This is a genomic window from Candidatus Amarolinea dominans (assembly GCF_016704685.1).
GTDB lineage: Bacteria > Chloroflexota > Anaerolineae > SSC4 > Amarolineaceae > Amarolinea > Amarolinea dominans.
In genome coordinates, this window is the sequence record NZ_JADIZS010000012.1 from 1 (window position 1) to 57,671 (window position 57,671).

The 57,671-nt window shown below is 63.5% G+C and carries 48 protein-coding genes (1 of these 48 running past the window's edge); 29 read left to right on the forward strand and 19 right to left on the reverse strand.

Annotation, left to right across the window (positions count from 1 at the left end):
• Together IPF85_RS08590 and IPF85_RS08595 are read right to left on the reverse strand one after the other, a co-directional pair.
• The coding region (locus tag IPF85_RS08590) for an ABC transporter ATP-binding protein (protein WP_343407664.1) at positions 1–747 on the reverse strand (747 nt) is incomplete at its 3' end.
• Positions 748–804: 57 nt separating this feature from the next.
• Positions 805–1,995, reverse strand: coding sequence for an ABC transporter substrate-binding protein (locus IPF85_RS08595; RefSeq protein WP_343407665.1), 1,191 nt, complete (start codon positions 1,993–1,995; stop codon positions 805–807).
• A 126-nt stretch (positions 1,996–2,121) separates the two neighbouring features.
• On the opposite strand from IPF85_RS08595, the gene IPF85_RS08600 reads away from it, so the two are divergent.
• On the forward strand, positions 2,122–2,397 hold the full coding sequence (locus IPF85_RS08600) for a hypothetical protein (protein ID WP_343407666.1): 276 nt from the start codon (positions 2,122–2,124) through the stop codon (positions 2,395–2,397).
• Between the two features lie 7 nt (positions 2,398–2,404).
• On the opposite strand, the gene mce is transcribed toward IPF85_RS08600, so the two are convergent.
• Together mce and IPF85_RS08610 are read right to left on the reverse strand one after the other, a co-directional pair.
• Positions 2,405–2,803: a methylmalonyl-CoA epimerase gene (mce, locus tag IPF85_RS08605; RefSeq protein ID WP_343407667.1), complete on the reverse strand. Its 399-nt coding sequence runs from the start codon at positions 2,801–2,803 to the stop codon at positions 2,405–2,407.
• Between the two features lie 45 nt (positions 2,804–2,848).
• Positions 2,849–3,262 carry a PaaI family thioesterase gene (locus IPF85_RS08610; protein WP_343407668.1) on the reverse strand — a complete coding sequence of 138 codons (414 nt, stop codon included), beginning with the start codon at positions 3,260–3,262 and terminating at the stop codon, positions 2,849–2,851.
• Between the two features lie 268 nt (positions 3,263–3,530).
• On the opposite strand from IPF85_RS08610, the gene IPF85_RS08615 reads away from it, so the two are divergent.
• Positions 3,531–3,830 (forward strand): hypothetical protein, encoded by a 300-nt coding sequence (locus tag IPF85_RS08615; RefSeq protein WP_343407669.1) that lies wholly within the window; start codon positions 3,531–3,533, stop codon positions 3,828–3,830.
• Between the two features lie 15 nt (positions 3,831–3,845).
• On the opposite strand, the gene IPF85_RS08620 is transcribed toward IPF85_RS08615, so the two are convergent.
• The 7 genes from IPF85_RS08620 to IPF85_RS08650 all read right to left on the reverse strand — a co-directional run bounded on the left by IPF85_RS08620 (position 3,846) and on the right by IPF85_RS08650 (position 12,231).
• A complete protein-coding gene (locus tag IPF85_RS08620) occupies positions 3,846–5,516 on the reverse strand; it encodes a methylmalonyl-CoA mutase family protein (protein WP_343407670.1) in 1,671 nt (556 codons plus the stop codon).
• A gap of 156 nt (positions 5,517–5,672) precedes the next feature.
• Positions 5,673–8,900 (reverse strand): hypothetical protein, encoded by a 3,228-nt coding sequence (locus tag IPF85_RS08625; protein WP_343407671.1) that lies wholly within the window; start codon positions 8,898–8,900, stop codon positions 5,673–5,675.
• Positions 8,901–8,938: 38 nt separating this feature from the next.
• Entirely contained in the window at positions 8,939–9,808 is an 870-nt protein-coding gene (locus tag IPF85_RS08630) for a metallophosphoesterase (protein ID WP_343407672.1), read from the reverse strand.
• Positions 9,805–10,320 (reverse strand): type I restriction endonuclease, encoded by a 516-nt coding sequence (locus IPF85_RS08635; RefSeq protein WP_343407804.1) that lies wholly within the window; start codon positions 10,318–10,320, stop codon positions 9,805–9,807. The genes IPF85_RS08630 and IPF85_RS08635 overlap by 4 nt, the downstream gene beginning before the upstream one ends.
• Positions 10,321–10,444: 124 nt before the next feature.
• Positions 10,445–11,560: a helix-turn-helix domain-containing protein gene (locus tag IPF85_RS08640; RefSeq protein WP_343407673.1), complete on the reverse strand. Its 1,116-nt coding sequence runs from the start codon at positions 11,558–11,560 to the stop codon at positions 10,445–10,447.
• Entirely contained in the window at positions 11,553–11,891 is a 339-nt protein-coding gene (locus IPF85_RS08645; protein ID WP_343407674.1) for a killer suppression protein, read from the reverse strand. Before IPF85_RS08645 ends, IPF85_RS08640 begins: the two co-directional genes overlap by 8 nt.
• A 109-nt stretch (positions 11,892–12,000) precedes the next feature.
• Positions 12,001–12,231 (reverse strand): hypothetical protein, encoded by a 231-nt coding sequence (locus tag IPF85_RS08650; protein ID WP_343407675.1) that lies wholly within the window; start codon positions 12,229–12,231, stop codon positions 12,001–12,003.
• Positions 12,232–12,444: 213 nt separating this feature from the next.
• Between IPF85_RS08650 and IPF85_RS08655 the strand changes: the two genes are divergently transcribed.
• The 4 genes from IPF85_RS08655 to IPF85_RS08670 all read left to right on the forward strand — a co-directional run bounded on the left by IPF85_RS08655 (position 12,445) and on the right by IPF85_RS08670 (position 15,883).
• Positions 12,445–13,095, forward strand: a complete 651-nt coding sequence (locus IPF85_RS08655; protein WP_343407676.1) for an ABC transporter permease — start codon at positions 12,445–12,447, stop codon at positions 13,093–13,095.
• Positions 13,096–13,128: 33 nt separating this feature from the next.
• Complete coding sequence (locus IPF85_RS08660; protein ID WP_343407677.1) at positions 13,129–14,025, forward strand: glycine betaine ABC transporter substrate-binding protein; 897 nt, start codon at positions 13,129–13,131, stop codon at positions 14,023–14,025.
• Between the two features lie 209 nt (positions 14,026–14,234).
• Entirely contained in the window at positions 14,235–15,242 is a 1,008-nt protein-coding gene (locus IPF85_RS08665; protein ID WP_343407678.1) for an ABC transporter ATP-binding protein, read from the forward strand.
• A 2-nt stretch (positions 15,243–15,244) separates the two neighbouring features.
• A complete protein-coding gene (locus IPF85_RS08670) occupies positions 15,245–15,883 on the forward strand; it encodes an ABC transporter permease (protein WP_343407679.1) in 639 nt (212 codons plus the stop codon).
• A gap of 59 nt (positions 15,884–15,942) precedes the next feature.
• Here IPF85_RS08670 and IPF85_RS08675 read toward each other — a convergent pair whose 3' ends face one another.
• Positions 15,943–16,470 (reverse strand): dTDP-4-dehydrorhamnose 3,5-epimerase family protein, encoded by a 528-nt coding sequence (locus IPF85_RS08675; protein WP_343407680.1) that lies wholly within the window; start codon positions 16,468–16,470, stop codon positions 15,943–15,945.
• A 162-nt stretch (positions 16,471–16,632) separates the two neighbouring features.
• A complete protein-coding gene (pruA, locus tag IPF85_RS08680) occupies positions 16,633–18,192 on the reverse strand; it encodes an L-glutamate gamma-semialdehyde dehydrogenase (protein ID WP_343407681.1) in 1,560 nt (519 codons plus the stop codon).
• Between the two features lie 340 nt (positions 18,193–18,532).
• On the opposite strand from pruA, the gene IPF85_RS08685 reads away from it, so the two are divergent.
• The 21 genes from IPF85_RS08685 to IPF85_RS08785 all read left to right on the forward strand — a co-directional run bounded on the left by IPF85_RS08685 (position 18,533) and on the right by IPF85_RS08785 (position 48,307).
• A complete protein-coding gene (locus IPF85_RS08685) occupies positions 18,533–19,777 on the forward strand; it encodes a hypothetical protein (RefSeq protein WP_343407682.1) in 1,245 nt (414 codons plus the stop codon).
• Between the two features lie 197 nt (positions 19,778–19,974).
• Positions 19,975–21,204: a nucleotidyltransferase family protein gene (locus tag IPF85_RS08690; protein WP_343407683.1), complete on the forward strand. Its 1,230-nt coding sequence runs from the start codon at positions 19,975–19,977 to the stop codon at positions 21,202–21,204.
• A 191-nt stretch (positions 21,205–21,395) separates the two neighbouring features.
• Positions 21,396–22,556: an aspartate-semialdehyde dehydrogenase gene (gene asd, locus IPF85_RS08695; protein WP_343407684.1), complete on the forward strand. Its 1,161-nt coding sequence runs from the start codon at positions 21,396–21,398 to the stop codon at positions 22,554–22,556.
• Between the two features lie 21 nt (positions 22,557–22,577).
• Positions 22,578–23,735, forward strand: coding sequence for a hypothetical protein (locus tag IPF85_RS08700; protein WP_343407685.1), 1,158 nt, complete (start codon positions 22,578–22,580; stop codon positions 23,733–23,735).
• Between the two features lie 104 nt (positions 23,736–23,839).
• The gene (locus IPF85_RS08705) at positions 23,840–25,174 is read left to right on the forward strand and encodes a DUF1015 domain-containing protein (RefSeq protein WP_343407686.1); all 1,335 of its coding nucleotides are present in this window, start codon (positions 23,840–23,842) and stop codon (positions 25,172–25,174) included.
• 88 nt (positions 25,175–25,262) lie between these two features.
• A complete protein-coding gene (locus IPF85_RS08710) occupies positions 25,263–26,003 on the forward strand; it encodes an NYN domain-containing protein (protein WP_343407687.1) in 741 nt (246 codons plus the stop codon).
• Between the two features lie 149 nt (positions 26,004–26,152).
• Complete coding sequence (locus IPF85_RS08715; protein WP_343407688.1) at positions 26,153–27,565, forward strand: hypothetical protein; 1,413 nt, start codon at positions 26,153–26,155, stop codon at positions 27,563–27,565.
• A 58-nt stretch (positions 27,566–27,623) separates the two neighbouring features.
• The gene (locus IPF85_RS08720; protein ID WP_343407689.1) at positions 27,624–29,621 is read left to right on the forward strand and encodes a sigma 54-interacting transcriptional regulator; all 1,998 of its coding nucleotides are present in this window, start codon (positions 27,624–27,626) and stop codon (positions 29,619–29,621) included.
• A gap of 420 nt (positions 29,622–30,041) precedes the next feature.
• The gene (locus IPF85_RS08725) at positions 30,042–30,782 is read left to right on the forward strand and encodes an MIP/aquaporin family protein (protein WP_343407690.1); all 741 of its coding nucleotides are present in this window, start codon (positions 30,042–30,044) and stop codon (positions 30,780–30,782) included.
• Between the two features lie 111 nt (positions 30,783–30,893).
• Entirely contained in the window at positions 30,894–31,895 is a 1,002-nt protein-coding gene (dhaK, locus tag IPF85_RS08730) for a dihydroxyacetone kinase subunit DhaK (RefSeq protein ID WP_343407691.1), read from the forward strand.
• 42 nt (positions 31,896–31,937) lie between these two features.
• Positions 31,938–32,573, forward strand: coding sequence for a dihydroxyacetone kinase subunit DhaL (gene dhaL, locus IPF85_RS08735; RefSeq protein WP_343407692.1), 636 nt, complete (start codon positions 31,938–31,940; stop codon positions 32,571–32,573).
• 73 nt (positions 32,574–32,646) lie between these two features.
• Entirely contained in the window at positions 32,647–34,143 is a 1,497-nt protein-coding gene (glpK, locus tag IPF85_RS08740; RefSeq protein ID WP_343407693.1) for a glycerol kinase GlpK, read from the forward strand.
• Positions 34,144–34,437: 294 nt separating this feature from the next.
• On the forward strand, positions 34,438–36,207 hold the full coding sequence (gene glpA, locus IPF85_RS08745; protein WP_343407694.1) for an anaerobic glycerol-3-phosphate dehydrogenase subunit GlpA: 1,770 nt from the start codon (positions 34,438–34,440) through the stop codon (positions 36,205–36,207).
• A complete protein-coding gene (gene glpB / locus IPF85_RS08750; protein WP_343407695.1) occupies positions 36,200–37,483 on the forward strand; it encodes a glycerol-3-phosphate dehydrogenase subunit GlpB in 1,284 nt (427 codons plus the stop codon). Before glpA ends, glpB begins: the two co-directional genes overlap by 8 nt.
• Positions 37,484–37,532: 49 nt before the next feature.
• On the forward strand, positions 37,533–38,801 hold the full coding sequence (locus IPF85_RS08755) for an anaerobic glycerol-3-phosphate dehydrogenase subunit C (protein ID WP_343407696.1): 1,269 nt from the start codon (positions 37,533–37,535) through the stop codon (positions 38,799–38,801).
• Positions 38,802–38,899: 98 nt separating this feature from the next.
• Entirely contained in the window at positions 38,900–39,538 is a 639-nt protein-coding gene (locus IPF85_RS08760) for a methyltransferase domain-containing protein (protein ID WP_343407697.1), read from the forward strand.
• 145 nt (positions 39,539–39,683) lie between these two features.
• The gene (locus tag IPF85_RS08765) at positions 39,684–40,205 is read left to right on the forward strand and encodes a type 1 glutamine amidotransferase domain-containing protein (RefSeq protein WP_343407805.1); all 522 of its coding nucleotides are present in this window, start codon (positions 39,684–39,686) and stop codon (positions 40,203–40,205) included.
• 89 nt (positions 40,206–40,294) lie between these two features.
• Positions 40,295–42,835, forward strand: coding sequence for a phosphoenolpyruvate--protein phosphotransferase (gene ptsP / locus IPF85_RS08770; RefSeq protein WP_343407698.1), 2,541 nt, complete (start codon positions 40,295–40,297; stop codon positions 42,833–42,835).
• A 179-nt stretch (positions 42,836–43,014) separates the two neighbouring features.
• Complete coding sequence (locus tag IPF85_RS08775) at positions 43,015–43,191, forward strand: hypothetical protein (RefSeq protein ID WP_343407699.1); 177 nt, start codon at positions 43,015–43,017, stop codon at positions 43,189–43,191.
• Between the two features lie 144 nt (positions 43,192–43,335).
• Positions 43,336–44,283: a polyprenyl synthetase family protein gene (locus tag IPF85_RS08780; RefSeq protein ID WP_343407700.1), complete on the forward strand. Its 948-nt coding sequence runs from the start codon at positions 43,336–43,338 to the stop codon at positions 44,281–44,283.
• A gap of 10 nt (positions 44,284–44,293) precedes the next feature.
• Positions 44,294–48,307, forward strand: coding sequence for a GAF domain-containing protein (locus IPF85_RS08785; protein WP_343407701.1), 4,014 nt, complete (start codon positions 44,294–44,296; stop codon positions 48,305–48,307).
• A 6-nt stretch (positions 48,308–48,313) separates the two neighbouring features.
• Here IPF85_RS08785 and IPF85_RS08790 read toward each other — a convergent pair whose 3' ends face one another.
• Positions 48,314–50,728: a S8 family serine peptidase gene (locus tag IPF85_RS08790; protein WP_343407702.1), complete on the reverse strand. Its 2,415-nt coding sequence runs from the start codon at positions 50,726–50,728 to the stop codon at positions 48,314–48,316.
• 541 nt (positions 50,729–51,269) lie between these two features.
• Here IPF85_RS08790 and IPF85_RS08795 point away from each other — a divergent pair.
• Positions 51,270–52,400, forward strand: coding sequence for a hypothetical protein (locus tag IPF85_RS08795; protein WP_343407703.1), 1,131 nt, complete (start codon positions 51,270–51,272; stop codon positions 52,398–52,400).
• A gap of 4 nt (positions 52,401–52,404) precedes the next feature.
• Here IPF85_RS08795 and IPF85_RS08800 read toward each other — a convergent pair whose 3' ends face one another.
• Genes IPF85_RS08800 through IPF85_RS08815 form a run of 4 tightly spaced genes read right to left on the reverse strand, consistent with a single transcriptional unit; the run spans position 52,405 to position 55,190 of the window.
• Entirely contained in the window at positions 52,405–52,842 is a 438-nt protein-coding gene (locus IPF85_RS08800; RefSeq protein WP_343407704.1) for an NUDIX hydrolase, read from the reverse strand.
• A 24-nt stretch (positions 52,843–52,866) separates the two neighbouring features.
• Positions 52,867–53,721, reverse strand: coding sequence for an HAD family hydrolase (locus IPF85_RS08805; protein WP_343407705.1), 855 nt, complete (start codon positions 53,719–53,721; stop codon positions 52,867–52,869).
• Positions 53,718–54,407 carry a class I SAM-dependent methyltransferase gene (locus IPF85_RS08810; protein ID WP_343407706.1) on the reverse strand — a complete coding sequence of 230 codons (690 nt, stop codon included), beginning with the start codon at positions 54,405–54,407 and terminating at the stop codon, positions 53,718–53,720. The genes IPF85_RS08805 and IPF85_RS08810 overlap by 4 nt, the downstream gene beginning before the upstream one ends.
• 3 nt (positions 54,408–54,410) lie before the next feature.
• Complete coding sequence (locus IPF85_RS08815) at positions 54,411–55,190, reverse strand: hypothetical protein (protein WP_343407707.1); 780 nt, start codon at positions 55,188–55,190, stop codon at positions 54,411–54,413.
• 284 nt (positions 55,191–55,474) lie between these two features.
• Here IPF85_RS08815 and IPF85_RS08820 point away from each other — a divergent pair, with 284 nt between their 5' ends.
• A complete protein-coding gene (locus IPF85_RS08820; protein WP_343407708.1) occupies positions 55,475–55,771 on the forward strand; it encodes an isoamylase early set domain-containing protein in 297 nt (98 codons plus the stop codon).
• A 114-nt stretch (positions 55,772–55,885) separates the two neighbouring features.
• Here IPF85_RS08820 and IPF85_RS08825 read toward each other — a convergent pair whose 3' ends face one another.
• Positions 55,886–57,671, reverse strand: the 3' portion of a protein-coding gene (locus IPF85_RS08825) for a hypothetical protein (RefSeq protein WP_343407709.1). 836 nt of this gene lie beyond the right edge of the window; the window shows 1,786 of its 2,622 coding nt (coding positions 837–2,622); the start codon falls outside the window, past its right edge; its stop codon occupies positions 55,886–55,888.

The following is a 57,671-nucleotide window of genomic DNA, read 5'->3' on the forward strand; positions in this document are numbered from 1 at the left end:
CGCCAACGGGCCGCTGATCAGGTTGGAGGTGCCCACAAAACCGGCCACGAAAGTGGTCGCGGGGTGTTCGTAGAGTCCGGCCGGGGAGCCGATCTGTTCGATCTTGCCGCGGTTGAAGACCGCGATGCGGTCGCTCATCGTCAGCGCTTCCTCCTGATCGTGGGTGACGTAGACGAAGGTGATGCCCACACGCTGTTGAATGGCCTTGAGTTCGATCTGCATCTGCTGGCGCAGCTTGAGGTCGAGCGCGCCGAGCGGTTCATCGAGCAAGAGGACACGCGGCTGGACGATGAGCGCCCGCGCCAGGGCCACGCGCTGGCGTTGGCCGCCGGAGAGCTGCGCGGGACGGCGGCGCTCCAGACCGGTCAACTGCACCAGGTCGAGCATCTGCGAGACGCGTTGGTTGCGCGTGGGTTTGGGCACTTTGCGAATCATCAACCCATAGCCCACGTTGTCGCCCACGGTCATGTGCGGGAAGAGCGCGTAGTCTTGAAAGACGGTGTTGACATCGCGGCCGTAGGGCGGCACGCCGGCCACTTCGACCCCGTGCAATTGAATGCTGCCCGCCGTTGGCTGCTCGAAGCCCGCGATCAGACGCAGGCAGGTCGTCTTGCCTGAGCCAGAAGGGCCGAGCAGGGTGAAGAATTCGCCGTCGAGGATGTCGAGATTGAGGCGATCCACCGCCTTGACCTCGCCAAAGTAACGGCTGACATCTGTGAAGCGGACGGCTGGTATGGTGTCGTTCATGGTTTCTCAGTTCCTGTAGGTCCGACCAGGAGGTCGGACCTACAGGAACGCTTCGGTTCAGCGGCCGCCGATGACGGCGATGTAGTTGGTCACCCATTCGTGATAGGGGACGCAGTCCTGCTTGCCGTCGCCGCAAGCGGTGGTGGGCGTGCGCCAGAAGGCGATCCGATCGAAGTTTGCCATGCCGTTGAGGTCGCAGCCGCCGTCGGTGAGCAGTGCATTGCCCTTGCATGCGTCCGGCACGGCTGGCACGGAGCCGAACCAGGCTGCCAGATCGCCCTGCAGCTTCGCATTGAGCGAATGCTCCAGCCATTTGTAGGCGCAGTTGGGATGGGCCGCGTCGATGTGCATCATCGTGGAATCGGCCCAGCCGGTGGCGCCTTCCGCCGGCACGACGCTGGCGATGGGCTGCGTGCTGGCCTGCAGCAGGTTGACCTGGAAGGGCCAGGAACTGGCAGCCACCACACCCTGGTTGGTGAAATCGTCAATCTGCACGAAGGCATCGTGCCAGTAACGACCGACCAGTTTGCGCTGTTCGCGCAGCAGCGCCAGGGCGGCATCGAACTGCGCCCGGTTGAGGGAGTAGGGGTCCTTGATCCCCAGTTCGGGCTTGGTGGTTTTGAGGTACAGCGCCGCGTCGGCCACGTAGATCGGCCCGTCATAGGCCTGGACGCGACCCTTGTTCGACTTGCCATCGGCCAGGGTCATCTCCTCGAAGACAACCTTCCAACTGGTGGGCGCTTCTGCGAAGGCGTTGGTGTTGTACATGAGGACGTTGGGTCCCCACTGGTAGGGCACGCCGTAATGCTTACCGCCGACTGTGTGCCAGGGCGCATCCTGCAGGCGTTTGTCCACCTTGCTCCAACTGGGAATGAGGCTGATGTTGATCTCCTGGACCTTGCCTCCGGAGATCAGGCGGTTGCTGGCGTCGCCTGAGGCCGTCACCAGGTCGAACCCGCCTTCGTTCATCAGGGCGACCATCTCGTCCGAGGTGGCGGCTGTTTTGACGCTGACCATGCAGCCGGTTGCTTTTTCGAAATCGGTAACCCAATCATAACTCTTGTCGGTCTCACCTCGTTCGATGTAGCCGGCCCAGGCCACGATACTGACCGCGCCTTCACCCTGGCCGATCCCTTGCAGAGGGGCGCCGGCCTGCGGTGCGGCCTGTGGGGCGATGTTGCAGGCAGACAAGACGAGGGCAACCAACAGTAGTACCATTAGCAGCTTACGGGAAAATCGAAACGCCATCGTGTACGACTCCTTCCTTAGAAATACTGAAGAACTGACCCTGACTGAAAACCCGGCCATTGACGCTGGCCCAGCGGACTTGCCTGAGAAGCACGCCATGCGAACAGACGCCATGAGAGGTGCATCGTGTGGGGCGATGCGCTAATGCAAAAAATGGCAGGGGACATTCGGAGAATCGAGAAGGTTTGGCGTGATCCCAAAGAGAAGTGGGGGCAATATAAGCGGCGTATCGGCTTTTGTCAAATTGCAGCTACTCAGTGCGCCGTTGCAAGAGCGATTGAAATTGAAATCGCGCCTGATGGGCGTACCGCCGGGCGTCCACCTGCGTGGACGCAATGCCAGTCGGCGCAGGCCGACTTGGCGGCGGAACGCCCCTTCGCCCCGAATTCATTCGGCGGCTGAATAGTGCTCAGTCGGCTTCGAGCAGCTCGATGAGGACGCCGTGCGCGCCGCGGGGATGCAGGAAGGCGCCGCGGCCCTCCGCAGCCTGGATGGGCGTCGTGTGGATCATCTCCACCCCGCGCGCCTGCATCTCCTGAATCGCGGCCTCGATGTTGTCCACTTCCAGGCAGATGTGATGCAGCCCTTCCCCGCGCTTGGCCAGGAACTTGGCGACGCCGGAGGTCTCTGTCGTCGGCTTGATGAGTTCGATCATGCTGTCGCCGGCCGGCAGGAAGGCAATTTCAACCTCCTGCTCCGGCATGTCCTGGCGCTTGCTCAGCTCCAGCCCCAGGCCGGCTTGATAGGTCAGCAGCGCCTTGTCCAGGTCGCTGACGAGAATGGCAATGTGGTTGACTTTTTTGATCATGCGAACACTTTCGATTTCCTCTCCATCTCATCTTACTGCGTGGCGTCACGCGTCCGGTACGACGCGCCACTGCTCGCGGTCGGTATCGAAGTCGGCAATCTCGCCCAGGGGCAGCTTCCAGAATTTCCCTTTGGCTTCCACGGCCACCGTGCCATCGGGCAGGAGCATCTCGCCCGCGCCCTCGAAGTAGCTGCCCCGGTCCTTGACCACGCGGCCCACCGCGGTCAGCTCCACGAACAGCGGCACGGGCTGTTTGAAGCGCAGCTCCAGGGCCACGGTGACGCCCCACACATCGCTGCCGTTGAACATGACCGCGCGGCCCATCGTTTCATCCATGATGCCGCTGACGACGCCGCCATGCATGCGCCCCGGGTAGCCCTGGTGAATCTCCTGGCCGCTGAAGCGCGCCAACACCGAGCCGTCGTCCCGGCGACGTTCTTTGCCGCAAATGAAAAACATGCGGAATTCACCTCGCCTGATTCCCCTCTCCATCGTTCGTGTCCATACCTTACTTTCCTTACGGGATGTTTATACTAATCAAACAGCATGCGTTGACGAATCGTCGCTTGGTGGGAGAACACACGACATTCACAGAACGGTTCCTCTAGCCGACATCGTCTGGTTCTTGTGTCAACACCCGATCACGGTTCTGTGACCATTGTTCTTTAGCGTTGGATGCTTTACACTCATCACCCTACAAAGCGATGGAGGAGGATGTAATCACTTTATGGTATCAACTCCAAAAGTAGGCGATATCATCAAGATGCGCGCCTGGCACGGCGTCGTGCTCGATGTTTTTGCCAACCCCGGCGGCCGGACAGTTCTGCGTGTACAAACGGTGAGAAATGTCTTCCGGCGCCTCAACCCCGAATTCATCGAGTTCGACCTGGCTCCTGACGCCATCGCTCCGGCCACACTCGACGATTTGCAGCAAGAAGTTGCGCAGTACCGGGCTTTTCTCGACGAGTCGGTGCAACAACTGATTGGCTGCGCAAGCACGAACGGGCATGGGTCTGCATCTTCTTGAACCTGCTTCTTGCGCCTACACCCAGCTCTCCGGCCGGTATTCGCCGAAAACCTGGCGCAGGGCGCCGCAGATTTCGCCCAGGGTGATGTAATTCTCCACGCACTCCACGAAGTGCGGCATCAGCGCCGCGTGCGGATCGCGGGCGGCCGCTTCCAGTTGCGCCAGCAGGGCCTTGACCTTGTCGTTGTCGCGCCCGGCGCGCAGTTCGGCCAGCCGCCGGCACTGATTGGCCTGCACTGAGGGATCGACGCGCAGGATGTCGGCCATCGGCGCCTCGTCGGTGACGAAACGGTTGACGCCTACGACGACCTGCTCGCTGTTTTCGATGGCGCGCAGGGTGCGATAGGCCGCCTCTTGAATTTCCCGCTGCATGAAACCCTGCTCGATGGCGCGCAGCGCGCCGCCCATCGCCGCAATTTTGTCCAGGTAGGCCCGCGCACGCTGCTCGATCTCGTTCGTCAACGCCTCGATCATGTAACTGCCGGCCAGCGGGTCCGGCGCATCGGCCACGCCCGACTCGTACGCGATGACCTGCTGGGTGCGCAGGGCGATTTCCACCGCGTGCTGGCTGGGCAGGGCCAGGGCTTCATCTTTGGAATTGGTGTGCAGCGACTGCGTGCCGCCCAGGATCGCAGCCAGCGCCTGGATGGTGACGCGGACGACGTTGGCGTCTGGCTGTTGCGCGGTGAGGGTGGAGCCGCCAGTCTGCGTGTGGAAGCGCAGTTGCCAGGACTTCGGGTCTTTGGCGCCGAAGCGTTCGCGCATGATGGACGCCCACAGGCGCCGCGCCGCGCGGAACTTGGCGATCTCTTCCAGGAAGTTGTTGTGCGCGTTGAAGAAGAAGGACAACTGCCCGGCAAATTCGTCCACATCCAGCCCGGCCGCCAGCGCGGCTTCGACGTAATCAATGCCGTCGGCCAGGGTGAAAGCCACCTCTTGCACGGCTGTGCTGCCCGCCTCGCGGATGTGATACCCGCTGATGGAAATGGTGTTCCATTTGGGCGCCTCGCGGCCGCAGAACGCGAACAGGTCGGTGATCAGGCGCATGGAAGGCGCGGGCGGGAAGATATAGGTGCCGCGCGCGGTGTACTCTTTCAGAATGTCGTTCTGCACCGTGCCGCGCAGTTCGCTGACCGGCGCCCCTTGCTTCTTCGCCACCGCAATCACCATCGCCAGCAAGATGGAAGCCGGCGCGTTGATGGTCATCGAAATGCTGACTTTGTCGAGCGGAATCTGAGCGAGCAGCGTCTCCATGTCGGCCAGGGAGGAGATGCTCACGCCCACCTTGCCCACTTCACCATCGGCCAACGGATGATCGGCGTCGTAGCCGATCTGCGTCGGCAGGTCGAACGCGACGGAAAGGCCGGTCTGGCCCTGCTGCAGCAGGTAGCGGTAGCGGGCATTGGACTCCTCCGCGGTGGCAAAGCCCGCGTACTGGCGCATGGTCCAGTGACGGCCGCGGTACATGCTGGGATAGATGCCGCGGGTAAAGGGGTATTCGCCCGGAAAGCCCAGGTCTTTGGGATAATCAATCTGCACATCGGCCGGCGTGTAGAGCGGATCCACCACGATGCCGGAGCTGGTGGTCAGCTCCGCCGCGCGTTCGGGGGTGCGCGCCACGAATTTCTTGCGCGTGGTTTGCAGCCAGGTGCGTTTCAGGTCAGCGATCGTTGCTTCGGACATCATTCAGCTCCTAATCAAGAATCACCCTCTGCCGGGTGAGAATTGGCAAACAGTCTCCAAAAGAATGCTGCGCCCACTCTACGCCCGAACACCACGCCTGCCCATGATTTGCGTCAGCATCCGTGTTGAATTCCCTCTCCTCCTCTCCTCCTCTCCTCCTCACTGCCGCCAGGCGATGTCCTCCGGCGCCAGCACTTGCAGCCCGGTTTTGTTCGTCAACCACAGCCGGCCATCGGCGGCCAGCGCGGCCTGTCTCGCTCCGAACACGGCTTCGGCGGCGGCGGCTTCCCAGGTGTCGCCGTTGTCACGCGAGCGAAAAAGCTCACTGTGACCGGCCGCTTCATCGCCCCGGAAGAGGTAGAGCACGCCCGGCCCCACCAGCAGTTTCAGGTTGTAAACGTAGGATGGCAGTTTCAGATTGGCGCCGGTCGTGGCCCATGTGTACCCGCCATCGGTCGAGCGCGTCAGCGTCGGTCGTTCGCCGCCGCTGACCGCAAAGACGGTCTGCGTGGCTGTGTAATCGGCCGAGAAGCCGAGCAGGAATCCGCCGCTGACGGGCGCCTGCACATCGCTCCAGGTGGCCCCGCGGTCTGTGCTGCGCCGCATACGCTCATAGCCGAGCAGGAACAGCGCGCCGTCGGGCGCGAGGGTCAGCGCGCCGGGGGGTGAATAGCCATTTTCCGGCGCCACGATCTGCTGCCAGCGCCCCGCCTGCGCCTGCCAGGCGTAGATGCCGGTCATGCGGCTGACAAAATAGGCTTCGTCCGCGCTGGTCGCAACGACCGGCTGCGTGCTGCGCAGATCGCCCAGGCCGGCCGCCAACAGCTCCCAGGTGGCGCCGCCATCGCGGCTGCGCTGAACCCCCGCGCCGCCGTCTGCGCCGCCCGCGCTGCTGCGGAACAGCACGCCGGGCGCCGCGACCGTGAAAAAGCCATAGGAAAAGGACCGGCTGAAATTGACGCTTTGCCAGCTTTGGCCATCACGCGTGCGGTAAACAGTATTGCCCGCGTTGACGTAGAACCAGCGGCCGGCCGGGTCGAAAGCGAGCGCATGGGTCGCCAGTTCATCGGTGGTTGGCGCGGCGCTGGCCTGGAAGCGGGGCGTTTGCGGCGCCAGGCTGGCAAGCGGCAGGACCACCACGGCTGGCCGGTCCCGCGCCAGGCCGTAGAACTGACGCCGGCCGGGATCGAAGATCAACTGTTCAACCTGCGCCGGTCCCTGCCAGAATCCTTGCAGCGTGAGCGAGTCCATGGACACCGCGGCCAGGCTGGCGCCAAAGCTGACCCACAACGTTCGCCCTTTTTCATCCAGCGCCAGGCGTCCGGTCAGGCCGTTCAGACGCCCGCGCTCCTGCCCGGTTGGGCTGAGCCATTGAATCGCTTCCTGGTTCTTGTTGATGCTGTAACTGATGTAGGTGTCGCCGTTGGCGGCAAAGGCGATGTCGGTGATGAAGCTGAAGTAGCCGGGCACGCTGATCGGCTGCTGGCTGCCGGGCGCAAAATACTGCACATAGCTGCTGTTGTTCGAGCCGGGCACGCCGTTGTTCATCAGCGCCAGGACATAGCCGCTGACCGGGTTGACCAGCACGCCATACGCGGCCGGGTTGGGGCTGAAACCTTGCGGCGTCGGGAACGTGGCCTTCAACTGACCCACGTTCCCGCCGGCGCGCGTGTAAATCGTCACCCCGCTTTTGGCGATATAGACCCGATCGGCCGACGGATCGGGCGCGGGCACGCCAGTTTGTGGGAAAATGACCGGCGCCGCGCCGTCGTTGATGCCCAACGCGACCACGCCCGCTGGCAGCATGAAGCTGTTCGGGGGTTCGGCCTTGTCGAGCAGCAGCGCCAGGGTCGCCGGCCGATTGACGTACAGGAGCCGGTTGATTTTGTCCAGGGCGATGGGCGCCTGGCCGCGCTGCACTTTCTGCACGCGGCCGGTCGCCAGGTTGACCCGGTGGATGCGATCCTGGTCATCGGCCACGAACAGCGTGGCGCTGGCCTCATCGAGCGCCATATCCAGCAAGCGCACGCCCACGATCAACCGCGTGGGCGCTTGCAGGGTGCTGGTCTGCAGGATTGCCACGTTGGCCGCACCGTAGCGGGCGAGTGCCAGCACGCGGGAAGCGCCCAGGGCTGCGAAAATTTCAGGCATCGCTTGATCCTGCCAGGGCTGTTCTGTCTGCACCTGCAGGCTGGCGGCGTCGAGCGCCTGGAGGATGGGGCCGCGGCTATCGCTGCCCTGGGCGCTGTAGCGATAGCCGCTCAGCAGCAGGCGCTTGCGCGGCGCATCGAAGAACAGGCCGCTGCCGTTGGGCACCGTAGCGGTCACGACCTGCTGCAAGTCGGCGGTGAAGCGCTGCACCTGCGACACGGACCCGTTGCTGCGCACGGCCCAGCCGCCATCGGGCAGTGCGGCCAGCCCATTCTGGTAAGAATCGGGCAGCGCGGTCACAGCGAGAGGCTGGCCGTTGGCGGCATCGAACACCTGCAACTGGGCCGGGTCGCCGTTGCGACTGACGAGGATGCGGTTGCCGTTGAGCGCCAGGTCAGCAATCCGCGCCAGGTTTTGGCTCCACAGCGGCGCGGGGTTGTCGGCCTCGGCCAGGTCGGCGCGGCGGTAGGCAGCCAGGCCTTGTTCGCCGGCCGTGATCAGCAGGGCGCCGTCCGCGCTGAGTGCGGCCGTGCGCACGTGATCCAGGTGCTGACCGAGTTTGCCGGTCAGCGGATCGAGGCTCAGCAGGACCTGGATGTCGCTGTCAACCACAAAGGCCGCGGCGCCATCGGGTGCGAGCAGCAGACGGCCGCCGCTCTGGCCTGTCAACGGCGTCAGGGGCAACAGTCTCGCCACGCGCTGCGCCGCGATCTCGATCACGGCGAGGACCGGCCGTTGATCCGGGCCGCGGATGCAGTAGACATACGCCAGGTCACGTTTGACATCCACCGCCAGGTCGCTGGGGCCATAGGCGTCGCCCACACCGGGCGCGCCCAGGTCACGTTCGGAGATGGTCAACAGACTGGCCGTGGGCGTGGGGGTGGGCGAGGGTACCGCTGGCCGCGTGGGCGCGGGCGTGCTGGTGGCTGGCCTGGTCGCGCTGGGCGTGGGCGTCTCGCTGGGATCGAAGGGAATGATGGGGGTGGCGCCGCGGGCGGCCGGCGCTGGCGGTGGGTCGAGCGGCTCTTCGCTGCGGGTGGCGCGCGGGGTTGGCAGTGCATCCGCCGTGGTTGGCGAGGGCTGCGCAGGCGACGGTTCTTGCGTGCGAACGGCAGACGGGGTGACGCCGGTGCGCGCGGCCGGCGTTGGCGTGAGCAGCGGGCGACAGGCGCTGAGCAGCAACCAGGCCGCGAGACAACTGCTGACGAGTTTCATCCAGGACATTGGGCGATTCATGTGGCGCCTCCGCATCCGCTCCAGGCTGCTTGTACCCATCAAAGTAACGTAAAGACGCTGATTTCGGGGCGGCAGTTCAGCCGCGGGATGACGCCCAGGCCGCGGTTGGTGTACAGCGTCATGCTGCGCACGGTGTAGCGGCCGATGGGATACTTGCGCCCCATGCTGGGCAGAAAGGGCGGGCCGATGAACGGCAGCACGATCTGACCACCGTGCGAATGGCCCGAAAGCTGTAAGTCGAAGCGCCCGGTGGCGGCCGCGACATCGGCAAAGTCCGGTTCATGCGCCAGCAGAATGGCGCAATCGGTTGGCGGCAGCTGCGCCAGCACCTGATCCAGGCGCGCCGCGCCGGCGCGCACATCATCTACGCCGGCCAGGTGCAGACAGGCGTTGCCGCGGCGCACCGTATGCACGGCGTTGTTCAGATCGAGCAGGCCGACGTCGCGAAACATCTGGCGCAGCAGTTCCGGCTGTTGCCAGTGGTCGTGATTGCCCAGCACGACCACTGTGCCATCGGGCGGCGCCAAACGGGAGAGGGCGAAGCGCAGATCGGCCACGAACAGTTCGGTCGCGTAGGTCACGAAGTCGCCGGTGATGGCGACCAGGTCAGGCTGCTGCTGGTTGACCAGGTCCATGATGGCGGTCAGCCGGCGCTGCGTCATCCAGCCGTCCATGTGAATGTCGCTGATCTGCAGCAGGCGGTAGCCCCGAAACTCCGGCGCCAGCCGCGGCAGGGTGAGGGTGAGGTGTTTGATCTCGAACCAGTCCAGCCCCCAGTGCCGCCGCGCAAAGCGCAGCCCGCCCAGGTTCATGAAGCCGGTGTGGAATGAAGCAATGGTGGCTGTGCGCAGGAGCTTCCAGGCCCTGGCGCCCAGCCCGTACAGGATGGGTTTCGATGTTGTTGTCACGACAATGGTCTCCACCCGCATTGTACCATGATCGCGCCGTCGCGCCATGAAACGGCTGGCCGCGTCGGCGTCTTGGCCTCGCCGACGGCCAGCGGGATGCCGTTGATGAACAGCACCAGGTCGAACCGCCGTGACTGCGCGCCCGCGGTGAAGGCGAGCTGCGTGGCGACCAGGCAGCGGTTGTTCCTGGCCGGCTCGAAATTCAGCAGCCGGACGGGGGTGTGCTCGCCGTGCGGGCCAAACGGCAGCGTGCGCTCCCCGCGCAGCCAGGCGGTGAACTCCTCGTTGGCGCGCACCAGGCCGTCGGCGTTCACCGAGAGCAGGATGGCGCGCAGCCGGTAGAGCACTTCGTTGGCGAGGTCGGGCCGGGCCGCGATCTCCGGGTTGAGGCGGATCAGTGCGTCCCGCAGGAAGCTCCAGCCGAGGCTTTCCGGCCGGGGCGTGGCTGCTTCCGTGCGATAGGCGGCGCGGGTTCGCCGATGCGCGACCCGGCCGCCGGCTGCGGGCCACAGAGGAGGTCACAGGTCAACGGGTCGCGCACGGCCTCGTCCACGTTGCGGACGACGTCGTCGAAGCGGACGGTGCGCCAGTTGGAGCGGCGAACGGATTGCGAGAAAGGGGTGTCGGGTGAAAGGTTCATGACCTGGCAACAACGACCGCGGCGTCACTCGCCCAATCCAGGCGGCGCTTCAGGTCGTTGCAATGGCTGGGCGGAAGCAGTTTGTCGTGCTGAAGGCGCCCCACCACGATACCCGGTGCAATGCCGGCATCGGTAGCGAAAGCCAGGATCTGCTCCTTGCTGTAGCGCGTCTGACGCGCAAAGCGCCGCCATTGCGGAGCCGGAATCAGGCAGTCGGCGGCGAACTTGTCCGCGGCCTGCTCCTTGTCATCGCCATCGCGGTCATCAAAATCAATGAAGAACTCTCGCTTCCCATGCTGCACGATATGCCCTGCCTCATGGAAGAACGTGAACCAGAGATGGTCATCCGACTTGTAGCGCAGGCTGAGTTGAATCAGCGCCTTCGTTGGGGTTAACCAACGCGTGGCGCCGCTGACATGCATTTTCGGCAGTTCGGGCACAAAGACGACCGCCACACCGGCCGTGGCGCATAAGCGGACGAGCTCGGCCTGGAAGACCTCAGGCGGTTGCTGGGTCAGTTGGCGCACCTCGGCAAGCACGACCCGGAAGCGCGCAGCGTCGTAGGCCTCGCACGGTAGGCGCTGCGCCTCGAACTCGCCCCGGCGCAGCCAGGCGGCAACGGCAACCGGATCGGCCTCGAACGCCGGTGAACGCCGGAACGACGCCTGGGGAGAGAGCCAGATGGCCCGCCATTGATCGGGCGTCGCCACCCCGAAGAACTGCAACACCTCGCGCAACTGCTCGATCTCATCCGTCAGGCAACGAATCCAGCCCAACTGACACATGGGCTTAACAGGCGCCTGCTTGAGCCAACTGACGTGTGTTTGCAGTCGTTCGCGTTCGCCCGCTTGGGCCAGGAACTCACGATACCGCTGCTCTCGGTTATTCCAGAACCGCGCCGGGACGCCGAGCACGCGCTCGAACTGCAAAGCGGTCTCTGGTGTGATAGGCGCCTTGCCTTGCACGATCTCGTTGATGGTCTTGATGGCTTTGCCGGTGCGCTCGGCCAGGTCGGCCTGCGACATCCCGATCGTTTCCAGGGTTTCCAGAAGCGTCTCGCCCGGCGGTGACACATAGTCGGGGGCATATTGATTCTGAACACGGTTAACCATGAGTATCCTCCACGCCGATGATCAACACGGTCGTCACGCAGCTCCAATCCAATCCGCCATCGGGTTTCATGGGAGGCGGCTCATTAGCTGGCATGAAGATGAGCCGGTAGGGGTGAACCAGATCAACTGATAGCTGGCCTGCTCGGTTACCGATCAACTCATGACACCGAGTCTGTGGCAGAGAACGCAAATCTTCGAGATTATCTGCATCGCGCAGCTCGTCCAGCCGGCGTCGCAGAAGTCGGGCCTGCCGATCGCCGTGCTCTCGGACGAGCAACTTCTGATCATTCACGATCTTGGCGAACTTCTGACTCGTGAACATTATATCCACATTGACATCTCCTGTCAATTTCATTAACCTGATGCGTGTATAAAACTCATCCCATTATCGGGGTAAAGTTCGTGTGCCCATCCCAGCCTCGTCCAACATCGCAAATAGCTCATCCATCGCAGACCGCAGCGCGTCCGAACTGGCCTGCCATTCGGCGACGGCCTCCCGTGAGGGTGAGGTGTTTGATCTCGAACCAGTCCAGGCCCCAGTGCCGCCGCGCAAAGCGCAGCCCGCCCAGGTTCATGAAGCCGGTGTGGAATGAAGCGATGGTGGCGGTGCGCAGGAGCTTCCAGGCCCTGGCGCCCAGCCCGTACAAGATGGGTTTCGATGTTGTTGTCACAGCAAAAGTCTCCGGCTGCATTGTACCATTACAGGCGGCCGGTCACGTAATGGCCGCGCGGCCATGATTCTTTCACCAAGCCCAACCGAATATCGCGGTGACGTTCGTCCGGGTTCCGGCGTCCAACCTTGTAGAATCTTGTAATGGAACGATGCCGCCGTGGACTAAGATGATGGCGGCGTTCACGCTGTCCAATCACCCTGGGTGCGAGTCATGCAGCTTCTACTTGAAACCTGGACCTACATTGCCGGTCATCAGCCCGACTTCTGGGCTAAGACAGGCGCCCATCTGACGCTGAGCGGCGTTGCCCTGCTGGCGGCGCTGATGATTGCCTTTCCCCTGGGTATTCTCAGCGCGCAGAGTCGGGGCGCGTCACAGGCGGTGACGAACGGCATCGGCGCCCTGCGGGCAATTCCAAGTCTGGCCATCATGGCGGCCATGCTGCCCTTGATCGGCGTTGGTTTTCGGCCTGCGCTCATTGCGCTGACGATCCTGGCGATTCCGCCGATGCTGATCAACACCCAGGCCGGGATCATGGCTGTCAACCCGGCTATCACCGAGGCGGCGCGTGGCATGGGCCTGAGCCGTTGGCAGATCATCGGCCAGGTGCAACTGCCGCTGGCGCTGCCGGTCATCGTCACCGGGGTGCGCATTGCGTCCGTGGAAGTGATCGCCAGCGCCACCCTGGGCGCGATCATCGGCGCCGGTGGGTTGGGCGAATATATCTTTGCCGGGCTGAGTCTGGGGCCGGCCTATCTGCATTTGATGCTTGTGGGCGCGATCACCGTTGCGCTGTTGACCTTGACCGCCGAGGTCAGCCTAAACCGGCTGGAAGTCGTTGTGCGGCACGCGTTTCATCAGTAATCGTCAGTGTTACGAATCACACGGAGGAACATCATGAAGTTTTATCGTATCTTGAGTCTGTTGGTCGTTGTCATCCTGGCCCTGGGCGCCTGCACGTCCGCGGCGCCGGCAGGCCCGAAGGTCAAAATTGGCTCCAAAGACTTCACCGAAGAGCTTCTGCTCGGTGAAATGTATGCGTTGATTCTGGAGGAGAACGGCATCCCGGTGGAGCGCCGGCTCAACCTGGCCGGCACGCAGGTGGCGCAGGCAGCGCTGCTCAACGGCGAGATTGACATGTATCCAGAGTATACCGGCACCGGTTATCTCTTCATTCTGGGCATCGAAGACAAGGTCGAAAGCCCCGCGCAGGTCTTCGCACGCACGGCTGCCGACTACAAGAGCCAGTGGAATCTCGTCTGGCTCGATCCCGCGCCGATGAATAACACGAACGCGATTGCCGTCACGCAGGCCGCGGTCACGACGTACAACTTGAAGACGCTGTCGGACCTGGCCGTGGCCGCGCCCAACATTCGTTTTGCCGGCATTCCCGACTTCGAGCAGCGGCCGGATGGCCTGGCGGGCCTCAAACAGCTCTACGGCGGTTTTGAGTTCAAGAGCCTGACCGTTTTCGATCCTGGCTTGAAGTACAAGGCGGTGCAGGACGGCCAGGCGGATGCCGTCATTGCCTTCAGCACCGACGGTCAGATCAGCGCGTACAACCTGGTGCTGATGGAGGACGACAAGGGTCTGTGGCCGCCGTACCAGGTGGCGCCGGTGGTGCGCAATGACATCCTGGGGACGTACCCAAAAATCAAGGACGCCCTGAATAAGCTGGCGCCTTTCCTGACCAACGATGCGCTGTCCGCGCTGAACTGGCAGGTGGACGGCGACAAGCAGGAGTACACGGCCGTGGCGAAGGCGTTCCTGAAGGAAAAGGGTCTGGTGAAGTAACGCAGAGTGCAAAGCGCAGAGTGCAGAGTGCAGAGGGCAAAGTGCAGAGTGCAGAGTGCAGAGTGCAAAGTGCAGAGTGCAGAGTGCAAAGTGCAAAGTGCAAAGTGCAAAGTGCAGAGGGCAAAGCACAGACCACAGACCACAGACCACTGACCACTGACCACTGACCATTGACCACTGACCACTGACCACTGAATGATGAATATCGGATGAATGCGATTGTTTTCGACCATGTGAGTAAGCGGTATGCGACGCCGGCGGTGGATGATGTCTGCCTGGAGGTTCCGGCCGGTCAAACGGTCGTCATTTTGGGCACGTCTGGCTCGGGCAAGACGACGCTGATGAAGATGGTCAACCGGCTGATCGAGCTGTCATCGGGACGGGTGATTGTGGATGGGCAGGATGTGCAGACGCTGCCGGTCAACGATCTGCGCCGGCGCACGGGCTATGTCATTCAGCACATCGGTCTCTTTCCGCACTGGACGGTGGCGCAGAATATCGCGACGGTGCCGAGGATTCTGGGTTGGGAGACCCGCCGCATTCAACAGCGCGTGGATGAGCTGATGGATGTGGTGGGTCTGGCCCCTGCCGAATACCGGGGCCGCTACCCCGCGCAGTTGTCGGGCGGTCAACAGCAGCGGGTGGGCATCGCCCGCGCGCTGGCCGCGGACCCTGACATCCTGTTGATGGACGAACCGTTCGGCGCGGTGGATGCCATCACGCGGGCGCGCTTGCAGGAGGAATTCCTGGCCTTGCAAGCACGCACGCACAAGACGGTGCTTTTTGTCACGCACGACGTGGAGGAGGCGCTGCACCTGGCCGACAAACTGGTCATCATGGACCGCGGCCGGGTGATTCAGTACGACACGTCGTTCAACATCATCACGCAGCCGGCCAACGACTTTGTGGCAGAGTTGATCGGCGCGCGTCACATGATGCGTCTGCTGCGCCTGGTGACGGTGCGCAACATGCTGCAGCCCTTGCAGCCGGGCACCGCTGCGCAGGCTGACGACACTCTCAGCCTGGACGATTCGATGAGCGACGCGCTGACCCGCCTGCTGCGCTCAGCGCACGATGCCCTGCCGGTGACCGACGCCGAGGGCAACCTGGTGGGCCAGGCCGACCTGGCCGCGGTGCGGGCGCATCTGCGCCACGCGGCGCCTGCACGGCCTGGCAATCTCATGCCAGCCAGCGACCCGCTCCCTGCGGAGCGTTGACGATGACTTATCTGTTCAAAAATCCGCTGAAAGTTCTTCTCGCCATGCAGCAGCACCTGGTCATCACCCTGGTCGCGCTGTCGCTGGCGGTTGCGGTGGCCGTGCCCCTGGGCATCTTCCTGGCACGGCGGCCGCGGTTGGTCGGCCCGGTACTGAGCGTGCTGAGCATTCTCTACACAATTCCGAGCGTCTCATTATTGGTGCTGTTGATTCCGCTCATGGGCCTGGGCTTCTGGCCGACGATCGTGGCGCTGGTGGTTTATTGCCAGGCCATTTTGGTGCGTAATGTGGTGGTGGGGATTCGCAGCGTGGACGCGGCCGTGTTGGAAGCGGCGCGCGGTATGGGGCTGAGCGCATGGCAGATTATCTGGCAGGTGGAGCTGCCGCTGGCGCTACCCATCATCCTGGCGGGCGTGCGCATTGCGGCCATCTCCACGATTGCCATTGCCACCGTGGCCGCGTTTTTCGACGCCGGCGGCCTCGGCGCGCTGATCCGTGAAGGCATCAGCCAGGATTACAGCGACAAGATTTGGGCCGGCGTCCTGGCCGTGACGCTGCTTGCCATCCTCTTCGAGCAGAGCTTGCGCGTGATCACGCGTCGGCTGCACCATGAAACGGCCGATAACCAGCGTGTTGCTTAATTCACGGCATATTCGGTCAGCAGACGCATCTGCGGAGAATGAAATTTCTAGCCATCTACCTACTTGATCGGCGACAGCGCCAGCCAATCGTAGCCAATGCCCGGATCGTCGTGGGGGATGCGGCCTTCATCGGCGGGGTTGTAGACGTTGGAGGTGACGTAGAACAGGTGCGTGACGCCGCCCAGGACTTTGCAGCCGTGCGCGACGCCGGGCGGTATCTTGACCACGCGGTGCCCGTAGTCCGGCCCCAGCAAGATCTCCTGCGTCTGCTGATAGGTGGGTGAGTCGGGCCGCAGATCGTGCAGCACCAGCTTGAGCGCGCCGATGGGCACGTACCACCAATCCACCTGCTTCTGATGCAGGTGCCAGGCTTTGGCCGAGCCGGGATACATCAGCGCGTAGCTGAGCTGGCCGAACCCTTCGCTGAAGAATTCGTCCGTGGCGCGGATGATCTCGCGAAAGATCTGGCGATCATCGCCATCTCCGTGCAGTTCCTTGAGCATGACGCCCTGAATCTGCGGCTGCGGTTCCCCGCGGCCAATGCCTTCCGTTGTGGTGCGCACGCGCACCGCCAGTTGTTTCGTCATCCGTTCTCCCCTTGCAACCTGACCCGATCACGCCGGGATCAGATGGCTCACACCAAGACACAAAGGCGCCAAGAGGTCAACCGATTGCCTGTCTGCCTTTGTGTCTTGGCGCCTTTGTGTGAGAATTCCTTGCTTGCTGCGCCAGAATTTTGCTCGAAGGCGCTAGATTGCTTCGCTGATCACCTTGGCCTGCGTGAAGAGTAGCAGGTAGTCCGCGCCGCCGGCCTTGGAATCGGTGCCGCTCATGTCGAAGCCGCCAAACGGCTCCACGCCGACCAGCGCGCCCGTGCATTTGCGGTTGAGGTAAAGGTTGCCCACGTGGAAATCCTCACGTGCCCGCTCCAGGCGCGCGCGGTGACGACTGAAGATGGCGCCGGTCAGGCCGTACTCGGTGCCGTTCGCCACATCCAACCCGTCCTCGAAGGACTTCGCCTTGATGCAGGCCAGAACCGGGCCGAAGATCTCTTCCTGCGCCAGGCGGGCGTTGCGATCAATATCGCCAAAGATCGTAGGCGGAACGAAATAGCCGTTGGTGGGGTTGTGGCTGAGGGGTTGACCGCCCAGCAGCAGCTTGCCTTCCTGCGTGCCGATTTCGATATACTCCCACATCTTGGCGTAGGCTTTGGCGTCCACCACCGGCCCCATCCAATGGGCGGGGTCAATCGTTGGCCCCACGGTGATCTTGGCCGCGCGGCGCACCACCTTATCCACGACCTCATCGTAGACATCTTCCACCAGGATGGCGCGTGAGCAGGCAGAGCACTTTTGCCCCTGAAAGCCAAACGCAGAGGCCACAATCGCGTCCGCGGCCGCGTCCAGGTCCGCGCTTTCATCTACCAGGATGGCATCCTTGCCGCCCATCTCCAGCAGCGTGCGCTTGAGCCACTTCTGTCCTGGCTGCTGCACGGCCGCGCGCTGGAAGATGCGCAGGCCGATCTCTTTGGAGCCGGTGAACGCGATGTGGCGCGTCAGCGGATGATCCACCAGCGCATCGCCCATCTTGCCGCCCGGCCCTGGTAGGAAGTTGAGGACGCCCGGCGGCAGGCGCAAATCCTCATAGAGCATCTCGCTCAGGAACCAGGCAATCCAGGGCGATGTGCTGGCTGGCTTGAGGACCACGGTGTTACCGGTCACCAGGCTGGCGGCTGTCATCCCGGCCATGATGGCGCCGGGGAAGTTCCAGGGCGGGATGACCACGCCGACGCCCAGCGGGATGTAGCGCAGTTCGGCGTCGCGGCCGGCAAACGGTTCCACCGGCTGTGCGCCGCCCAGGCGCAGCATCTGGCGCGCGTAGTAATCGCAGAAGTCAATGGTCTCGGCCGTATCGGCATCGGCTTCAGGCCAACTCTTGCCCACTTCGTAGACCATGATCGCGCTGAATTCATGCTTGCGCTTGCGGATCAGCTCGGCCAGCTTGAACAGATAGCGCGCCCGCGTTTCGTAGGGCACCTTGCGCCATTCGTGAAAAGCATCATGGGCCACTTCCACCGCGCGGTTGGCATGTTCAGGCGTCGCACGGGCAAAACGGGCCACCACCTGGCTGGGGTTGGCCGGATTGAGCGAGTCGAACGTTTCATCGGTATAGATTTTTTCACCGCCAATGACCATTGGATAGGTGCGGCCCAGCCACGACTCCACCTTCGACAGCGCAGCCTCGAAAGCCTTGATCTGGGTCGGGTTGCTGAAGTCGGTCATCGGTTCATTGCGAAAGGGAGCTAACATGAATCAACCTCCTCGTTGATACGCGATACGCAAAAAGCTAGCGGGACTCTCCATTGAATCTTATCAGGTTGGCATAGAATCGTCAAACAAAGACGCCAATCTTGGCATGGGTGACTGTTGACAGGCGCGCCGCCGCGTGGTATGCTTGTGGCATCGTGACCGGCGCCTCGCCATGGGGCAAACCGGATAGTCTCGCCCACTATTGTTCTGTGACCCCGCGATGTTTCTGCTACGTGTCAGATTGCATGCTGCGTCGGCGGTTGCCCGGACAGCTCACCGCCGGACGTCATGGCTCACCTCGTTCATGCTGTCCAGGTTTTCTTGGAAAGGAGCAACTCTCGTGAAACGTACTCGTCGCCTGTTCACATTGACTCTCTCGTGTGCGCTCCTGTTGACATTGGTCGTCTCATGGGGCGCGTCGGCCAGCGCGCCGACTGACGGGCCGTGGGTCAACGGATCGCTGCTGCCGGCCCAGATGGTTCGCTACGACAGCGAAGTCTCCGGCGGTAAAATGTATGTGCTCGGCTTCCGTCTGCCCACCGGTGAGACCGATGGCAGCGTCTGGGTGTATGACCCTGTCGCCGATTCCTGGGGCGACACCGGCGTGGACATGCCGGTGCCTGTCTCCAACTATCACATCGCCAAGCTGACTGACAGCAACGGCGTGGGCTTGTACATCTTTGGTGGTCGCGACAGCGCGGGCCTGTGTACGGACACCGTGCAGGTCTTCTATCCCGGTACCAATACGACCGCGACCGTGGCCACCGACCCCTGGAACGGCCAGGTCAACCCGGGTGAGCGCGTGTTCCCCGGCGCCGTCGAGGTGGTGGGCAACAAGGCCTACGCCTGGGGCGGTTTCTGTGGCGGCACCACCGCGCCGTTCACCGGCAGTGAGACGTGGATCTTCGATCCCATGGCGGCCGGCGGCGCGCGCTGGACCGCTGGCCCGGCGCTGCCCATGAACGGGGCCTATCAGACCGGCGCGGTGCTGGATGGCAAGGTCTACTCCATCGGCGGCGACACCTTCGATGGCACCAGCCTGTTCCCGTATGCCGATGTGCTCATGCTCGACTCCGCCAACCTGGGCGCGGGCTGGCAGGCCAAAGCCTCCCTGCCCCTGCCATCGTCGGGCAGCCCTGGCTGTGATGAATCACGCGCCTTTGGCTTCGACAGCAGCAGCGGCTGGGCGTTGGCCGGCAAGGTCGTGCTGGCGGGCTGCGGTCAGTGGAACGCGACCAACACCGCACTGCCAGACAGCTTCCTGTATGACGCGGCCGGCAACTCCTGGACCACCTTTGCGGCGCTCATTCAGGCGCGGCGTAATCACGCCGGCGCCTTCATCGTGGCGCCTGATGGACTTTCGGGCAAGATGTGGGTGGGCGGAGGCTACATCCCCGGCGCGGTCAACACCGGCACCGATACCACCGAGACCTACACCATCTCGTTCTCGGCGCCCACCGCCGTTGGGTTGGATGACTTCAGCGCCCGCGGTTCGGATATGACCCTGGCGCTGGTTGGCGGCGGCCTGCTGTTGGGCCTGGCCCTGGCGATGCTCAAACGACGCCCCGTTGCGCCGCGCGCCTGAGATCACTTTTTACCGCACGCCGGCACCCTGCCGCGCGTAACAGAATCAATGAGGCGCAGCCGCGGGCGAGGGCTGCGCCTTGTTGTTTTCAAGATTTCTGCAGTCCAGGTTTGACACGCCAGAAATGGCATGGTATGCTACCCATCACCCTGCCGTGTCGTCATTCTCTACGTCTCTGATTGCCAAGATCACCTGCCATGTTTTCACCGACAACGCTTGCCCTGCCCGACCAGGCCCTCTTGATGGTCATTCGCCCACCGCCGCACGACTTGAGCAGCCTGCATCGCCTGGATGCAGCCGGCTGGGCGGCTCTCGCGGCGCGGGCCACGTCGGCGAACCTGGCGCCCCTACTGTTCTATACCCTGCGTCACGAGGGGGTGCTCGACCTGGCGCCGGCGGAGGTGCGCCAGCGCCTTAGTGAGGAATACTACGCCTCCGTGCGTCGCCAACTGCTGTTCAGCACAGAACTGGAGCCGGTGCTGGCGACGTTACGCAGCCACGGCGTGGTTCCCTTGCTGCTCAAAGGCGTGGTGTTGGCTGAAACCACCTACCCTGACGTGGGCCTGCGGCCCATGGCTGATATTGACATCCTCGTGCATGCCGCCGACCTCCCGCGTGTGCGGCAAGCCCTGCAACCGCTCGGCTACTACACCACCGCCACCGGGGCTGAGACCAACGACGAATTTTTCAACGGCGAGCTTTCTTTTGCCAAAGGCACCCACACCGAAACCCTGGCCCTCGAATTTCATCAGAACCTGGTGCATCATTGGAACTTCACCGCCCCGCTCAAGATTGATAGCGATGCCCTGTGGCAACGGGCGCAGCCGCTGACCCTTGCCGGGCAGCCGGTTGTGCAGTTGGCCGCCGAAGACATGCTGCTGCACCTGTGTCTGCACCGCGCCATGCACCACGGCTTCACCGGCCTGCCCGGCTATGTGGACATTGCCTGGATGACCGCCACGCAGCGCACGCGCATCAACTGGGAACGCCTGACCGCACGCGCACGCACCTACCAGGCAGAAGCCATTGTTTTTCTCGCTCTGCAGTTGGCGCATGACCTCCTGGGCGCGGCCGTGCCGGAAAACACCTTGCGCGCGCTCGCGCCTGCGCCCTGGCGCCAGCGCTTGCTGTTACGCCTGGTTGACCTGGAACTGATCCTGACGGTGGATGTCGCGCCCGCGCAGGAAGATGCCGGCCGCGTCTTGAACGTGGCCGTGATTGATACCCTGCCCGGCGTCATCGCCTGGCTGTGGCAGCGCCTGTTCCCCGGTGTCCGTTGGCAAAAAACGAACTATGCCCTGGACAGCACGATTCACGCCTATGCGTATGCTCTCCTGCTTCATCCCCTGCGCATCGTGGGGGGTTTTGCTGCCCGCGCTGCGCGTGTCGCGCTCCGCAGCAAAGCCTTCAGTCAATATCGGTCGTAGATTTTCGCCAACGCGCGCAAGGTGCGCCTGCACTTCGATCGTTACCTCTCCGCGGCCCAGGCCATTCTCAGGATTCCCTTCGCCAGCCGAACTTGACGTATGTCTGGCGTAAGGGTATTATAGCCAACAGTAGCGTCGTCTTGAGCGAATCTGTGATCCTATGGACGACGACAGCACGCGCGAGAGTGGATATGGGCGAATCATCGAGTGTTTCGGAAAATCTGCCGCGCCAGGCCGGCAAGATCCGTGTGGGTGTCCTCGGCGCCACCGGCGCCGTCGGTCAGCGCTTCATTCAGGTGCTTGCCAATCACCCCTGGTTCGAGTTGAGCGTTTTGGCCGCCTCCCATCGTTCTGCGGGCAAACGCTTTGCCGACGCTTGCCATTGGTATCTGGACGAACCAATGCCCGCAGCTGTGCGCACGATGACACTGGAGCCGGGTCAACCTGGCATGGACTGCGAGATTCTCTTCTCCGCCTTGCCCAACAACATTGCGCAAGACCTGGAGCCTACCCTGGCAGCAGCCGGCTATGCGGTCTATTCCAACGCCGGTTCCCACCGGGCTGAACCTGACGTGCCGCTGTTGATTCCCGAAGTCAACCCGCAGCATGCGGCGCTCATCGAAACACAGCGCACGCGGCGCGGCTGGCGCGGCTTCATCGTCACCAACCCCAACTGCACCGCCACCCATCTGACCTGCGCGCTCAAGCCGCTGCACGACGCCTTCGGCTTGCGCCGCGTCTTCGTGGTTTCCATGCAGGCCGTCTCCGGCGCCGGCTATCCGGGCGTCTCTGCACTCGACATCACCGATAACGTCATTCCCTACATCGGCAACGAAGAGGACAAGGTGCAGACCGAGCCGCTCAAGATGCTGGGCCTCTACGCGGTGGACGGCATCATGCCGGCCAATTTCCGCATCAGCGCCCACTGCAATCGGGTGCCCACGCGCGACGGTCATCTGGAATGTGTTTCAGTGGAGCTGGACCGCCCCGCGACCGAGGTCGAGATGGTGAGCGCCTGGGAGAACTTCCGCGGCCTACCGCAACAACTGGGCCTGCCCACGGCTCCTGCCCACTTCATCGAAGTCCGCGCTGAAGCGGACCGACCCCAGCCGCGGCGTGACCGGCTGGCCGGCAACGGCATGACGACCAGTGTCGGGCGTCTGCGGCCATGTGAGTTGTTGAGCTACAAATTTGTCCTTCTTGGTCACAACACACTGCGCGGCGCCGCGGGCGGCTCCGTGCTCAATGCAGAACTCATGGTTGCCCAGGGTTATTTTGGCGAACGGGCCATCGCTGCCCCCGTGCAGGCAGCATTGCGGGCCACCCAGTTGCCCTTGTGGCAACATGCCTAGCATCGCTGTGGAGTTGTTCTTATGAATCTCTTTGGAACTGCAACGTTAGCTGACCTCGCCGGCGACCTGGTTGTGTACCGCAATCTGAATATCCAGGACAAGCGGATCCCCGGATTGCGTGATGCCTGGATGGAAATGGACCTGCCCTCGCGGCGCATCCCCCGCAAGCATGAAGAGAACTACGCACGCGCCGCCGCGTGGCTGGTCATGCGCGCGCGCAAGCTCGATCAGCCCCAGGGCACAGTGAAGGAGCTGCTCTTTCTGGGGGACACGGCCCTCGCCGATGGCGATGCTTTTCGTCACCTCCGGCGCCAGGGCCGCTGGAACGGCTGGGCGTTCGTGGGCAGCGGCGCCGATGAAAACAGACCGGGCGCGTCCACCTGGGAGCAAGATAAGGACAACGTCATAATCGCCGGTCGTTGGCAGGACCTGGCGCGCTGGGTACACACCATCCTGGAGCAGGGCGCCTTCTGCGACGAACGGACAGCCCTGGTCATTGATATGGACAAGACAGCCATTGGCGCGCGCGGCCGCAACAGCCATGTCATTGATGAAGCACGCCTGGCCGGCCTGCGCGTCACCATGATCGAGATGTTGGGCGACAAGTTCAACCAGATCATCTTCGAAGAAGCCTATCGCGAGCTCAACCAACCCAGCCACCATCGCTTCACCGCCGACAACCAGGACTACCTGGCGTACGTCTGCCTGATCATCAGCGCAGGGGTCATTTCGTTACGCGGCCTGTTGGAATGCATCGCGGATGCCCCCAATTACGGTTTCATGCAGTTTGTGCGCTGGGCCGATACGCGCCTGGCCGGCGGCGCCCAGCCAGAACTGGCCGACATGCACTTCAGCTTCTACAAGCGCCTGGAAGCAGACGACCCCACACCCTTCAAGACGTTTCGCCGCCGTGAGTACCTGGCAACCGCAGCCCGCATGGGCAATCTGCCCGACACAACCTCCGTCAGCGATCTGTTGGCGCGGGAGATCTGCCTGACGCGTGAAGTGATGGAGGTCGGCGCCTGGCTCAAACAGCGCGGCGCCGTGGTCATGGTCCTATCCGACAAACCGGATGAGGCCTCCCTGCCAACCCCTGAACAGGCGCAAGAGGGATACCGCCCTCTGCACCGGGTAAAAGCGCATGTGGTGGGCGAGACCATTGCCGGGCAACTGCCCTAGCCGTCTCCCCTCCACGTTTAGCAACCAGAGACGAATGACGACCGCAACTGGCTGAACATGGGGGCGGGCGCCCTTCGTCTTTTGTTTTCGGAGAAATTGCACTCATGCCTGTCCTGCGCCCGTTTCGAGCCTGGCGTTATGCCGATGCTCCGGCCCTGGCCGATCTGCTTGTGCCCCCGTACGACATCATCAGCCCGGCCGCCCAGGCCGCGTCCTACGCCCGCCATCCCGCGAATCTGATTCAGATAGAGCTGGGACTCGAACAGCCGGCCGATGACGACCAAAACAATCGCTATACCCGCGCGGCCGTGGCCCTGAACGATTGGCGCCAGCGTCGCGTGCTGCAGCGTGACCCCTGGCCAACCTTCTACATCTATCAGCAAACCTTCCGGTTGCCGGGCAGCGCCGAACGTCTGCAGCGCACCGGTTTCTTTGGCAGCCTGCGCCTGGCGCCCTGGGGTCAGGGTATCCTGCCGCATGAAAAAACGTTTCCCGGCGCCAAGGCGGACCGCCTGGCCCTCTTACAGGCCACCGCCATGCAGACCGGCGCCATCTTCACCCTCTTCCGCGACCCAAGCGGTGCTGTGCTGAACGCCCTGCGGCCACTGACCTCCGCCATGCCGATTGCCGCCTTCGTGGCTGACGACGGCATCGAACATCGCCTTTGGCCGCTGCACGACCCCGCGCTCATCACCTACGTGGCCGAGACCCTGGCCGGCCGCACCTTGTACGTGGCGGACGGTCATCATCGGTACGAAACGGCACTCAACTATCAGCAACAACGGGGGGACGGCGGCGGTGAGCAGCCCTGGGATTACGTGCTGACATTCGCCGCCCCCATCGAGGACCCCGGCGTCCGTGTCCTGGCTGCGCATCGCTGCCTGCACGATGTGCCGGGTCTCTGGTCGGAAGATGTGCTGGCCGCGCTGCAATCCGGGTTCGAAATACAACGCTACGCCGCGGCCGACGCGCTGGCCGCGGCGCTGAGGCAAGCCATGCCTGGCGCCGGTTATTTTGGCCTGCTCCTGCCCGGCACAACCGGCGGCTGGCTCCTGCGACCACAGCCGCACCTCACCCTGCCGGCCGACCTGCCGGCCGAGTTGGCCGATCTCGATGTCATCCGCCTGCAGGAATGGGTGCTGCGCCCCGTTTTGCGCCACATCACCGACGACCTGGCCGATAAACGCTTTGTGGCCTACGAACCGAACCTGGACCAGGTGATCGAGGCTGTACAGCAGGGGCAGATTCAGGCCGCGTTCCTGCTCAACCCCACGGGGCTGCACCAACTGTGCGCCGTGGCCGATGCCGGTCTGGTCATGCCGCAGAAGGCCACCTACTTCTATCCTAAACTCATTTCAGGCATCGTCATGCACGACGTGGCCTCCCTAAGCAACAGAACAAAACACAGAATATGCAACAGATCAAAAACGGTTCAATAGGGTTTTTATGGGTTATCAGAATCAACCAAATCAGCAGAGTCAATCAAATCAGTGGAAACAGCCATCTCCCCAGCCATCATCCGACCCGATGTCGACGCGCGCCGTTGCAGGCAATCCAGGGCCGAAGCGTGACGAGAGCGCCGAACCTCAGGACGTCGCCGTCTTTTTTGATTTCGAGAATATCGTCTATTCGACGCGCAACTGCCTCAACCTGAACCCTGATTTCGGCGTTCTCATGGATTGCTGTCGCAGCTTTGGTCGCGTGGTCATCGCCCGCGCCTATGCCGACTGGCGTCGCCATGCGCCCACCGTGTCATCTATCCTTCATGCGCAAGACATTGACCCGGTCTTCGTGCCCAGCTACCAGTACGGCCGCCCAGGCACCAACAACGGCTCCATCAAGAACAGCGTGGACATGCATCTGTGCGTAGACGCGATGCGTGTGCTCTATCGCTATCCGCATCTCAACGTGTTCGTCCTCATCAGCGGTGATCGTGACTTTATCCCGCTGGTGCGCGCCCTGCGCATGGAGGGCAAAATGGTCATCGGCGTCGGCGTCACCGACACCACCTCGATCTACCTGGGACGCGCCGTAGATCACTTCGTCTTTTACCAGGATTTGCTCACCCGCGCGGGCCAGCCGGCTCGGCCCGCGGTGCGCCTCGAAACCGAAGCCGCGCCGCCCATCACCGCTGAAACAGCCAGCCTCCCGCTCAACTCCAACGGCGCCGGCCGCGCGCCCGCGCCCACCGAGCCGACCCCCGCGCTCGAGCCTGAGGATGACGGCCTCTGGAGCAGCCTGTTGTACGAGGCGGAGGACAATACGTAAGTAGGAAGTAGGAAGTAGGAAGTAGGAAGTAGGAATGAGGAAGTAGGAAGTAGGAAGTAGGAAGTAGGAAGTAGGAAGTAGGAATGAGGAAGTAGGAAGTGGGAAGTGGGAAGTGGGAAGTAGGAAGTAGGAGTTTTCGGGAGGACATCATGACGGCCAAGACAAAAATCATCATCAGCGACCTGCACCTGGGCGCTGGGCTGGAGGGCGCCGGCGGTAATCGCCTCGAAGACTTCATCAGCGACATTGACTTTGTGGAGTGGGTGCATGGCCTGACTGCGGAGAGCAACCGCACCGGCGCTGACATGGAATTCATCATCAATGGCGATTTTATGGAGATGCTGCAGGTGCCTGCGGTCGTGCGCTTTGACCCGACCGAACCCTACCCGCCGGCCGCGTATGCTGCCAACGACGAAGCCTCAGCCCTTCTCAAACTGACGCACATCACGCAGGGCCATCCGGGCCTCTTTGCTGTCCTGGCCGATTTCATCAGCCACCAACCGCGGCGCAACGTCGTCATTCTGCGGGGCAATCACGACCCGGAGCTCTACTGGCCCGGCGTGCAGGATGTCCTGCGCCATCTCCTGGGCGCCACCGGAGAAGTGGTCAACTTGCTCCAGTTCCCGCCGTTGAGCTATCTGACCGACGGCGTCTACGTAGAGCATGGCAATCAGTACACTGAATCGGTCAACCGTTTTCAGAACCCCAGCGCGCCGCTCGACCCGCAGGATCCCACCAGGCTGGAATTGGTGTGGGGATCGCGCTTCGTGTTCGAATACTTCAACCAGATCGAACGTGAGCGCTACTGGGTGGACGGCGTGGCGCCGATGACGGGCCTCATCTGGTATGGCTTGCACTACGATTTCCCCTTTGCGGCCAGGGCGCTCAAACTCCTGCTGGCTGCTGTCCCGCGCCTGGGGCTGCCGCGCGAGGTCTCTCCCAAGCAAATTGACGCCATCTCCGCCCTGGAAGCAGACCTGGCCGATCCCGACGACCTGCCCGCCCTGCAGGCACGCTACGAGTCGGACCGCGCCTTCCGTCAGGAGTTCGAGGCGCGTGTGCTGGAAGCCTTGCGCGACGTCAGCACGGACGACACCCTCCTGCCCTCCGCACGTGACCTCACGCCGGCCGCTGCCCTGGCGCGCGCGGAACAGTTGGCCGATGAGTATCGGCGGCGCCTGCGCAGCGAAGCCCAGCGCATCGCCACCGAAACCCAGGCGCGCCTGGTGACATTTGGTCATACCCACGTGTCAGAAACTTTCCCCCTGGCGGATGGGGCCACCTACATCAACAGCGGCGCCTGGATCGGCGCGGCTGATTTTTCTCATGCCACCCCGGCGCAGTGGGAAGACCTCTTCCGTCACCCGGATGCCTATGCCAACCAGCGCCAGTTGGCCTTTGTGCGCGTGGACTACGACGCAGCCGGCCAGCTCAGCGCCCGCCTGCTGCATGTGGGTCAGCCAACGCCGCCCGGTGGAACAGGCAGCGGCGGCGTTCACCCGGCGCCCTCGCCGCATAAGGGCTGCCTGCCCGCCCTGCTCCTGCTGCCCTTCCGGCGCTGAACCATCGCCGCCGCGCCTGACGCAGGCTCTCTTTTGATCACTGAACGGTCCATGACCTATGCAACCAACCTCGTATCCGCTTGACCTGCAGATCTTGACCGCGCGCTGGCGCACATTTATCGAAACGCGCGCGCAGCCGGACGCGGTGGACCCGGTGGTGGTCAGTTCCTGGCGCCGCTGTGCTCCCTTGCTCAACCCCTTTGCCCAACCTCAGTTAGCCCGCCTGAATGAACAGGCTCTGCGCCGCCTGCTCATCAGCCAGTTCGATCTCCTGGCCATTGCGCGCCCGGTGATGGAAGACATCTTCCAGGTCATCGAGGGCGACCGCAGTCTGATGGTGCTGCTCGATAACACCGGCTGCGTTTTGCTCACCCTGGGCGACGCCCACATGGAAGAAGAGGCCACCCGCCTGGGGCTGACTCCCGGCACCTACTGGGATGAGGGGCGCGTGGGCACCAACGCCTTCGCCCTGGCCCTGGCCGAACGTATGCCGGCGCAGGTGGTCGGCGCGGAGCATTTCCTGGCCTGCTTTCATCATCTCGTGGATGCGGCCGCGCCCATTTTTCAGCCCAGTGGACGCCCCATCGGCGTGTTGGGCATCCTCGGTCTGGGCAGCATGAGTCATTCCCATTCGACCGGCATCGTCGTGGCCGGCGCGCGCGCCCTGGAAAACCAGTTGGCCGCCGACGTGATGCACCTGGATGCCAACACCCATTTGACCCTGCTCAATGCGACGATGGAATCCATCGCGGATGGGGTGCTGGCCTGGGATCGCGACGGCATCGTCACGCAGATGAATCGGCAAGCGGCCGAGCTGCTGACCCTCAACCCGCGCCTCGTCGTGGGGCACCCCTTGCAGCGCTATGTGCAGGCGCCGGCCGACCTACGCGAAGCGATGGAGCTTGGCAAGCCGTTGCGCGATGTCGAGGCTCATCTGCTGGTCAACGGACGCCCGGTCTACTGCATGTTGAATCTGAAGCCAATTCGCATTGGCGACGCGCCACCGATCGGCTTTCTGGCGACGCTGCAGCCCATTCAGCAGATTCACCAGATCTTCTATCGCCTGTCCGGCGCGCAGGCCGCGATGACCTTCGACGATCTCAAGGGCAAATCGGCCGACATCCAGCGCGTGCGCAATCAGGCGCGCGGCGCCGCACGCGGCCGCGGCAACGTCCTGTTGCAGGGCGAGTCAGGGGTGGGTAAACACGTCGTGGCGCGCGCCATCCACAACGCCAGCAGCCGCGCCAACGGGCCTTTCATTGCCGTCAACTGCCGGGCCTTCCCGCGTGACCTGTTTCTGAGTGAGTTCCTCGGTTATGAAAGCGGCGCCTTCAGCGGCGCACGCGTCGAAGGGCGCCCCAGTAAGTTCGAGCTGGCCTTCGGCGGCACCCTGTTCCTGGACGAAGTAGAGACGATCCCGCTCGAATTCCATTCCGTGCTCGGCCGCGTGATCGAAACCGGCGAGGTGATGCGCCTGGGCGGCACCCGCGTCATTCCGGTCAATGTGCGCGTGATTTCCTCCACCGACACCGATCTGGACAGCCTGGTGGCCGAGGGCGCGTTTCAGGCCAACCTGGTCTATCGCCTGAGCTCGATCGTGATTGACATGCCCTCCCTGCGCCAGCGGCGTGAGGATCTACCCGAACTGATAGACACCATCCTGGGCCGCATGCACGCCAGTCAGCCGGCCAATGCGGCCACGGTCACGCCGGAGGCGCTGCACCTGATGAAGAAGTACCCCTGGCCAGGCAACATTCGCGAACTGGAGAGCGCCCTGGAGCGCGCCAGCAGCCTGGTAGCCAGCGGTCAGCCCATTGACGTGGCCCATTTACCGGAGAGCGTCCGCCGCGGCGCGGTCATCGTGCCCACGCGCGAAAAAGCCGAACCGGTGCTCAACATGGATGAATGGAACCGCGAGGCGCTCATTCGCGCCGGCTGGGCCACGCACGGCAATCTGACCGAAATGGCGCACCTGCTCGGCATCAGCCGCACCACGTTATGGCGCAAGATGCGCTTCTTCAACCTGACCGCGCACCACTTTCAACCCGATGGGTAATTGGTACCACCCCTCTGTTTCAGAATTGAACAGTTGTCGCAATTTCCGTTTCACCTTGAAACAAAAATTATCCAATTGATTGACACTGCGGTCACGCTGTGTTAATCTGATCTTGTGTGATTTTTTCGGAAACCGCTTAAGGCATGGGCTGGGTCACACCGGCAAAGTGACATGCACCCCAGGCGGTTCGTGGCTGGTCTCATTAATTGGAGCCGCGTCGTGCCAAGCCTTGTTCCGAGCAAGGCGACCATGAGAAAGGAGGACTGTCACACCCCACACAACCCTGCGCTAGCTTGTGACTCGACGCGCCTTACCCCGCGCGCATCGAGGTAGGTACGCTCCCTCATGAGAGTCGTTTGATTTCGAGCTGCCGGCACGGCAGTGAACGATGTATTAGACAAGGTTGGAGGAATACTTACGATGTCTCCGTTTATGGGTGAAGTGATTGGCACGATGTTGCTGATCCTGTTGGGTGATGGTGTGGTGGCCAACGTTTTGTTGGCCAAGACCAAGGGTAACAATTCCGGCTGGATTGTCATTACCACAGCCTGGGCGCTGGCGGTCTTTGTGGGCGCCTATTCGGTGGCGAGCGTCAGCGGTGCGCACTTGAATCCGGCCGTCACGATTGGTCTGGCCGTGGCTGGTAAGTTTGCGTGGGCCAATGTCTTCCCGTACATTATTGCCCAATTCATTGGCGCCTTCATTGGCGCCACCCTGGTTTGGTTGCACTACTTCCCGCACTGGGCCGAGACCAAGGATACTGGCCTGAAGTTGGCCGTCTTCTCGACCGGCCCGGCCATTCGCAGCATGACCTGGAACCTGGTTTCTGAAATCATCGGCACCTTCGCGCTGGTGTTCGGCATCCTGGCGATCAAGGGCGCCGTGATGGATTCGTCTGGCTCGGCCGTGCCGTTGAACATGGGCGCTCTGGGCATTATCCCCGTGGCCTTCCTCGTGTGGGTGATCGGTCTGGCGCTCGGTGGCACCACCGGTTATGCCATCAATCCGGCTCGTGACCTCGGCCCTCGCATTGCGCACTTCGTCCTGCCTATCGCAGGCAAGGGTGACAGCGACTGGGGCTACTCCTGGATTCCAGTGGTTGGCCCCATCGTCGGTGCTGTCATTGCGGGCCTCCTGTACACAGGACTCGGCAGTTTCTAACCCTCGGCGCTTTTCCCTTGTGAAGGCCTGACTTCAGGCCTTCGCAAGGCCCCCTGATTCGTGACCGTGCCAGCGTGTTGAGGCGATTGCTGTGATGAAAGGAATGGCTATATGAAGAAACTGATCAATAAACCCGAAGATGTCGTTCGCGAGGAACTGGAAGGGATTGTCTACGCACACTCGAACCTGGTGACAGTGCATTATGACCCGAACTTTATTGTACGGGCCGATGCACCGGTGCAGGGCAAAGTGGGCGTGATCTCTGGCGGCGGCTCCGGTCATGAGCCGATGCATGGTGGCTTCGTGGGTATGGGTATGCTGGATGCGGCCTGCCCCGGCGCGGTCTTCACCAGCCCCACGCCCGATCAGATGCTGGAAGCGACCAAGGCCGTCAATGGCGGCGCGGGCGTGCTGCACATCGTCAAGAACTACACCGGCGACATCATGAACTTCGAGATGGCGGCCGAAATGGCGCGCGAAGAGGGGATCGAGGTCGAAGCGGTAGTGACCAACGACGACGTGGCTGTGAAGGATAGCCTCTGGACAGCCGGCCGTCGTGGCGTTGGCATCACCGTCCTGGCCGAGAAGATCACGGGCGCGGCCGCGGAAGAGGGTCGCTCTCTCAAAGAAGTGGCCGATGTCTGTCGCAAAGTCAACGCCTGGGGCCGCAGCATGGGTATGGCACTCACCTCCTGCACCGTGCCCCATGCCGGCAAGCCCACCTTCGATCTGCCTGAAGATGAGATGGAAATCGGCGTCGGTATCCACGGCGAGCCAGGCCGCAAGCGCATGAAGCTGGCCACGGCCGACGAAATCACCGAGATGCTGGCCGAGCCAATCATCGAGGACCTGCCCTTCCAGGCGGGTGACGAAGTCCTGGCCTTTGTCAACGGCATGGGCGGCACCCCTCTCATCGAACTGTATGTCGTCTATCGCAAGCTGGCGCAGATCTGCGAGAGCCACGGTATCAAGATCGCGCGCAACCTGATCGGCTCCTACATCACCAGCCTCGAAATGGCCGGCTGCTCGATCACGTTGCTCAAGCTGGATGCTGACCTCCTCAAGCTGTGGGACGCACCGGTGAAGACCGTGGGCCTGCGCTGGGGTGTATGAGTCTTGCAAACTCGTTGCATTAAACAGCATTAACAGGTGACCATGACAATCTCGCGTCAAGATGTGCTCGACTGGATCAAGAACGTTGCTGGCGTGCTCGCTGAAAACAAGGACTACCTCACCCAACTCGACTCGGCCATTGGTGATGCCGACCACGGCGCCAACATGACGCGTGGTTTTCAGGCCGTCCTCACCAAGCTGCCCGCCGTCAGCGACAAAGACATCGGCACCATCTTCAAGACGGTCGGCATGACGTTAGTCTCCACCGTCGGAGGCGCCAGCGGGCCGCTCTATGGCACCTTCTTCATGCAGGCAGGCGCGGTCTCGGTCGGTAAACAAGACCTCTCGGCCGCCGACTGGGGCGCCGCGCTGGAAGCCGCGGTCAATGGCGTTGTTATGCGCGGCAGGGCCGTTCTCGGCGATAAGACGATGGTAGATGCCCTGACGCCAGCCCTCGAAGCCTTCAAGGATGCGGTCGTGCAGAACGCAACGATCGGTTTGGCCCTGACACGCTCTGTTCAGGCCGCCGAAGAAGGCATGAAAGCGACGATCCCCCTGGTGGCACGCAAGGGACGTGCCAGCTATTTGGGCGAACGCAGTGCAGGGCACCAGGACCCTGGCGCCACTTCGACCTTCCTGATCTTGAAGTGCGCCGCCGAAACCTGGGCAAACTCATAAGATCACGCTCGATCCGGACAGGCCATAGAGTCTGTCATCTACATAGTTTCGGAATCCAAAGGAGGATTCGTACATGGCTAAGTATGCAGCAGCGATAGACCAGGGCACCACCAGCACCCGCTTCATGGTGTTCGACCACAGTGGAAAAGTTGTTTGTTTCGACCAGAAGGAACATGAGCAGATCTATCCCAAGCCGGGTTGGGTCGAGCATGATCCGATGGAGATTTGGACCCGCGTCGATGAAGTTGTCAAGGGCGGCCTGGCCAAGGGCAATATTGACCCGGCCGACATTGCCGCGGTCGGCATCACCAATCAGCGTGAGACCACCGTCGTGTGGAATCGCAACACCGGCAAGCCGTACTACAATGCCATCGTTTGGCAGGATACGCGCACGGCCGATATCTGCAACGCCCTGGCAGCCGATGGTGGTCAGGATCGCTTCCGCGCCCAAGTGGGCCTGCCGTTGGCGACCTACTTCTCCGGCCCCAAGGTGCGCTGGATTCTCGACAATGTCGCGGGCGTGCGCGCAGCCGCAGAGGCCGGCGATGCCATCTTCGGCAACATTGACACCTGGGTCATCTGGAATCTGACCGGCGGCACCGACGGCGGCGTGCATGTGACCGATGTCTCCAACGCCAGTCGCACCATGCTCATGAACCTCAACACCCTCGACTGGGACGATGAGATTCTGGGCATCATGGGCGTGCCACGCGCCATGCTGCCCAAGATCGTCGCCTCCAGCGCGGTCTATGGCAGCGCCAAGGGCGCCCTGGCCGGCATCCCTGTGGCAGGCGACCTGGGCGATCAGCAGGCGGCTCTCTTCGGCCAGACCTGCTTCAGCGCTGGCGAAGCCAAGAACACCTACGGCACCGGCTGCTTCATGCTGCTCAACACCGGCACCACGCCCGTGCCGAGCAAGAGCGGCCTGCTCACCACCCTGGGCTACAAGATCGGTGACGAACCGGCCGTCTATGCCCTGGAAGGCTCCATCGCCATCACCGGCGCGCTGGTGCAGTGGCTGCGTGACAACCTGGGCCTCATCTCGCGCTCCTCGGATGTCGAAGCCCTGGCCGCGACCGTCGAAGACAACGGCGGCATCTACTTCGTGCCCGCGTTCTCTGGCCTGTTTGCGCCCTACTGGCGCAGTGATGCCCGCGGCGCGCTCGTCGGCATGACCCGCTACGTCAACAAGGGCCACATCGCCCGCGCCGCCCTGGAGGCCACCGCCTTCCAGACGCGTGAAGTGCTCGATGCCATGAACAACGACTCCGGCGTCGCGCTGACTGCCCTCAAGGTGGACGGCGGCATGGTCTTCAACGAACTGCTCATGCAGTTCCAGGCCGACATCCTCGGCGTCCCTGTCATCCGCCCAACCGTGGCCGAGACGACAGCCCTGGGCGCCGCCTACGCCGCCGGCCTGGCCGTCGGCTTCTGGGCCAAGGTCGAGGACCTGCGCGCGAACTGGGGCAAGGACAAGGAATGGCAGCCGAACATGGATGCGGACCATCGCGCGGCGCAGTATGCCAACTGGAAGAAGGCCGTCACCCGCACCTTCGATTGGATCGCCTAACGTTCTCTTTCCTCTCTCCCCCTCTCCCCCTCGTTCAACGAGGGGGAAGGGGGAGAGGGGGAGAGGGTGGGCCTGCCGCCTGCCCTCCCTGACACTTGTGCCGGTCCGTGGACTGCGCACCACGTGCTGTTAGTGGCCTGCGGAACCAGTGAGCACCGAAAATGGGCCGTCCGGCAGACATCGTGTCTGCGACCTGCGCCCTTCAGGACTTACGACGTAGGGTGAAAAGACCGAAGGGTGCTTGTGCCCCTTCGGTCTTTTTTCATCGTAACCATTCAGGAATGAGATTTTTCTATGAAACGTCTAGATACTGACATTCTCGTGATTGGCGGTGGCGCCACCGGTACGGGAATTGCCTGGGATGCGGCACTCCGTGGCTTCAAGGTCATCCTGGTGGAGAAACGCGACCTAACCCATGGCACCACCGGGCGCTACCACGGCCTGTTGCACAGCGGCGGCCGCTATGTCGTCAAGGACCCTGGCAGCGCGGTGGAGTGCATTACCGAAAACCGCATCCTGCGCAAGACCCATGCCCATTGCATCGAAGATACCAGCGGCTTCTTTGTTGTGACGCCAGAAGATGAGGGGGAATACCCTGATCTGTTCAAGGCCGCATGTGAGAAGTGCGGCGTGCCTTGCGCCGAAATCCCCGTGGCCGAGGCGCTGCGCCGTGAGCCGCTGTTGAACCCGCGCATCAGCCGCGTCTTCGAAGTGCCCGATGGCGCCGCGGACAGCTTCTTGTCCACGCACGCCACGGCCCAGGCCGCGCAACGCGTTGGCGCGCAGACCCTCGTTTACCATGAAGTGATCGCCCTTCTTCTGGAGGGCGGCGATGGCAACCGCCGCGTGGCCGGCGCGCAGGTGCGCAATGTGACCACCGGCGAAGAGATGGCGATCTACGCCAGCATGACCGTCAACGCCACCGGCGCGTGGGCCGGTCAGCTTGCCAAGATGGCTGGCATCCGCGTGGATGTGATCCCCGGCAAGGGCACACTGGTGGCTATGAACCACCGTGTCGTCAACACAGTCATCAACCGCTGCAAAAAACCGGCCGATGGCGATATCATCGTGCCGATTCATACCGTGGCCGTCATCGGCACCACGGACGAACGCGTCACCAACCCTGAAGACCTGCGCATCGAACCGTGGGAAGTCTATCTGATGTTGAGCGAAGGCGAGAAGCTGGTTCCTTCCATTTCCAAAGCCCGTGTGGTGCGCACATGGGCCGGGGTGCGGCCCCTCTATCAGGAACATTACAGCGGTTCCAGTCGCGATGCCACGCGCGCCTTCACTCTGCTGCGCCACAACAATCGTGATGGCGTCCAGAGTTTCCTCACTATGACCGGCGGCAAGTGGACCACCTTCCGCCTGATGGCTGAAAAAGCCGTGGACGCCGCGTGCGAGCAAATCGGCGCCCGCAAACCCTGTGTGACGGCCGAGACGGTCGTGCCAGGCATCGAGCAGGGGCACTACTGGCTGGGACATCGCCTGCACGAAGTCGAAGACCTCAAGCTGCAGGGCGAACTGGTGTGCGAGTGCGAGCTGGTGACGCGCACGATGGTCGAGAATGCCGTGCGGCGCAATCCCCTGGTGACACTGGACGATCTGCGCCGTGATGTGCGCCTGGGTATGGGGCCTTGCCAGGGCGGCTTCTGCACCTATCGCGCCTGCGGCATCTTGCACGAGCTGGGCAGCAAGCAGCAAGCGGATGCCCGCCCACCGCTGCAAGTCAGCGCAAGTGACGCCACGTGGGAAGTGGCCTACCTGCAGTCGCCCGCGCATAACAACGGCGCGGCGGCCGCGGCCCCTTCGCCGCTGTCCAATCAGGCCATTACAGTGGAGGATGCCAACCTGCTCTTGCGCGATTTCCTGCAAGAGCGCTGGAAAGGGCTGACGCCCATCCTGTGGGCGCAGCAGCTCAAGCAGGAACGCCTGGATGAACTGATCTACCTCAGCCTGCTGAATGCCGATCATCTGCCCGACGGCGACCGGCAAGGCCCGCTGAGCACGTTCTGGCAGTTCGACACCACGCCGAACGAGAAAACGGAGCGCGACCATGCTTGATCTACTTGTAATCGGCGCTGGACTGGCCGGCCTCCAGGCCGCTATCACCGCTGCGCAGGCCGGCGCACGGGTGCGGCTCATCGCCAAAGGCTTGAGCGCCACACATTGGGCCGCGGGCACCGTGGATGTGCTCGGCTATGCGCCGGCGGCTGAGGGCGCCGCGCCCGCGTTGGTGCAGCGCCCGCTGGATATGATCGCCGGTGTGCCGGCCCCCCATCCCTACAGCCTGCTCGGCCGTGAGGGCGTTGCCAGCGCGCTCGATTCTTTCGTGGCCCTGACTCATGAGCTTGGCGTGCCCTACGAAGGCAGCGCCAACGGCGGCAACCTGCTGCTGCCATCGCCCGTCGGCGCGCCGCGACCCGCGTTCCTGGCGCCACGCGCCCAGCGCGGCGGCGATCTCAGCCGGCCGGAACCGATGCTGATCGTCGGTTTTCAGGGGATGCGCGACTTCTATCCCGAACTGATCGCGGCCAACCTGAACAAGCAGGGCTTTGCCGCGCGTGCGGCCTTCCTGCCCCTGAGCCTGCTCAACAGCCAGCATGACCGCAACAGCGTGCAGTTGGCTCATGGGCTGGACGATGCGGCGACGGCGGCCCGCTTGGGCGCTGAGCTCAAGCGCCTGCTCAAGCCGGGGGAGCGCATCGGTCTGCCGGCTATCCTGGGCCTGGCCAATCACCTGGGTGTGCTGGATGATTTGCGCACCCAAACCGGCGCCGTCATCTTTGAAATCCCCACCCTGCCGCCCAGCGTGCCTGGCATTCGCCTGCATGCGGCCTTGCGCAAGCATGTGGAAGCGCTGGGCGTGCGGGTCGAGATCGGCATGGAGGGCATTGGCTTTCATGCAGAGGGGGATGCAGAGGGGGACGCGGGAAACATTCAGTGGGTGGAGACTTCTACCAGTGCGCGGCCGCTGAAGCACCGCGCGGCCAAGTATCTGCTGGCGACGGGCGGCATCCTGGGCGGCGGTTTCAACAGCAATCACCTGGGCCGGGTGTGGGAAGTGATCTTCGACCTGCCGTTGACCGTGCCGCAGCAGCGCCATCAGTGGTTCCAGCCGCAGTTTCTGGATCCGCAGGGGCACCCGGTTTTCCGCGGTGGTGTGGCGGTGAATGGCGATTGGCAGCCGCTCAAGGGCGATGGGACCCCCGTTTATCGCAACCTGTGGGCGGCCGGCGGCCTGTTGGCCGGCGGGGATTACATTCAGGAGCGCAGCCTGGAAGGGGTTGCCATTGCCAGCGGTCGCGCCGCGGCGACGCGACTCCTGCAGGCAGCGTAGGGCCGCTGGCCTGGCGCTTGAATTTCTTTCACGAACACGGACTATCCTTATGCACACGATTTCCTGGCACTCGGTCGGCGAATCGCTCGACGAGTGTATCAAATGTAACATCTGTACGAGCTACTGCCCGGTGGCCGCGGTGACCGATCAGTTCCACGGCCCCAAGTATTCCGGGCCGCAGGCGCAGCGCTTCCGCGAGAACGGCCAGCCCCACTCGCCCGATCATTCGGTGGACTACTGCTCCGGCTGCCGCGTCTGCAATGAGGTTTGCCCCACCGGCGTGCGCATTGCCGAGATCAACGCCCGCGCCCGCGCGCAGATGGTGGCCGAACACGGCATCCCCTTGCGCAATCGTCTCCTGGGCCGCAACGAGATGTTGGGCAAGGTGGGCAGCTACGCGCCGGCCCTGGCCAACCTGGCGATGCACAACCCCTTCAGCCGCTTCATGGCCGAGAAGGTGATGGGCATCGCGCGCCAGGCGCCGCTGCCGCATTGGAGCACGGAGGGCACCTTCGGCGACTGGATGAAGCGCACCGCCGGCCAGCGCCTGGCCTCAGACAAGAAGGTGGTCTACTTCCACGGCTGCGCCACGATGTACTACGAGCCGTTCATCGGCAAGGCGGCCGTCCTGGTCTTCGAGCATCATGGCTACGAGGTGATCGTGCCGCCGCAGAACTGCTGCGGGCTGCCGATGCTGAGCAACGGCGAATTCAAGGCGGCGCGCGGCCTTCACGAGCACAACGTCGGTTACCTGGCCGACTACGCCGCCCAGGGCTACCCCGTCGTGGGCACCAGCACCAGTTGCACCTTGACTCTCAAAGAAGAGGCGCCCGAACTGCTGGACATGCAGGACGCAGCCAGCGAACAGCTCAAGATGGGCACCTGGGACATCTTCGAGTGGCTGATCGAACTGGCCGACAAGGGCGAGCTGAGAACCGATTTCAAGAATATCGAGATGGTCTTGCCGTATCATGCGCCTTGCCAATATCGGGCGCACCGCGTGGGCAAGCCGGCCTTCGAGATCCTTGAGATGATCCCCGGCCTGGATGTGCGTGACAGCCACGCCCCCTGCTGTGGCATCGCCGGCACCTATGGCTACAAGGTGGAGAAATATCAGATCGGCATGGATGTGGGCGAAGAGCTGTTCCGCTTCGTGCGCGAGCAGGGCGAGGAGGCCACCATCACCGCCTGCGACTCCGAAACGTGCCGCTGGCAGTTGGAGCATGGCACCCACAAGCCCAGCCGCCATCCGATCGAAGTTCTGGCCGCTGCGTATGGGTTGTACGACCTGGAGAAACGCCGGCCGCTGCATGAGTAGGAAGTAGGAAGTAGGAAGTAGGAAGGGGGTGGGAAGTGGGAAGTGGGAAGTAGGAAGTGGGAAGTGGGAAGTGGGAAGTGGGAAGTAGGAAGTAGGAAGTGGGAAGTAGGAAGTGGGAAGTAGGAAGTGGGAAGTGGGAAGTGGGAAGTGGGAAGTGGGAAGTAGGAAGTAGGGGCGCGTGGACGGCGGCGGACTGGGAAAGCGCCTGGGCGCCCTGTGACGAAGCCACGTATGTGGACGCCCTGGCGCTCCTGCGGCCGGACGATGTGGTGCTGGACATCGGCGCCGGTGATCTGCGCCTGGCGCGGCGCATGGCGCAGCAGTGCCGCCAGGTGATTGCGCTGGAACGGCAGGCCGCTGTGCTGGTCCGGGCCGGCTCGACGCCCCCACCGGCCAACCTGACTGCGATCTGCGCGGATGCGCTCACCTGGCCGCTGCCGGCGGGCATCACCACAGCCGTTCTGTTGATGCGGCACTGCACGCACCTGGCCGCCTACGCCGATCGTCTGCGCCGCGCGGGCTGCCGGCATCTCATCACGAACGCACGCTGGCGCCTCGGCGTGGAGTTGATCGAACTGGCCGCCGGCGTGCCCTGGAACTCAGTGGCCGGCGGCTGGTATGCCTGCCGTTGCGGCGCCGTCGGGTTCAAGCCGCTGCCCGCGGCCGGCCTGACCGCGGCGCTGCTCCAGCAGACGGCGGAAGTTCTCGACTGCCCCGCCTGCAGGGCCAGTGATTGAAATCGCGCCTGAATGGCGTGACGGCCGGGCGCTCACCTGCGACCACGCATCTTCTCAATAATTTGGGGTAGGGGCATGGCCTTGCGCCTGCCCGCGTGGGCGACCGCAAGGGTGCGCCCCTACTAACAAGGATATCGTTATGACACTGCGACTTGAAGGCAAGCGGATTGCCATCCTGCTTGAAGAAGGATTCGAGGACCTGGAGTTTTGGGTGCCCCTGATGCGCATGCAGGAAGAGGGCGCCCGCGTGACCGTCGTCGGCATCACAGCCGGCAAGACGGTCAAGAGTAAGACGGGCGCGCTGACCGCAATGACCGATGTGGCGGCGGCCGACGTGCAGGCGTCCGCTTTCGATGGCCTGATCGTGCCCGGCGGCTGGGCGCCCGACAAGCTGCGCCGCTATCCCGCCGTCACGACCCTGGTGCGCCAGGTGTACGAGCAGGGCAAGATCGTCGGCATGATCTGCCACGCCGGCCTGGTCGGCATCTCGGCCGGCATCGTGCGCGGGCATCGCAGCACCGGCAGCCTGGGTATCAAGGATGATCTCCTGAACGCCGGCGCGACCTGGGTGGATGAAGCGGCCTTCCGCGATGGCAACCTGGTGTGGGGGCGCGTCGTGCCCGACATCCCCTACTTTTGCCGGGAACTGGTGGCCGCACTCGCTTAGATCATTCCCGCTGGTCCTGAACGGTCGGGGGCGATCCGTTCGTTGCATCGTCTCCGCCTACCAGCCACAATCTCACACGAGAGGTTTCTATGGTTGGCCTCGTCATCGTATCCCATAGCTATTTCCTTGCCCAGGGCGTTCTGGAATTGGCGCGCCAGATGGCGGCCCCTGGCGTAAAAATTGCGGCGGCCGGCGGCCTGGATGGCCCCGACCATGCGCTGGGCACCGACCCCTTCATGGTGCAGCAGGCCATCGAAGCGGTGGATGGCCCCGACGGCGTCCTGGTCCTGATGGACCTGGGCAGCGCCATTTTGAGCACCGAAATGGCGCTTGAGTTTGTAACCGAAGAGACGCGGCAGCGGGTTCTCCTGTGCGAAGCCCCCCTGGTGGAGGGCGCGCTGGCTGCAGCCGTGCAGGCCGGCCTGGGCAGTTCCCTGGCCGTCACCGCGGCCGAAGCGCGCAGCGCCCTGCTGCCCAAAGCCACGCATCTGGGCGTTCAGATCGCAGGGCCTGTCGTGTCGTCCCCTGTCAGCACCACGGAGCGCGTGATCCAACTGCGCCTGACGGTGCGCAATCGCCTGGGACTGCATGCCCGACCGGCCGCGTTGTTCGTACGGACTGTGGGGCGTTTTGCCAGCAGCATGACGGTGCGCAATGTGACCCGCGGCGGGCCTGCGGTCAATGCGCACAGCATCAACCTGGTGGCGACGCAAGCCATCCGCCAGGGCGATGAGATCGAAATCGGCGCCAGTGGAGCGGATGCTGAGGCTGCGCTGGCCGCGCTGGCGCAGTTGGCAGACACTGGCTTTGGCGACGGCATCACGCCTGTGGACAGCGCAGCGCCCTCGGCCGACGCCGCTGTGAGCGCAGCGCCCGCGCTCACAGCGGCGTCGGCCGACCTGGACGAGCCGCTGCGGTCCCTGCAAGGCATCGCGGCCGCGCCAGGCATTGCCATTGGCCCTGTCCGGCGCTTCGAGCCGACCGTGCCGCCGGTGGTGCTGCGTCAGCGGGGGGTGAGCAACCCGGCCGCCGAGTGGGAGCGCCTGCAAGGCGCCAGGCAGGTGGCGCGGCAAAACATCGAGGAGATGCACGCGCGCCTGTGGCAACAGGGCGCGGCGGCCGAAGCCGCCATTTTTGACGCGCATCTGCTGTTCCTGGATGACCCGGCGCTGTTGGAGCCAGCGCAAGCGGCCATCTTCGGGCAGGCTGATAGCGCGGAGGCGGCCTGGCACGACATCATCGAAACAACGGCTGCTGCCTACGCGGCGCTGGACGATGCCTATCTGCAGGCACGCGCGGCCGATGTGCGCGATGTGGGTCGCCAGGTGCTGTTGGCGCTGGCCGGCCAGCGCGCCACCTTCAGCCTGGATGCGCCGGCCATCCTGGTGGCCGACGACCTGGCGCCGAGTGACACCGCCAACCTGGATCGCAGTCAGGTGTTGGCCCTGTGTACGGCGCGGGGCGGTTCCACCTCGCACAGCGCCATCCTGGCGCGCACGTTGGGCATTCCGGCCGTGGTTGGTTTGGGCGCGCGCGTGTTGGCCGTGCCCACCGATACGTTGATGGTGGTGAATGGCGACAGCGGCGAGGTAATCATCGCGCCGGCGGCGGCTGCGGTGGCGACCTGGGAAGCGCGGCGCAGCGCCTGGCTGGATGCCCGTCAGCAGGCCGCAGCAACCAGCCAGCAGGCCGCGGTGACCACCGATGGCATGCATGTCGAAGTGGTCGCCAACATCGGCAGTGTGGCCGATGCCCTGGCCGCGGTGGCGGCGGGCGCCGAAGGGGTAGGGCTGCTGCGCACCGAATTCCTATATCTCGATCGCGCGGTGGCGCCGTCGGAAGCTGAGCAGACCGACATCTACCGGGCCATCTTCGCGGTGATGGGGCAGCGGCCGATTGTCGTGCGCACCCTGGATGTGGGCGGCGACAAGGAACTGGCCTATATCGCCCTGGGGCATGAGGACAACCCGTTCTTGGGAACACGGGCTGTGCGCCTGTACCGGGAGCGCCCCGATCTGATCGAGCCGCAACTGCGTGCCCTGCTGCGCGCGGCCGTGGGGCGGCGTGTGCGCATCATGTTCCCGATGATTGCCACCTATGACGAGGTGGTGATGGTGCGCGGCTGGCTGGACAAGGCGCAGCGTGACCTGGCCGCGGCCGGCGTGCCCGCGCCCACCGATCTGCAGGTTGGCATCATGATCGAGATTCCGGCGGCGGCTGTGCTGGCCGACAAACTGGCGCCCGCGGTTGATTTCTTCAGCATCGGCACCAACGACCTGACGCAGTACACCATGGCGGCCGAACGAGGTAATCCACGTGTGGCGTATCTGACCGATGCGCTGCACCCTGCCGTGCTGCGCCTGATTGCCCAAGTGATTACGGCTGCGCATGACCACGGACGCTGGGTGGGGGTCTGCGGCGAGCTGGCCGGCGACCTGACCGCCATCCCCATCCTGCTTGGGCTTGGGTTGGACGAGTTCAGCATGAACCCGGCTGCGATTCCACCCGCCAAGCAACTTCTGCGCACACTCAACCGCCAGGCGTTGCGCGATCTGGCGTCGCATGTGCTGACGCTGAACTCGGCGCAGGCGGTGCGCGCGGCGGTGCGCGCGGCCCTGCCCGCAGGTTAAGGCAGCGGGCAAAGTGGCAAAGGTTGGCTGGAGGATGAACGCAGTTAATTCGGCGCCCGTTTTTTGATCTTTGACAAAAATGGATTTACCGGTTATTATGATATTGCCCTGCTTCAAGTGCGGTCATGTGGCCGCTCGTGTTCGATGTTCGATGCTCGATCGAAAGGAGTCAAGAGATCATGCATAGTTCGATGTCAATTGACCGTTTTCATGCGATGATGACGTCATCCAAGCCGGATAGCCCACTGATGACTACCCTGCGCCAGGTGAAGATCGTGCAGGGGCCGGAGCGCATTGCGCTGCGAAGCTCCAAGGGTGTCAGCCCATATTACGTGTGGACTGGGTGGAACCTCTGATCCTTGTTGGTCCGCCGAACCGGACTACTGGGTGGCGCGCCAAACCATTTCATAAGACCATAGCGTGTGGGGTATCCCACACGCTATGGTTTTGTTAGCTGTGCTGCGCCCTGTACTCCATAGCCGCTCGCCTGGAGGCGCCGTATGACGAACGATCACATCATGGGTTTGTTGTTGGCCATTCCGGAGATTGCGGCCTGGCCGCAGATGGCAACCATTTTGACGCGCACGGCCGACAAGGTGCGCATGGATTGGCTGCTGCCTGTGTTGGGTTGTCAGGCGGTCGGCGGCGGGGAAGATGACGCGCTGCCGGGCGTGGCGGCCATTGCCTGTACGCAGATCAGCATCATTCTGGCCGATGATCTCCTGGACGAAGACCCTCGCGGCGAGCATCAGCGGATCGGCGTCGGCCAGGCGGCTAACCTGGCGTTGGCCTTCCAAGCCGCGGCCTTCCGTGTGATTGATCTCGCGCCCATCAGCGCGCCGCTCCGCGCGGCGGTGCAGGGCAGCCTGGCGGCCCTGGCCCTGAAGACGGCATACGGCCAGTGGCTCGATGTGCAGAATTTCCAGGGCGAAGATGACTATTGGAAGGTCGTCGAGGCGAAGAGCACACCGTTCTACGGTGCTGCCCTGCAGGTGGGCGCCCAACTCGGCGGCGCCAGTCCTGACGTGGTCACCGCCCTCTATGCCATTGGCGTGCAACTGGGCGAGATCGTGCAGTTGTTCGATGACCTGGAAGATGCCTTGCAGGTTCCGGCTGGGCCTGACTGGACACAGGGGCGCAACAACCTGCTGATCCTCTATGCCCGGTCGGCCCCGCATGAAGGGCGCGCGTATTTTGTGGATCTCCTGTCACGCGTGGCTGAGCCGGCAAGTTTGCGGCAGGCGCAACAACTCCTCATTGACAGCGGCGCTGTCAGCTACGCCATGTACCAGGCGGTGATGCGTTATCAGGCCGCGCGGCAGCGCCTGGCTGACCTGCATCTGCCCCACCCCGAGCCGATTCAACAGGCGCTGACGGCGCAGATGGCCCCTCTGAGTACGCTGTTGCAGCAGCTTGGGCTTGAAGTCCCTCCCGAATTGATGATCTAGGGAGTGTATCGTGGATCGAGGCTCTGATTCTGCACCACACGTGGCGCCCAGGAGTCTCCCGCAGCGAGCCAGGCAAGCGGCCGCCGGCCTACGGCTGGATGGCTCGTTGGCGTTTGTGGCCCTGGCCATGCTGGGCATTTGCTTACTCTACACCTTTGCCTATCCTTTGCTGGGTCACTATCCCGGCCTGAGCTTGACCTACGATTGGGTTGTGCTGGATACCGACGACTGCGATCCCGCCCGCGACTGGTGCCGCCAAAACCAACTCCAGGTGCTGCCCGGCGATCGTTTGCTCCGAATTGGCGACTTGACCTATGCCGCGTACACGAACGACCGTGCGCTGGTACCGTTTGGAGCCTATCACGCCGGCGACCCTGTGCCGGTCATTCTGGAGCGGGACGGTCAGACGGTGCAGATCAACTGGCAGATGCCTGGAACTTCCGGCCAGGTCTGGAATATCGTGCTGTTCAATCTGCTGTTCGTGCTGCCTTTCTGGCTGGCTGGCACTGTCGTCATGCTCTTCCTGCGCCCGCGTGACGCGCGCTGGGGCCTGTTGGTAATCTTCAACTACCTGATTGCGACCTGGCTGGCCGCCGGCTTTACCTCGAACACGCATCTCGCCGGCTCGGCCTATGTCGTGCGCATGGCGGGATGGCTCATGATACCCGTTTTTGTCCATCTGCATCTACACGTGCCCAACCCATTGCCGCGCCTGCGTACACAGATTTCCCCGGCGCCGCTTTATCTTATCCCTGTGATCCTGGCCGTGTGTGAGCTGTGGGCCTGGCCGCCTCCGCGCGCGTACATCGTGGGCGATGCCCTGGCGGTGCTGACCAGCTTGGCTCTCATCATCTATCGCCTGCTCAATCCCATGTCGCCTTCGGACCGGGTGGCCGCGCGCATCATGTTGACCGGTGTGGCCCTGGCGTTTGGCCCTGGTCTGATCCTGTGGGTGATTCCCGTCTTGATTGATGTCAATCCGCCGGCTGTCAACGTTGTGGCGTTTGCCACGCTGGTTTTGCCGGTGCTGCCCCTGTTCTACACCTATGCTGCCTACAAGCATCGCCTGGGCACCCTGGAGTTTCGCGCCAACCGGCTCTTGAGCACCTACAGCTTCATTTCGCTGTACGGCACGGCGTTTCTGTTCATCTTTTCGATCCTGGGGCGCTGGCTGCGCCTCAGCACCAATGCCCTGCTGGCCTACCTCGTCTTCTCGGCCATTTTTGTCATCGCGGCCTTGCCGCTGCGCCAGCGTTTTGTACGCCTCGTGGATCGTCTGGCCTACGGCACTGCCCATGACCCGGACGATCTGATTCGCGCCTTCGCCAATCGCATCCCCCAGGCGCTGACGCCTGAGGATTTGGTACAACTGCTGGTGCGCGAAGTGATGCCCAGCCTCCTGATCCGCCAATCGGCCCTGGTTGCCATCCCGCGCGATGGGCCGCCCGCGCAGAGCAACGTCAATGTCGAACTCGTCTATGCCGAGAATGTCGCCGTGCCTGGCCAGTGGTCGCTGTCCACCCTGGACGATGTGTTGGCCGACGCGGGGCGTTACCGCTTCCGTGAAGCCACTGAATCAGTGCAGGTTCTGGGTTGGGTCAGGCTGGCAGTGACGCTGGCGATTGGGGAAAGGCGTCGCGGTATCTGGTTGTTGGGGGAGAGACACCCCGACGATTTCTACCCGCAGAAGGACATTGATCTGCTGACTACCCTGGGCAACCAGGTGGGCATGGCGTTGCACACCGCCAGTCTACTCTCGGAGAGCCGGCGTTTTGCGCAAGATCTGAAGGCGCTGCACTCGGTCAGCAGCGTGGTGGCCAGCTCGCTGCAGCCGCAGGAGGTTTACAAGCGCACGGTCGAGACGCTGGCGCAGGTCTTCGGTTACAGCTTCGTCAGCATCTATCGTGTCGAGGGCGAGCGTCTGCATCTGCAATACCAGGTGGGGTATGACCCGCAGCACCTGATCCAGGAGCTGCCGCTGACGACCGGGGTGATGGCGCGGGCCGTGCGCAGCGGGCAACCCCAGTTTGTGCAAGATGTAAGCCTGGATCACGATTTTCAGCGTGAGTCGCCCACGTTGGTCTCGGAGATTGCCGTTCCAGTGCGCAGCGCCGACCAGGTGCTGGGCGTCATCAATGTCGAGTCCGCGGCGCCCGGTCAGTTGACCACCAATGACCTCGATCTGCTCTTGATTCTGGCCAATCAACTGGCCATTGCCATCACCAACGCCGGCCTTTTCGACACCGTGACGCGGCAGTTGCAGCAGTTGGAACTGTTGCGCGAGATCAGCCTGCACATGGCCAGCAGCCTCGACCTGAAACAGGTGCTTGACACCATCGCGGCTGCCGCGATGACCCTGCTGCGACCGGGCAACATTCACATCTTCCTGTACGACCAGACGCAAGATCGGTTTACCTTTGGCCATGCCCTGTGGCAGGATGGCCGCCGCACCCCGGTGACGACGACCCTGCGGCCGCATGGCCTCAGCTACCAGGTGGTGCGCAGCGCCGCGCCGGTGGTCGTGGATCATGCCGATCACCATCCACTCTATGCCGATTGGGCCGACCGAGCGACTGTGCCCCAGTCTATTGCCGGCGTCCCGTTGATGCGGGCCGGCCGCGCCCTCGGTGTCTTCACCACCGCTTTTTTTGACCGCCAGACGATCGCCAGCCAGGATCAGCAGCTGCTCACCATGCTGGCCGACCAGGCTGCAGTGGCCGTGGACAACGCGCAGCTCCACGCCACCGCGCTGCGCCGCGTGCGCGAGTTCGAATCCCTGCGTCAGGTGGAGCTGGCGCTGGCGAGCAATCTCAATTTGCATCAGCTCTTGCAAACCATCGTGGCCCAGGTCATTGCCCTGGTGGATGCGCAGGGCGGGGGTCTTTACATCTACTTGCCTGAGCTTGATCAACTTGAGTTGCGCGTGTCACAGCAGCCGGCGTCCTGGCCAGGCGATTTTTCTGGGACGCGTTTACAACGCCATGAAGGATTGGCCGGCGCCGTCCTGGCGTCCAACCAGATCATCATGACCAATGACTATCACGCCAACTTCAGCAGTACACCCTTTGCCGATGTGCCTGTTAGCTCGGTCCTGGGCGTGCCATTGACCTGGGGCAGTGAATTTTTGGGTGTCCTGACGATCTTCAACACCGATACGGGGCGTGCATTCAATCTGGACGATCAGCGCGTGGTGAGTCTGTTGTCCGGCCAGGTGGCTGTGGCCATCGTCAATGCCCGCCTGTATGAGGATGCCCGTTTGCGCGCCGAGAAATTGGCCGTGGCCTATGCCGAGCTCAAGCAGCTCGACCGCCTGAAAGACGAGTTCGTGCAAACGGTTTCGCACGAACTGCGCACGCCCTTGACCTTCGTGTGCGGCTATGTGGACCTGCTGTTGGAAGACGTGATGGGTACACTCAACCCGCAGCAGCGCGAGGCGCTCTCGATCGTGTCTGATCGCGCCGCCGCTACGGTGCGCCTGGTGAACGACATCATCAGTATGCAGCAGGCGGAGATGGAGCCGCGCCAGCCGCAGCCGGTTGACTTGGCCGACCTGGTGCAGACGTGCGGCGAAAGCGCGCGCATGACCGCGCTCAGTCATGGCATTGAGATGGGAGTGATGGTCGCCCCGAACTTGCCCCCGGTTCTGGGTGACGCCGATCGCTTGGGCGAGGTGCTCGATAACTTGCTTGCTAACGCCATCAAGTTCAGCCCCAACGGCGGCATCATCCGGGTGACGGCCGCGCCGGCGCTGGCCCGCCTGGGCGACGACGACGCACAGGCGGGCATCAAGGTCACAATCCAAGACCAGGGCATCGGCATCGCGGCCGACCAGCAGACGCGCATCTGGGAGCGGTTTTACCAGGTGGACAGCACCAAGACGCGGCGCTTTGGCGGCACCGGCCTGGGGCTGGCCATTGCCAAGCGGATCGTGGTCGCGCATGGCGGGGTGGTGGGGGTCGAGAGTCAATTGGGCGCCGGGAGTTCCTTCTGGTTCATCGTGCCTGCCTACCAGCCAGCGGGCTGAGTACACTCAGCCCAGCGCGCCCGACCAGACCAGCGCAAAGTCCTGCGGACCGCGGGCCACGTTGTAGGCGCGCACGGTGATCAGGTGGCGGCCGGGCGCCGGCTGTGCGAGCAGCACCATCTCCACGTTGTTCTTGCGGTCGAAGCCGCGGTTGAAGGGGGCCGTGAACTGATTGCCATGATAGTTTTGGCCGCTTGGCGAGGTGACAATCAGATCGAGGTCGTTCACCAGGCTCGCGGTTTGACCGGCCGAACCAGGGTAGTCGCTCCAGGCGAGCGTCACCTTGAGCGGCTGGCTGCTGTCAGCGACGACGGCTGCCAGGCGCACCGAACGGCCCGTGGTCAGGCCGCGGGTGCGTTCGTACATACTGATGACGCGCGGGGCTGGCGGTTGCACACAGTTCGTCATATGCACATGGCCCCAACCCTGTTCGAAATCATAGGGCGTGCCCTCCGCGGGCGTTCCGTAGCGGTAGGGGCGGTAGTCGGCGCCGTGCAGCAGCAGGGCTTTGAGCAGGGCCGCGCTGGGATTGCGGCGCCCCTGCTGGCGCAGAAATTGGCGCAGTAAGGCCAGCGCGCCGGTCGTGAGCGGCGTCGCCATGCTGGTCCCGCCATTCACCATGTAATCGTGCGGCAGTGGCGGATAGTCGCCCCAGCCGTGGTTGCCGTCCAGCAGATGGGAGCGGGTGGAGACGATATTGGTGCCGGGTGCAATCACATCTGGCTTGATGCGTCCATCGCGGGTGGGGCCGCGGCTGCTGAACGCGGCTACGTCATCCTCGTGATCGCTGGTTCCGTCCTGGCAGATCGGATCGTGCGGATAGTAATCGGGCCACAACTGACCCCAGGTGGCCTGGTAGCCCAACCCGCTGCGTGTGCTTTCGGCCGCGCCCACGGCGATGCAGTTTTTGGCAGTTGCCGGCGGCGTAATGCTGCCCGGGTCAACCCTGCCATCGCGATCGGCGTCGGCGCCATCATTGCCGGCTGCGACGACTACCACGAAATCTTTGTGCTCCCAGACGAAGCGGTCGAGCGCTTCCGAGAAGTTGTCATACGCGCCGTAGGCGCCGCCGCCCCAACTGTTGTTGTGAATCCGGACACCAGCCTCGTAAGCTTTGTTGAAGAAGGCGTAGAGGTCAGCCGGCAGTCCGGCGAGTCCAAAAGGGGCGGGGGCCCTTCCGTAGCGCTGTTGAAAGGCCCGACGGTAGGCGGGCGTCCACTCCAGACCCTGTTCGATGGCCTGAAAAACCAGGGTTGCCTCGGGGGCAACACCGCGGATCAGTTCAGTGTCGCTGGCCGAGGCCGCGCCGGAACCGAGGATGGAACCGGCCACGTGCGTGCCGTGCCCCGAATCGAGATCGGCCGGGCCATCATTACCGTCCTTGTTCAGAATCACGCTGTTGTAGTCGGCCGAGATGGGCCAGCTCTGAATGGCAGCCACGCGACCGGCGAAATCGGGGTGGATGTTGTCCGGTTCCCCGGAATCAAGCCCGGTGTCGGCAACGCCGACGATCTCGCCTTTGCCGGTCAACCCCGGCGCGTGCGGTGGCGCCACCTCCACCACGTGCATCAGGCGGACGGCCACGTTGTTACGCACCTGTCGCAGCAAGAACTGATCCACCGATTTGACGCCATGGATACTGGCCAGGGCCAGCACCTTCCCCTGCAGATCGGTCGTGCCCGGTGCAAACGAAACGCTGATCACGTGCGTGGTGGCGTCAGGCGTTTCACCCAGGTTGCCCCCCAGGGCCTCGATGATCGGCAGCGCAGCTTGCAGCAATTCTGGCGTAAAGAAGCTCACGGTGAACGTGCTGATGAGCGGCTCCGACACCGGCGGCTCGGCCACGACCGTCCCCCTGAACGCCCTGGTGGCCGTGGCGGCGTCATGTCCCTGCGGCCCCACACCGCGGCGTACCGGCTCCGCCAGGCTCTCGCGCAGGTCGGGCGATACCCGTAGGCTAGGCTCGTAATAGCCGATCCAGCGCACAAAATCAAGACGGTGTACGGTTTCGTACGCGTCCTCGGACAGCTCGACCACGTAGGCATACGAGGGCAGCGGTTCACGCAAGGTGCCGCCCGCCTCGGCCACGGCTTGCAGCCACTCATCCTTGATGGGGCCGATGAACTGCACCAGGTAATGGTGCGGCACCGCGTCCATCGCTGATACGCCGCGTGTGCCAACGGCCGCGGTCGAGATGGACGGCGGGGAGACAGAGGTATCAATGATCTCCCCGCCGACATCAATCTCATCAATGCCGTCCAACACCTCGATGGAATAACCGTCGTCTGTCAACCGCTCGAGCTGCTGGGCGGTCACTTCAACCAGCATCGAATCGGCATAGGTGGTCAGCACCGACGAAACCTGGCCCTTGAGCGTGCGTTGCTGGCGCTTATTAGCGTAAATGACTGCTGTTTGCAGCATGGGCAACCTCCTTTTATTTCCTCAGATGCACGTTCGAATCCGCGCCGGGCGGCAGCGCGTCACGAATCTTGCGCAAATCTTCATCACTCCAAACACCCTCTCCCAAGTAGTGTAACACCAGACGCACGGACGCGCAAGACAACTTCGATCTCCTCTCTCCTCTCTTTCAACCACAAATCAACCGCCCTCCACGTAGCTCTCTGGTCTCTGATCTCTGATCTCCGCTCTCCAATTGCCCATCTCTCTGACTTGCATTACAATCCGGGGGGGGGGGGGGGGGGGGGGGGGGGGGGGGGGGGGGGGGGGGGGGGGGGGGGGGGGGGGGGGGGGGGGGGGGGGGGGGGGGGGGGGGGGGGGGGGGGGGGGGGGGGGGGGGGGGGGGGGGGGGGGGGGGGGGGGGGGGGGGGGGGGGGGGGGGGGGGGGGGGGGGGGGGGGGGGGGGGGGGGGGGGGGGGGGGGGGGGGGGGGCGCGGCAGTTGTTGCGGGGGGGGGCGCCCATGAATCAATCATCAAGCCAGTTACGCAGGAAAGGGATACGAGCATGACCGACCGTTTGGACATCATGGAGATTGACACCGACAGCCGTTACTGGCGTCAGCAGTTCCTGAGCTTGCCGTTTCGCCTGTATCGTCATGTGCCGCAATGGGTGCCGCCGCTGGCGCCGGACGCGGCGTTGATGTTGAACCGTGAGCGCCACCCCTTCTTCCGTCACTCGGACGCCATCTTTTTGCTGGCGCGGCGTAACGATGAAACCATCGGCCGCCTGGCCGTGCTCGACAACGCCAACTACAATGCCTACAACCACGAGCGCAGCGCGTTCTTTTATCTGTTCGAGTGTATTGATGAGCGCGCGGTGGCCCTGGCCCTGTTCGAACACGGCTTTGCCTGGGCGCGACGCCGCGGCCTGGAGCAGATGAAAGGCCCGCGCGGCCTCAGCGCGTTGGACGGTATTGGGCTGCTCGTCGAAGGCTTCGAGCACCGTCCCGCCCTGGGCATCCCCTACAATCCGGCCTATTACCCGGCCCTGGTCGAAGCGGCCGGTTTCGAGCGCCTGGATGATTCGCTTTCCGGCTACCTCAGCACAGCCACAAAATTTCCGGAGAAGATTCACCAGGTATCAGAACTGGTGCAGAAGCGGCGCGGGCTGCGCGTCGTGCGCTTTCAGACCCGGCGTGAGCTGCTGCAACTGGTGCCCCAACTCGGTGATCTGTACAACAATGCACTGGGCGGCACCAGCGGCGGGGTGCCGTTGACTGCGGATGAAGTGCAGGCGATTGCCAATCAGATTTTGCATTACGCCGATCCTCGCCTGGTCAAAATCGTGATGAAAGAGGATGAACCGGTTGGCTTTTTGTTGGCCTATCCTGATGTTTCGGCCGCGGTGCAGCGCACGGGCGGTCACCTGTGGCCCGTGGGCTGGATTGACCTGCTGCGCGAACTCAAACGCAGCAAATGGGTCAATATCAACGGCGCGGGCATCGTGGCGAAGTATCGGGGCCTGGGAGGCATGGCTATCCTCTTCAGTGAGATGCAAAAGAGCCTGGTTGAGGGCGGGTTCGAGCATGCCGACCTGGTGCAGATCAGTGTGTCGAACGACAACATGCAGCGTGAGTTGCGCGACCTGGGCGTGGATTTCTACAAGATGCACCGCCAGTATGCGCGATCGCTGTAGGGGATCAAATTGCAGTCAGGGCACTGTGCTGCGCAATCACCTGCCGCGTATCGGCCAGCATGGGCAGGCCGGCCATCTCATCCAGGCTGAACCAACCGATGGCGGCTGCGTCATCGGCCGCGACCGGCTCACCGCCCTGGTAATAGGCCAGGTAATCCAACACGACAAAATGATAGCGCACGCGGCCCTGCTCGTCGGTCAGGATCGGCTCGAAGCTGGCCACGAACGGGCCGACCTGTACGCTGAGACCCGTTTCCTCGAACACCTCGCGCACGACGGCCGCGGCCAGCGTCTCGCCAACTTCCACCAACCCGCCCGGTAACGCCCACAGCCCCTTGTTCGGCTCACGCGCCCGTTGAATCAGCAGGACTTGGGCAGTCTGCGGCCGCCAGATCAGCGCGCTGACGCCCAGCAGGGGCGCGGATGGATATTCACGTTGCATGGTGGTTGGCTCCTGGTGGCCGGTTCAGGCCGGCGTTGTCGGGTCAAAATCGGGCGTTAGCGGCGGCGGCGCGGCCGGCAGGCGGTCGGCCCAGAAATCGTCCGCGCCCGCGGCATCTTCAGCCTGCCAGCGCGCCAGCAGCGGCAAGAATGAGTCCCAGGCGGTCAGGCTGGCATCGGGGATGACCAGGCGCGCCGCCTGCTGGTTGGATGGGTGGGGGTGCAGGGTGAGGAGTGCCGCGCGTAGCCCAAAGTCCTGCGCCGGCGCCACATCCTCGTCGAGACGGTCGCCGACGGCCACGGCCTGGTAAGGCGCTACGTCCCAATAGCTCAGCGCCACCTCGAACAGCTTGGTCTTGGGTTTGCGCTGCTCCACCGTTTGCGAGGTGAGGGTCACATCCACCAAGTCGTGCAGCCCCAATTTGCGCACCGTGCGCTGCAGGGCGCGGTCGCAGTTGTGGTTGGCGACAATCCCAAGATAGTAGCCGTCCGCGTGCAGCGCGGTCAGTGTCTCGTGCGCGCCGGGCAACAGGATGCTGGCTTCGATGAAGGGTGCAAAATGGGCATCCACGGCCTGGCGCACCAGCTTGCGATCCAATGCGACATAGCCATAGAACTGCACCAGGAAGGCCAGGGTGTCATCGGCGGTGTGTTCATCCTGTTCCTGGACCGACTTGCTGGCGGCAAACTCCAAAGCCTTGAGCCACTGCACTTCGAAGTCATCCGGCAGATCAAGCCCGGCGCCGCGCAGAACGGCGGCCGCCGCGTTCGCACCGGCCACGGCCAGGTCGGCCGCGGGTTGGGCCAGCGTCGCCAGGGTCTCGTCGAAGTCGAAGAGAATGGCCTGTACGCTGCGTTCGTGGTGTGGAATGTGGGTCATTGTTTGACGCCGATGGCGATGAAGTCGCGGGCAAAGAGCGAAGGCCAATGGCGGGCCAGCCAGGTGTAGGCCTGACGCAGACCGGGCCAGCGCAGGAAGAAGGGGTATAGCCCCGGCACCCACAGGCTGGCGCTGCCATCGGTGCGAACGATGCGCACGCGCCGCGCCTTGAGCAGGCCGCGCGCTTCGGCCAGGGTGAAGAAGCGCAGGTGGGTGAGATCGGTGGGGCTGTTGCGCACGTAGGGAAAGCGACCGGTCAGCAGCCACCAACGACAGCGCCAGTGGGCCATGTTGGGCAGGAGCAGCACCAGCCTGCCGCCCGGTTTGAGCACGCGCACACATTCATCGAGGGCTTTGTCGAAGAAGTAGCGGTGCTCCAGGCCCGAATCGGAAACGACGGTGTCGAAGGTCTCCGCGGCGAAGGGCAGCGGCGCGCTGTCCAGGTCCACCTGGTGCGCCTCGATGCCGCGTTCACGCGCCCGCCCCACGGCCACATGCGACATGTCAACGCCGGTGACGCGGTTGCCCTTGTCGGCCAGTTGGCGCGCCAGCACCCCCGGCCCGCAATCTACCGCCAGGACGTTCTCCCCCTGCCCCACGTAGCTGGCGACAATGTCCAGCCTGGTCTGGTCGAAGATGTCAGGCTTGTCGCGCCAGTAGTCGTCGTAGAAGGTGACAAGATCCATCGTTTAGCTCGCCTCTGCGGAGTCGAGGCGTTGGAAATAGAAGGTGAAGATGGGGAAGCCGTTTTCGTAGCACCAGGCCTCGCGCGTGGTGGGCACGAGATCGGGAAAGTGCGCTGCCAGGCTGTCATCGTGCGGTGTGAACAGCCCGCTGGCGCCGACGATTTCCACGATCAACTCGGCGTAGCCCGGCACATCGGTGCGCACATGCATGATGCCGCCGGGCGCCAGGCCGCGCGCCAGCAGGGTCACACTGTAGTCGGCGAACATGCGCTTGTACTGGTGACGCCGCTTCCACCACGGATCGGGCAGGAGGACATGCAGCACGGACGCGCAGGCCGGCGGCAGGGAACGCGCCAGCGCGTAGCGGGCATCGTCGGCCGAAACCCACAGATTGGGCAGCGGCCGGGTTTCAGCGGCTTTCAGCACATGACGCAGCAGGTGCCAGCGCAGCTCGAAGCCGATGAACTGTCTCTCCGGGTGTTTTTGGGCGCGGTCGAGCAGGAAATTGCCATCGCCAAAACCGATCTCGATCTCCAGCGGTCCGCGCGCCAGGAAGGCGGCCAGCCGCTGGCGGTACTGCTCGTGCAGGCCATCGCCGTTCGGCTCCAGGTCAGCCACTTGAAAGAGCGGCTTGTCCAGCGGGGCGCGTAAATAGCCGGCGTGCTGCAGGCGCTGTAAAGGGTCGCCGCCGGCCAGCCCCTTGCCGGTTTGCAGGTTTTCGGCCGTGAAGGTCGGCGCGGTGGGGTCAACGGTGAATTTTTCTGGAAAGCCGCGTTCAGTCATTGAGCTCGTATCTGCCTGAAAGGATCTATTTCATTCGCACGGCATGCGCACGCTGTGCGCCTGTACCGACGGGGCGTAGTTTAGCACAGGTTGCGGGCGGTTGCAAGCAATCCTTCTCGTCATTCCTGGCTGGATTCCTGGCAGCCTGAGCGTCGCGGTTTTTGCACAATCTCGCTTGTTTGGTACAATCAGCCGGACTGGGTTGAGCGGCGGCTGGCTCACCCAGTTTGCGCGTAATACGGCTGTGACACAGAAGAAAATTATGACAACAATAGGAGAACGAGATGTTGATCAAACAGTATGCGAAGAACAACAAGACGTGCAAAGTCACGTTCGAAATGCCGGCCGAGACAGGCTTGACCAGCGGCGCCCTGGTGGGTGATTTCAACGCCTGGGATGTGACCGCGACGCCGCTCAAGCGCCGCAAGAATGGCGCCCTGTACGCCACCGTCAGCCTGCCCGCGGGCAACAGCTACCGCTTCCGCTACCGCAATGAGGATGGCGCCTGGTTCAACGACTGGGCCGCCGATTCCTACGCGGTCAACGAATTCGGCGCCGAGGATTCGGTCGTCACCGTCTAGCCAGCCACCGCCATAGGAATACCATCAGCCCGATCTTCAGCCACGAATTTCACCAATTGACACGAAAAGCCCCTGGAATTCGTGCTCATTCGTGTCATTCGTGGCTAAGTAGTTTTACCCGCGCCAGGCTTCCACGCGTTCGCTGCGAATCTGGCCGGCCAGGTCGGTGTAGGTGATCTCCCAGACCGGCAGCCAGGCCAGGGCCACCAGGCGCACAGCCACGTCGGTTTTGCGTGGCATCACTTTGACCTCCCGCACATCGTCCAGCATCGCGCTCCAGCGGCTGGTGATGGCCTCAGCCGCACGTTGGCTCTGCGCCTGCAGGTCGCTGATCTGTTGGCGCAGGCTGTCCATGGTCTGCCGTCCCTCCACGACATCCAGGCGAGCCTGATCGGTCAGGCGCTGTTTGGTCATGGTGGTGGAGATGACACGGGTGCGCCGGCTGCCCAGCAGCGCGCCCACCATGGTCTCCCCAATCGTCACCCATTTCTCGCGATTCAGCGCGGTGGCTTCGGTCTCGTTTTCGATCAGGTCGCGCTGCTGTTTGTACAGCTTGGTCTGTTGGCGGGCAATCTGGGCGTTGTACTTTTGCGCCAGGACATCTACCTCGGCGTCGCGTGCCTCGCGGGCGGCCTGCTGACAGCGAATGCTGAACTCCCGCTGCCGTTCGCCCGCCTTCGAGTAGAGTTTCAGGGAAGGATTGTACCAGAGGTTGAACGACTGCGAGCGGTAGAGATGGTCGGCAAAGCTGCTCTCCAGGCTCTTGAGCGCCCGCGCCGTGCTGACGAGCGGCGGCACATCGGCAAACAGGGCGTCCGGCTCCGGTCGGTTGAGCAGGCTGGCCTGCGCGGCGTTCACCGGCTCGGCCTCGTGCCACTGCAAAAAGCGATCACCGTCACGCACGTGCAGCAGCAGGGCCAGATCTCTGGCTTGATCCACGCCGCGCTTGACATCCACAAAATGGACGGCGCCCATTCCGAGCACGGCCGGCGTGTAAATCAGATCAATCGCATCGGCCTGCAGGCGAAAGCCGGCCACCTGGGTCAGACGGCGCAGGGCAGAACCTTGCCCGGCGCGAATGGGAAGGTAGGTCAGGGCCACCTCGGCGGGCAGCACCGGGGCATTGGACAGGGCGGCGCGGGTCAGGTTGACGGCGGGGCGCGGCGCGGTGTGGCAGGCGCCAGGCTGGGAAGATAGGCGGCGTCGCGTTGAGCTGTGGCGCCGCGGGCGCGGCCCACGGCCAGCGGTTGTCAGACGGGGCGCCGGAGCAGGCGTTGATGGCGCGGCGCTGGCGACCGGCGCCTGACCGTTGGCGAGCTGGGCCTTGGTGGCGGCCATGAGCGTGCGCACCTGCGGCCGCGTCAAGGGCCCGCGCAGGTAGGAGAGCGCCCAGCGCGTCTGAAAGATCTGCGGGCGGCCCTCATGCACGTTGTGCAGCAGGAACACGCGATTGCTGAGCGCGGAGATCGTCTTGTCCAGCCAGGCGCGGTCGAAACCATCGTCGTTGCCGGCCAGCGCGCCCTCCAGGCCATCGAGCAGACGGTCTTTGTCGCGCTGCGCTTGCAGCTTGCCGACGAACCAGGTGCCGGCGTTGCTCAGCCCCTTATAATCGAGGTCAACCGGGTTTTGGGTGGCGAGTACGATGCCCACGCCGTAGGCACGCGCCTGTTTGAGCAGGGTCAGCAGAGGACGCTTGCTGGGCGGTTCGGCCACCGGTGGGAAGTAGCCGAAAATTTCATCCATGTAGACCAGCGCACGCAGGCTGGTGGTGCCGGGCTGAGTGCGCGTCCAGGTCAGAATCTGGCCGAGCAGCAGGGTGACAAAGAACATGCGCTCCGTGTCGTTGAGATGCGCCAGGTAGAAGATGGAATGGCGCGGCTTGCCATCCGGGCTGTAGAGC

Coding starts and splice junctions, on each gene's coding strand:
- IPF85_RS08595 (WP_343407665.1), bottom strand. CDS start 1,995: ATGGCGTTTCGATTTTCCCGTAAGCTGCTAATGGTACTACTGTTGGTT.
- mce (WP_343407667.1), bottom strand. CDS start 2,803: ATGATCAAAAAAGTCAACCACATTGCCATTCTCGTCAGCGACCTGGAC.
- IPF85_RS08610 (WP_343407668.1), bottom strand. CDS start 3,262: ATGTTTTTCATTTGCGGCAAAGAACGTCGCCGGGACGACGGCTCGGTG.
- IPF85_RS08615 (WP_343407669.1), top strand. CDS start 3,531: ATGGTATCAACTCCAAAAGTAGGCGATATCATCAAGATGCGCGCCTGG.
- IPF85_RS08620 (WP_343407670.1), bottom strand. CDS start 5,516: ATGATGTCCGAAGCAACGATCGCTGACCTGAAACGCACCTGGCTGCAA.
- IPF85_RS08625 (WP_343407671.1), bottom strand. CDS start 8,900: ATGAATCGCCCAATGTCCTGGATGAAACTCGTCAGCAGTTGTCTCGCG.
- IPF85_RS08640 (WP_343407673.1), bottom strand. CDS start 11,560: ATGGTTAACCGTGTTCAGAATCAATATGCCCCCGACTATGTGTCACCG.
- IPF85_RS08655 (WP_343407676.1), top strand. CDS start 12,445: ATGCAGCTTCTACTTGAAACCTGGACCTACATTGCCGGTCATCAGCCC.
- IPF85_RS08660 (WP_343407677.1), top strand. CDS start 13,129: ATGAAGTTTTATCGTATCTTGAGTCTGTTGGTCGTTGTCATCCTGGCC.
- IPF85_RS08665 (WP_343407678.1), top strand. CDS start 14,235: ATGAATGCGATTGTTTTCGACCATGTGAGTAAGCGGTATGCGACGCCG.
- IPF85_RS08670 (WP_343407679.1), top strand. CDS start 15,245: ATGACTTATCTGTTCAAAAATCCGCTGAAAGTTCTTCTCGCCATGCAG.
- IPF85_RS08675 (WP_343407680.1), bottom strand. CDS start 16,470: ATGACGAAACAACTGGCGGTGCGCGTGCGCACCACAACGGAAGGCATT.
- pruA (WP_343407681.1), bottom strand. CDS start 18,192: ATGTTAGCTCCCTTTCGCAATGAACCGATGACCGACTTCAGCAACCCG.
- IPF85_RS08690 (WP_343407683.1), top strand. CDS start 19,975: ATGTTTTCACCGACAACGCTTGCCCTGCCCGACCAGGCCCTCTTGATG.
- asd (WP_343407684.1), top strand. CDS start 21,396: ATGGGCGAATCATCGAGTGTTTCGGAAAATCTGCCGCGCCAGGCCGGC.
- IPF85_RS08700 (WP_343407685.1), top strand. CDS start 22,578: ATGAATCTCTTTGGAACTGCAACGTTAGCTGACCTCGCCGGCGACCTG.
- IPF85_RS08705 (WP_343407686.1), top strand. CDS start 23,840: ATGCCTGTCCTGCGCCCGTTTCGAGCCTGGCGTTATGCCGATGCTCCG.
- IPF85_RS08710 (WP_343407687.1), top strand. CDS start 25,263: ATGTCGACGCGCGCCGTTGCAGGCAATCCAGGGCCGAAGCGTGACGAG.
- IPF85_RS08715 (WP_343407688.1), top strand. CDS start 26,153: ATGACGGCCAAGACAAAAATCATCATCAGCGACCTGCACCTGGGCGCT.
- IPF85_RS08720 (WP_343407689.1), top strand. CDS start 27,624: ATGCAACCAACCTCGTATCCGCTTGACCTGCAGATCTTGACCGCGCGC.
- IPF85_RS08725 (WP_343407690.1), top strand. CDS start 30,042: ATGTCTCCGTTTATGGGTGAAGTGATTGGCACGATGTTGCTGATCCTG.
- dhaK (WP_343407691.1), top strand. CDS start 30,894: ATGAAGAAACTGATCAATAAACCCGAAGATGTCGTTCGCGAGGAACTG.
- dhaL (WP_343407692.1), top strand. CDS start 31,938: ATGACAATCTCGCGTCAAGATGTGCTCGACTGGATCAAGAACGTTGCT.
- glpK (WP_343407693.1), top strand. CDS start 32,647: ATGGCTAAGTATGCAGCAGCGATAGACCAGGGCACCACCAGCACCCGC.
- glpA (WP_343407694.1), top strand. CDS start 34,438: ATGAAACGTCTAGATACTGACATTCTCGTGATTGGCGGTGGCGCCACC.
- glpB (WP_343407695.1), top strand. CDS start 36,200: ATGCTTGATCTACTTGTAATCGGCGCTGGACTGGCCGGCCTCCAGGCC.
- IPF85_RS08755 (WP_343407696.1), top strand. CDS start 37,533: ATGCACACGATTTCCTGGCACTCGGTCGGCGAATCGCTCGACGAGTGT.
- ptsP (WP_343407698.1), top strand. CDS start 40,295: ATGGTTGGCCTCGTCATCGTATCCCATAGCTATTTCCTTGCCCAGGGC.
- IPF85_RS08775 (WP_343407699.1), top strand. CDS start 43,015: ATGCATAGTTCGATGTCAATTGACCGTTTTCATGCGATGATGACGTCA.
- IPF85_RS08780 (WP_343407700.1), top strand. CDS start 43,336: ATGACGAACGATCACATCATGGGTTTGTTGTTGGCCATTCCGGAGATT.
- IPF85_RS08790 (WP_343407702.1), bottom strand. CDS start 50,728: ATGCTGCAAACAGCAGTCATTTACGCTAATAAGCGCCAGCAACGCACG.
- IPF85_RS08795 (WP_343407703.1), top strand. CDS start 51,270: ATGACCGACCGTTTGGACATCATGGAGATTGACACCGACAGCCGTTAC.
- IPF85_RS08800 (WP_343407704.1), bottom strand. CDS start 52,842: ATGCAACGTGAATATCCATCCGCGCCCCTGCTGGGCGTCAGCGCGCTG.
- IPF85_RS08805 (WP_343407705.1), bottom strand. CDS start 53,721: ATGACCCACATTCCACACCACGAACGCAGCGTACAGGCCATTCTCTTC.
- IPF85_RS08810 (WP_343407706.1), bottom strand. CDS start 54,407: ATGGATCTTGTCACCTTCTACGACGACTACTGGCGCGACAAGCCTGAC.
- IPF85_RS08815 (WP_343407707.1), bottom strand. CDS start 55,190: ATGACTGAACGCGGCTTTCCAGAAAAATTCACCGTTGACCCCACCGCG.
- IPF85_RS08820 (WP_343407708.1), top strand. CDS start 55,475: ATGTTGATCAAACAGTATGCGAAGAACAACAAGACGTGCAAAGTCACG.